At 63.8% G+C, this 57,671-nt stretch carries 49 protein-coding genes; 22 read left to right on the forward strand and 27 right to left on the reverse strand.

Annotation, left to right across the window (positions count from 1 at the left end):
- Positions 1-77: transposase DNA-binding-containing protein (locus B4920_RS31015; protein WP_139379456.1), on the reverse strand; the 77-nt coding region annotated here is incomplete at its 3' end.
- 61 nt (positions 78-138) lie between these two features.
- Here B4920_RS31015 and B4920_RS21530 point away from each other — a divergent pair.
- The 5 genes from B4920_RS21530 to B4920_RS21550 all read left to right on the forward strand — a co-directional run bounded on the left by B4920_RS21530 (position 139) and on the right by B4920_RS21550 (position 7,494).
- On the forward strand, positions 139-1,476 hold the full coding sequence (locus B4920_RS21530) for a GntP family permease (RefSeq protein ID WP_254051015.1): 1,338 nt from the start codon (positions 139-141) through the stop codon (positions 1,474-1,476).
- A gap of 31 nt (positions 1,477-1,507) precedes the next feature.
- Positions 1,508-3,511, forward strand: coding sequence for an acyl CoA:acetate/3-ketoacid CoA transferase (locus B4920_RS21535; RefSeq protein ID WP_079436742.1), 2,004 nt, complete (start codon positions 1,508-1,510; stop codon positions 3,509-3,511).
- A 175-nt stretch (positions 3,512-3,686) separates the two neighbouring features.
- On the forward strand, positions 3,687-4,190 hold the full coding sequence (locus tag B4920_RS21540; protein WP_079436743.1) for a phasin family protein: 504 nt from the start codon (positions 3,687-3,689) through the stop codon (positions 4,188-4,190).
- 126 nt (positions 4,191-4,316) lie between these two features.
- Complete coding sequence (locus tag B4920_RS21545) at positions 4,317-6,272, forward strand: hypothetical protein (RefSeq protein WP_079436744.1); 1,956 nt, start codon at positions 4,317-4,319, stop codon at positions 6,270-6,272.
- Between the two features lie 4 nt (positions 6,273-6,276).
- A complete protein-coding gene (locus tag B4920_RS21550) occupies positions 6,277-7,494 on the forward strand; it encodes a PEP/pyruvate-binding domain-containing protein (RefSeq protein ID WP_079436745.1) in 1,218 nt (405 codons plus the stop codon).
- A gap of 16 nt (positions 7,495-7,510) precedes the next feature.
- On the opposite strand, the gene B4920_RS21555 is transcribed toward B4920_RS21550, so the two are convergent.
- Entirely contained in the window at positions 7,511-10,006 is a 2,496-nt protein-coding gene (locus B4920_RS21555) for an alkaline phosphatase (RefSeq protein WP_079436746.1), read from the reverse strand.
- 158 nt (positions 10,007-10,164) lie between these two features.
- Here B4920_RS21555 and B4920_RS21560 point away from each other — a divergent pair, with 158 nt between their 5' ends.
- From B4920_RS21560 to B4920_RS21595, 8 genes are all read left to right on the forward strand, one after another.
- Positions 10,165-11,385: a glycerophosphodiester phosphodiesterase gene (locus B4920_RS21560; protein WP_079436747.1), complete on the forward strand. Its 1,221-nt coding sequence runs from the start codon at positions 10,165-10,167 to the stop codon at positions 11,383-11,385.
- A gap of 215 nt (positions 11,386-11,600) precedes the next feature.
- Positions 11,601-13,016 carry an alkaline phosphatase gene (locus B4920_RS21565; RefSeq protein WP_079436748.1) on the forward strand — a complete coding sequence of 472 codons (1,416 nt, stop codon included), beginning with the start codon at positions 11,601-11,603 and terminating at the stop codon, positions 13,014-13,016.
- A gap of 16 nt (positions 13,017-13,032) precedes the next feature.
- Positions 13,033-14,445: an alkaline phosphatase gene (locus B4920_RS21570; RefSeq protein WP_079436749.1), complete on the forward strand. Its 1,413-nt coding sequence runs from the start codon at positions 13,033-13,035 to the stop codon at positions 14,443-14,445.
- A gap of 99 nt (positions 14,446-14,544) precedes the next feature.
- Positions 14,545-15,210, forward strand: coding sequence for a hypothetical protein (locus B4920_RS21575; RefSeq protein WP_079436750.1), 666 nt, complete (start codon positions 14,545-14,547; stop codon positions 15,208-15,210).
- A 131-nt stretch (positions 15,211-15,341) separates the two neighbouring features.
- Entirely contained in the window at positions 15,342-16,013 is a 672-nt protein-coding gene (locus B4920_RS21580; protein ID WP_079436751.1) for a hypothetical protein, read from the forward strand.
- A gap of 120 nt (positions 16,014-16,133) precedes the next feature.
- Positions 16,134-17,042, forward strand: coding sequence for a TRAP transporter TatT component family protein (locus B4920_RS21585; RefSeq protein WP_079436752.1), 909 nt, complete (start codon positions 16,134-16,136; stop codon positions 17,040-17,042).
- A 67-nt stretch (positions 17,043-17,109) separates the two neighbouring features.
- A complete protein-coding gene (dctP, locus tag B4920_RS21590) occupies positions 17,110-18,114 on the forward strand; it encodes a TRAP transporter substrate-binding protein DctP (protein WP_079436753.1) in 1,005 nt (334 codons plus the stop codon).
- A 181-nt stretch (positions 18,115-18,295) separates the two neighbouring features.
- Positions 18,296-20,101: a TRAP transporter large permease subunit gene (locus tag B4920_RS21595; RefSeq protein ID WP_079436754.1), complete on the forward strand. Its 1,806-nt coding sequence runs from the start codon at positions 18,296-18,298 to the stop codon at positions 20,099-20,101.
- Between the two features lie 26 nt (positions 20,102-20,127).
- On the opposite strand, the gene B4920_RS21600 is transcribed toward B4920_RS21595, so the two are convergent.
- From B4920_RS21600 to B4920_RS21685, 19 genes are all read right to left on the reverse strand, one after another.
- Positions 20,128-21,366 carry an efflux RND transporter periplasmic adaptor subunit gene (locus tag B4920_RS21600; protein WP_079436755.1) on the reverse strand — a complete coding sequence of 413 codons (1,239 nt, stop codon included), beginning with the start codon at positions 21,364-21,366 and terminating at the stop codon, positions 20,128-20,130.
- A gap of 1 nt (position 21,367) precedes the next feature.
- Entirely contained in the window at positions 21,368-24,556 is a 3,189-nt protein-coding gene (locus tag B4920_RS21605) for an efflux RND transporter permease subunit (protein WP_079436756.1), read from the reverse strand.
- 268 nt (positions 24,557-24,824) lie between these two features.
- Positions 24,825-25,316 carry a molybdopterin synthase catalytic subunit MoaE gene (moaE, locus tag B4920_RS21610; RefSeq protein ID WP_079436757.1) on the reverse strand — a complete coding sequence of 164 codons (492 nt, stop codon included), beginning with the start codon at positions 25,314-25,316 and terminating at the stop codon, positions 24,825-24,827.
- Between the two features lies 1 nt (position 25,317).
- Positions 25,318-25,572: a molybdopterin converting factor subunit 1 gene (gene moaD / locus B4920_RS21615; RefSeq protein ID WP_079436758.1), complete on the reverse strand. Its 255-nt coding sequence runs from the start codon at positions 25,570-25,572 to the stop codon at positions 25,318-25,320.
- Positions 25,569-26,792 (reverse strand): gephyrin-like molybdotransferase Glp, encoded by a 1,224-nt coding sequence (glp, locus tag B4920_RS21620; RefSeq protein ID WP_079436759.1) that lies wholly within the window; start codon positions 26,790-26,792, stop codon positions 25,569-25,571. Before glp ends, moaD begins: the two co-directional genes overlap by 4 nt.
- Entirely contained in the window at positions 26,789-27,283 is a 495-nt protein-coding gene (mobB, locus tag B4920_RS21625; RefSeq protein ID WP_079436760.1) for a molybdopterin-guanine dinucleotide biosynthesis protein B, read from the reverse strand. Before mobB ends, glp begins: the two co-directional genes overlap by 4 nt.
- Positions 27,284-27,390: 107 nt before the next feature.
- Positions 27,391-29,346, reverse strand: a complete 1,956-nt coding sequence (locus B4920_RS21630; protein ID WP_079436761.1) for an ATP-dependent DNA helicase — start codon at positions 29,344-29,346, stop codon at positions 27,391-27,393.
- A gap of 23 nt (positions 29,347-29,369) precedes the next feature.
- Entirely contained in the window at positions 29,370-30,158 is a 789-nt protein-coding gene (locus tag B4920_RS21635) for a hypothetical protein (RefSeq protein WP_079436762.1), read from the reverse strand.
- Between the two features lie 7 nt (positions 30,159-30,165).
- Positions 30,166-31,284 (reverse strand): cell division protein ZapE, encoded by a 1,119-nt coding sequence (gene zapE / locus B4920_RS21640; RefSeq protein WP_079436763.1) that lies wholly within the window; start codon positions 31,282-31,284, stop codon positions 30,166-30,168.
- Positions 31,285-31,417: 133 nt separating this feature from the next.
- On the reverse strand, positions 31,418-32,839 hold the full coding sequence (gene lpdA, locus B4920_RS21645) for a dihydrolipoyl dehydrogenase (RefSeq protein WP_079436764.1): 1,422 nt from the start codon (positions 32,837-32,839) through the stop codon (positions 31,418-31,420).
- Between the two features lie 80 nt (positions 32,840-32,919).
- Positions 32,920-34,110, reverse strand: a complete 1,191-nt coding sequence (gene odhB / locus B4920_RS21650; protein ID WP_079436765.1) for a 2-oxoglutarate dehydrogenase complex dihydrolipoyllysine-residue succinyltransferase — start codon at positions 34,108-34,110, stop codon at positions 32,920-32,922.
- A gap of 39 nt (positions 34,111-34,149) precedes the next feature.
- Positions 34,150-36,975, reverse strand: a complete 2,826-nt coding sequence (locus B4920_RS21655) for a 2-oxoglutarate dehydrogenase E1 component (protein ID WP_079436766.1) — start codon at positions 36,973-36,975, stop codon at positions 34,150-34,152.
- Between the two features lie 162 nt (positions 36,976-37,137).
- Positions 37,138-38,433 (reverse strand): citrate synthase, encoded by a 1,296-nt coding sequence (gene gltA / locus B4920_RS21660; protein ID WP_079436767.1) that lies wholly within the window; start codon positions 38,431-38,433, stop codon positions 37,138-37,140.
- Positions 38,434-38,490: 57 nt separating this feature from the next.
- Positions 38,491-38,727 (reverse strand): succinate dehydrogenase assembly factor 2, encoded by a 237-nt coding sequence (locus B4920_RS21665; protein ID WP_079436768.1) that lies wholly within the window; start codon positions 38,725-38,727, stop codon positions 38,491-38,493.
- On the reverse strand, positions 38,724-39,437 hold the full coding sequence (locus B4920_RS21670; RefSeq protein WP_079436769.1) for a succinate dehydrogenase iron-sulfur subunit: 714 nt from the start codon (positions 39,435-39,437) through the stop codon (positions 38,724-38,726). Before B4920_RS21670 ends, B4920_RS21665 begins: the two co-directional genes overlap by 4 nt.
- Positions 39,438-39,456: 19 nt before the next feature.
- A complete protein-coding gene (sdhA, locus tag B4920_RS21675) occupies positions 39,457-41,250 on the reverse strand; it encodes a succinate dehydrogenase flavoprotein subunit (protein WP_173862687.1) in 1,794 nt (597 codons plus the stop codon).
- Positions 41,251-41,598, reverse strand: a complete 348-nt coding sequence (gene sdhD, locus B4920_RS29765) for a succinate dehydrogenase, hydrophobic membrane anchor protein (RefSeq protein ID WP_173862688.1) — start codon at positions 41,596-41,598, stop codon at positions 41,251-41,253.
- A complete protein-coding gene (gene sdhC / locus B4920_RS21680) occupies positions 41,592-41,981 on the reverse strand; it encodes a succinate dehydrogenase, cytochrome b556 subunit (protein ID WP_079436770.1) in 390 nt (129 codons plus the stop codon). The genes sdhD and sdhC overlap by 7 nt, the downstream gene beginning before the upstream one ends.
- A 121-nt stretch (positions 41,982-42,102) precedes the next feature.
- A complete protein-coding gene (locus tag B4920_RS21685; RefSeq protein WP_079436771.1) occupies positions 42,103-42,831 on the reverse strand; it encodes a GntR family transcriptional regulator in 729 nt (242 codons plus the stop codon).
- Positions 42,832-43,055: 224 nt separating this feature from the next.
- Here B4920_RS21685 and B4920_RS21690 point away from each other — a divergent pair, with 224 nt between their 5' ends.
- Positions 43,056-44,048: a malate dehydrogenase gene (locus B4920_RS21690; protein ID WP_079436772.1), complete on the forward strand. Its 993-nt coding sequence runs from the start codon at positions 43,056-43,058 to the stop codon at positions 44,046-44,048.
- Positions 44,049-44,166: 118 nt separating this feature from the next.
- Complete coding sequence (locus B4920_RS21695; protein WP_079436773.1) at positions 44,167-45,162, forward strand: CoA ester lyase; 996 nt, start codon at positions 44,167-44,169, stop codon at positions 45,160-45,162.
- A 66-nt stretch (positions 45,163-45,228) separates the two neighbouring features.
- Here the strand turns inward: B4920_RS21695 and B4920_RS21700 are convergent, their stop codons facing one another.
- Positions 45,229-46,491: a nitronate monooxygenase gene (locus B4920_RS21700; RefSeq protein WP_079436774.1), complete on the reverse strand. Its 1,263-nt coding sequence runs from the start codon at positions 46,489-46,491 to the stop codon at positions 45,229-45,231.
- Between the two features lie 256 nt (positions 46,492-46,747).
- Between B4920_RS21700 and B4920_RS21705 the strand changes: the two genes are divergently transcribed.
- Complete coding sequence (locus tag B4920_RS21705; protein WP_079436775.1) at positions 46,748-47,641, forward strand: adenylate/guanylate cyclase domain-containing protein; 894 nt, start codon at positions 46,748-46,750, stop codon at positions 47,639-47,641.
- Here B4920_RS21705 and B4920_RS21710 read toward each other — a convergent pair.
- Positions 47,638-48,597: an alpha/beta hydrolase gene (locus B4920_RS21710; RefSeq protein WP_079436776.1), complete on the reverse strand. Its 960-nt coding sequence runs from the start codon at positions 48,595-48,597 to the stop codon at positions 47,638-47,640. The genes B4920_RS21705 and B4920_RS21710 overlap by 4 nt on opposite strands.
- A gap of 157 nt (positions 48,598-48,754) precedes the next feature.
- The gene (locus tag B4920_RS21715) at positions 48,755-50,023 is read right to left on the reverse strand and encodes a D-amino acid dehydrogenase (protein WP_079436797.1); all 1,269 of its coding nucleotides are present in this window, start codon (positions 50,021-50,023) and stop codon (positions 48,755-48,757) included.
- A gap of 555 nt (positions 50,024-50,578) precedes the next feature.
- Between B4920_RS21715 and B4920_RS21725 the strand changes: the two genes are divergently transcribed.
- Together B4920_RS21725 and B4920_RS31020 are read left to right on the forward strand one after the other, a co-directional pair.
- Entirely contained in the window at positions 50,579-50,860 is a 282-nt protein-coding gene (locus B4920_RS21725) for an AlpA family transcriptional regulator (RefSeq protein ID WP_254051016.1), read from the forward strand.
- Positions 50,861-51,091: 231 nt separating this feature from the next.
- Positions 51,092-51,367: a replication initiation protein gene (locus tag B4920_RS31020; RefSeq protein WP_161493364.1), complete on the forward strand. Its 276-nt coding sequence runs from the start codon at positions 51,092-51,094 to the stop codon at positions 51,365-51,367.
- Here the strand turns inward: B4920_RS31020 and B4920_RS29570 are convergent.
- Positions 51,364-52,392 (reverse strand): HAD domain-containing protein, encoded by a 1,029-nt coding sequence (locus tag B4920_RS29570; RefSeq protein ID WP_368664733.1) that lies wholly within the window; start codon positions 52,390-52,392, stop codon positions 51,364-51,366. The two genes, B4920_RS31020 and B4920_RS29570, sit on opposite strands and share 4 nt — an antisense overlap.
- Positions 52,393-52,804: 412 nt before the next feature.
- Between B4920_RS29570 and B4920_RS21740 the strand changes: the two genes are divergently transcribed.
- The gene (locus B4920_RS21740) at positions 52,805-53,191 is read left to right on the forward strand and encodes an HIT family protein (protein WP_254051017.1); all 387 of its coding nucleotides are present in this window, start codon (positions 52,805-52,807) and stop codon (positions 53,189-53,191) included.
- 111 nt (positions 53,192-53,302) lie between these two features.
- Positions 53,303-53,788, forward strand: a complete 486-nt coding sequence (locus tag B4920_RS29995) for a hypothetical protein (protein WP_079436779.1) — start codon at positions 53,303-53,305, stop codon at positions 53,786-53,788.
- Here the strand turns inward: B4920_RS29995 and B4920_RS31025 are convergent.
- Positions 53,785-53,913, reverse strand: a complete 129-nt coding sequence (locus B4920_RS31025; protein WP_216819985.1) for an NAD(P)-binding domain-containing protein — start codon at positions 53,911-53,913, stop codon at positions 53,785-53,787. The genes B4920_RS29995 and B4920_RS31025 overlap by 4 nt on opposite strands.
- Before the next feature lie 13 nt (positions 53,914-53,926).
- The gene (locus B4920_RS21750; RefSeq protein WP_079436780.1) at positions 53,927-54,448 is read right to left on the reverse strand and encodes a polyketide cyclase; all 522 of its coding nucleotides are present in this window, start codon (positions 54,446-54,448) and stop codon (positions 53,927-53,929) included.
- A gap of 116 nt (positions 54,449-54,564) precedes the next feature.
- On the opposite strand from B4920_RS21750, the gene B4920_RS21755 reads away from it, so the two are divergent.
- Positions 54,565-55,488, forward strand: coding sequence for a LysR family transcriptional regulator (locus B4920_RS21755; RefSeq protein WP_079436781.1), 924 nt, complete (start codon positions 54,565-54,567; stop codon positions 55,486-55,488).
- Positions 55,489-57,195: 1,707 nt separating this feature from the next.
- Positions 57,196-57,591, forward strand: a complete 396-nt coding sequence (locus tag B4920_RS21765) for a hypothetical protein (protein ID WP_079436783.1) — start codon at positions 57,196-57,198, stop codon at positions 57,589-57,591.
- Positions 57,592-57,671: the final 80 nt, after the last annotated feature.

The raw sequence follows: 57,671 nt of genomic DNA on the forward strand, positions 1-57,671 counted from the left end.
GCCAGCAGAACCGCTCGCTTGTTCAACCGCCGATCGCCCAGCTGTATCGTCCCGAACTCGTCTCTCGCCCAACTCATTAGCCAGCCTCGTCAATTATTTGGCATGAAGCATACAGGCTGGAGAGTTGTGTGTAAGGGGATGGGTTATAGCGTCATTCTGTTCGCGCCCGTGGCGGCCCTCGGCGCGGTGTTGTTCACCGACCCCGGCTTGGTCGCGCCAGCCTTTACCGGCCTTTTCATGGACAAGATGGTCGGTTTCGTGAAGCTGTATTTCCCCGTCTTCATGCTGGGCGCCGTATTCGGCAAGGTCATCGAACTGTCCGGCTTCTCCAAGGCGATCGTGTCATCGGTGATCAACATGGTCGGACGGGAGCGGGCGATGCTGTCCATCGTGCTGGTCTGCGCCCTGCTCACCTACGGCGGCGTATCCCTGTTCGTGGTGGTCTTCGCGGTCTATCCCTTCGCCGCCGAAATGTTCCGCCAAGGCAACATCCCGAAGCGCCTGATCCCCGGCACCATCGCGCTGGGCGCCTTCACCTTCACGATGGACTCCCTGCCCGGCACACCGCAGATCCAGAACATCATCCCAACCACCTTCTTCAAGACCAACACCTGGGCCGCTCCCTCGTTGGGCGTGATCGGCGGCATCTTCATCCTGATCGTCGGCCTGACCTTCCTCAACTGGCGCCGCCGCAGCGCCCAGAATGCCGGCGAAGGCTACGGCGACAAGCTGCTCAACGAACCGGAACCCTTCACCCACGAGAAGCTCGCCAACCCCTTCATCGCAATCCTGCCGCTGTTCGTAGTCGGCATCTTCAACAAGGTATTCACCAGCGTCATCCCCGACATCTACGGCAAGATGCACGATCTGGTCCTGCCCGGGCTGGCCAAGCCGATCTCCACCGACGTATCCAAGATCGCCGCCATCTGGGCCGTCGAAGCGGCCCTGCTGCTGGGCATCCTGACCGTGCTGGCCTTCGCCTTCAAACCGGTGATGGAAAAATTCGCCGAAGGCTCCAAGGCGGCGGTCGGCGGCGCGCTGCTGGCTTCGATGAACACCGCCTCCGAATATGGCTTCGGCGCCATCATCGCCGCGCTGCCGGGATTCATCTATATCGCCGACGCCCTCAAGGCAATTCCCAACCCGCTGATCAACGAGGCGATCAGCATCACCACGCTGGCCGGCATCACCGGTTCGGCGTCCGGCGGCATGAGCATCGCGCTGGCGGCGATGGCCGAGACCTTCATCGCCAACGCCCAGGCCGCCGGTATTCCGCTGGAAGTCTTCCACCGGGTCGCCTCGATGGCCTCCGGCGGCATGGACACCTTGCCCCACAACGGCGCCGTGATCACCCTGCTGGCGGTCACCGGGCTGAGCCACAAGCAGTCCTATGGCGACATCTTCGCCATCACCGTCATCAAGACCTCGGCGGTGTTCGTGGTGATCGCCACCTACTATCTTTTCGGTATCGTTTGAGCCGTACCCCGACCGCCAAAGGAGACCCGAAATGAGCCAAACCAAGCAGAAATTTTCTCCTCCGCAGGGCCGCAACACCGGCAAGGTGGTCAGCGCCGCCGATGCGGTCAAGCTGATCCGCTCGGGCGACACCCTCGCCACCACCGGCTTCGTCGGCATCGGTTTTCCCGAGAACATCGCCATCGCCCTCGAACAGCGCTTTCTCGAAACCCGCGACCAGAGCAGCGACGGCCGCGGCAAACCGGAAGGGCTGACCCTGGTCTATGGTGCCGGCCAGGGCGACGGCAAGGACCGCGGCCTCAACCACCTGGGCCACGAAGGCCTGGTCAAGCGTGTCGTCGGCGGTCACTGGGGGCTGGTGCCACGCCTGCAGGAACTGGCCGTAGCCAACCGCATCGAGGGCTACAACCTGCCGCAGGGGGTCATCACCCATCTGTACCGGGACATCGCCGCCGGCAAGCCCGGCACGCTGACCCGCGTCGGCCTCGGCACCTTCGTCGATCCGCGCTTCGGCGGCGGCAAGGTGAACAGCCGCACCACCGAGGATCTGGTGCGCATCATGGAAATCGACGGTGAGGAATACCTGTTCTACAAGGCCTTCCCGATCAGCGTCGGGATCATCCGCGGCACCACCGCCGACCAGGACGGCAACATCACGATGGAGAAGGAAGCCCTCACGCTGGAAGGCCAGGCCATCGCAATGGCAGCCCGCAACAGCGGCGGCATCATCATCGCCCAAGTGGAGCGCATCGCCGAATCCGGCTCCCTCAACCCGCGGCAGGTCAAGATCCCCGGCATCCTGGTGGACTGCGTGGTGGTGGCCGAGCGCCCCGAATGGCACATGCAGACCTTCATGGAGCAGTACAGCCCGGCCTTCTCCGGCGAGATCCGCATCCCGGTCACGTCCCTCGAACCGATGGAGATGAGCGAGCGCAAGATCATCGCCCGCCGCGCCGCAATGGAGCTGATCCCCAACGCGGTGGTGAATCTCGGCATCGGCATGCCCGAGGGCGTCGCCGCGGTGGCTGCCGAGGAGCGGGTCATCGACCTGCTGACCCTCACCGCCGAGCCCGGCGTGATCGGCGGCATTCCCCAGGGCGGCCTCAACTTCGGCGCAGCGGTCAATACCGCGGCCATCGTGGACCAGCCCAGTCAGTTCGATTTCTACGACGGCGGCGGCCTCGACATCGCCTTCCTGGGCCTCGCCCAGGCCGACGAGCAGGGCAACCTCAACGTCTCCAAGTTCGGCCCCAAGCTGACCGGCGCCGGCGGCTTCATCAACATCAGCCAGAACGCCAAGAAGGTCGTCTTCGTCGGCACCTTCACCGCCGGCGGCCTCGAAGTGGCGCTGCAGGACGGCCAGTTGAAGATCCTTGTCGAAGGCAAGGCAGTCAAGTTCGTCAAGGAAGTGGAGCACCGCACCTTCAGCGGCGCCGAAGCGGTGCGGCGCAAGCAGCCGGTGCTGTACATCACCGAGCGCTGCGTGTTCGAGCTGACGCCGGAGGGCGTGGAACTGATCGAGATCGCGCCGGGCATCGACGTAGACCGTGACATCCTCGCCCACATGGACTTCAAGCCGGTCATCCGCGGCACGCCGTGCCTGATGGACGAACGCATCTTCCGCGACGTACCAATGGAACTGCGCCAGACCATCGTCGCCACGCCGCTGGAATCGCGCTTCCACTATGACGCTGAACAGAACCTGTTCTTCATCGACTTCGACAATCTCCGCCTGCGCCATGCAGGCGACATCGAGAAGATCCGCGCCCTGGTCGCCAGCATCCTCGACCCGGTCGGCCACAAGGTGCCGGTGGTCGTGAACTACCATGGCTTCGACATCCTCGACGATCTCATCGAACCCTATGCCAACATGATCAAGGGCTTGATGGAGACCCACTACACCCGCGTGACGCGCTACGCCACCAACCCGTTCCTGCGGGCGAAACTGGGAGAAGCCCTCAGCGCACGTCAGGTCCCGCCAAAGATTTTCGACTCCGCGGAGGAGGCACGCGCGGGGCTGACCGACGGTCAGTGAGGACGCCTCGCCACAGCTGTTGCTGCAGTGCAACATAATGTACGGTAGCGCACTGATTTTTTGCACCTCTCCCGCCGCCCTTATAAGAGCCTGTGCTATCGTTTTTCACAGGAGGCCACGGGAAGGACCAAGTCTGGGGCTCTTAACTGTTCAATAACAACGTGTGGAGAAAACTATGGCTACAAAGCAAGAACAGCAATTCAACGAGATTCAGAAGAAGAACCTGGAAGCCGCAATGCGTCTGGCCCAGCTCTCCATCGAGAACTCCCAGCGCATCATGGAACTGCAGGTTGGCACCGCCAAGTCCCTGTTTGAAGAAGGCGTGGCCAACGCCAAGGCCCTGTCCAGCGTCAAGGATCCGGCCGAAGCACTGAGCCTGCGTACCTCCTACGCCCAGAGCACCACCGAAAAGATGCTGTCCTGTGCGCGCGAAATCGCCGAGATCACTGCCAAGACCCAAGCCGAAGTCGGCAAGATGGTCACCGAGCAGCTCACCGGCGGCGGCCAGGACGTGGTCGACTCCTTCCAGAAGCTCTTCAAGGGCCTGCCCATCGGCGACCACAACGCTCTCGGCTCCATCCAGAGCGCCATGGACACCGCCCGTGCCGCCTACGAGCAGATGACCAAGGCCTCCACCGAAGCCTTCCAGGCCTTCACCAAGCTGACCCCGAAGAAGTAATCCAGTCGGTCTGCTGCACATCGAACGGCGCCTCCGGGCGCCGTTTTCCTTTGCCCCGCCCCATGCAATACGCCTGTCACCCGAACGGCGCAGTCTGTCCGCTTCATCCCCTGGAGGAAGAGGATCATGACGGAAAAGACCCGCATCATCGAAGCCCTCGGGGAACCCGGGCTGCTGCGCCTGGCCCAGTTGGCCGCGGCGCAGGCCGCCGGCGAGCGCGTCAAGTACTACCTCAGCCTGCTCCACGCCGCCAGCCTGCACGCCCGCAGCCCCGAACGCCCGACCGCCTCCCTCACCGGTGAACGTATCGCGGCCGGCATCGACGACGACAACCTCGACACCATCCCCGGAGGCAGCGTGCGCATCGACGACGGCCTGTTCCGCATCCCGGAGGCCGAAGCCCTGTGCGGGCGCATCGCCGGCGAGCTCGAAACCCTGTTCGCCCCGATCCGTGCCAGCGGCGACGCCAGCTCCGCCACGCTGGCTGCCCGCTTCGCCGTACTGCACGCTCAGGCCTGGTGCGACAGCACCGATCAGATGAGCCGCGCGCAGGTCGCGCGCATCACCTCCACCGACCGGGACGGAGGCGACAGCGCCCACCTGCTGGCACTGGACATGCACAAGATCCTCGGCCGGCTGCGGGGAGACATCGCCAGCGAGAACATCGACGGAGCCACCGCCTACGACATCGCCCCCGCCGATCGTGCGCTGGTCGCCGCCTTCATGCGCGGCGTCAACACCACCCGCCCCCTCAAGTTCGACCACCCTGGCCTCGGCACCACTGCCACCCGCGGCAACGACCGCCTGATCCTGCAGAACGACATCGGCACCACCGATGCCCACGTGCTGGTGGTCCATGTGGACAAGCGTTGCGTGACATTGACCTACACCGACGTACACATGCAGCGCCTGATGTTCTTCCAGAGCCTCTTCGAGCACTGGGCCGTCAACTGGGACGACACCCGCTCGCGCAGCGACCGGGATCTGGAAGACGGCGTCTATCACCTGTGCACCGGCAAGTTCACCGCCAACAACGAAGCCGGCCTGTGCGACTACCTGAGCTTTCTCGGCTCCCGCCTGGTCTTCCTGATCGACTGGAACCGCGCCCGCAAACGCCTGCGCCTGTTGCTGCCCAAGAAGGAGAGCCTGGCCCTGCTCAAATGGGCCGCCGACGAGAACCTCGGCCACCTGGGCTGGCTGCGGGCCGGCGGCGAACAGCTGGTCTTCGATGCGCTGGCCTTCGCCGCCCAAACCCCACCGGCCTTTGGCAGCCGCCTCGATGACATGCTCGAACGCAGCCGCGCCAGCGCCTTCATGCAGTTCGTGCTGCGCACCTGCAGCCAGACCCAGCGCGACGGCACCCCGGGCGACGCCCTCCGCGACAGCGTCCGTACCGAACTGGTGAGCTGCTTCCGAAGCACCCGCCACCAGCTGATCGACATCGCCGCCGAGCACGCCGCACTGTCCATCGAGATCGCCGCCGCCCTGCGCGACAGCCTGCTCGACCTGCGCAGCGACACGGACACGGCTGCCGAGCGGATCGTCTTCAACGCCAGGCGGGCCCGGGAGTGGGCGCAGCGGGCCGACGAGCGGGTCAACCTGGCTCGCGAACTGCGCCACAACGGCGCCGGCCACAATGACTTCTACTGCACACTGATCGAGGGCGCCGACGACATGACCGACGAGCTGGAAGAGGCCGCCTTCCACCTCAGCCTGTTGCCGGCCCCCCCTCCCGGTGGAGCGATGCTCGACGCCCTCGGCACGCTGGCCGGCCTGGCGGTGAGCGGCGCACAGGAATTCCTGAAAGCCCTGGAAACGGCCCGCTCGGTACGTCGCGGCGCGCCGCGGGAAGAGCTGCAGGACTTCCTCGAGGCAATCCACCACATCATGGCCGCCGCACGCCACAGCGACGACGCCCACCGCAATTTCAAGCGCGCGCTGATCGGTGCCGCAGAGGAAGGCTTTCCGACCCGTTACGCCGTCAGCGAATGCGCCCGCAACCTCGAGGCCGCCGCCGACGCCGTACTGCGTGCGGCGCTGCAACTACGCGACCACGTGGTTACCAACGTGATGAACGAATAGCCCCATGGACATCCATCAGCACGTCTACGCCATCGGCCTGCCCGGGCTGCGCAGCGAAGGCCGGATCGAAGGCATGGGCGGCAAAGCCTTCAACCTGGTCCGCATGGCCGCCATCGGCCTGCCGGTTCCCCAGGCTTTCATTCTCGGCACCGCCCTCGGCCGGGCGCGCAGCGCCGACCCGGCGGGCTTTCGCGCCCCACTGCGCGATCTCCTCGAGAAGCAGGTGGAGCGCCTGGAAGCCGCTTGCGGCCTGGAGTTCGGCTCCGGCCGCAAACCCCTGCTGGTGTCCGTGCGGGCCAGCACCGCGTCGGCGCTACCCACCATGATGGACACCGTGCTCGATGTCGGCCTGACCGACGCCACCCTGCGCGGCCTCCTGCGCCTGACCGGCAACCCGCGCCTGGCCTGGGACTCCTACCGGCGGCTGATCCAGCAGTTCGCCGCGGTGGTCCACCATGCCTCGCCGGAGCCCTTCCACGCCGCCCTGCAACTGGCCATGGAGCACGCCCGCGTCGCCCACCCCTCGGAACTCGATTTCCGTGCCCTGGCCAGCCTGGCGCGCAGCTACCTCGATGTCTACGAGCGCATCATCGGCCAGCCCTTCCCGCAGGACCCGATGGAACAGTTGCGGCTGGCCTGCGAGGCCATTTTCGACGCGTGGATGGCCCCCCGGGCCGTCGAACATCGCCGCATGCAGCACATCGCCGACGACGCCGGAATCGCCGTCACGGTTCAACGCATGGTCTTCGGCAACGCCGGCGGCACCTCCGGCTCGGGCGTCGGCTTCACCCGCAATCCGGCCACCGGCGAAGCACACCCCTGCCTGGCGTTCCGCTTCAACAGCCAGGGCGAAGACGAAATGGCGGGCCTGCCGCCGGCCGCCGACACCACACGCCTGGCCACCAGCCTGCCCCATGTGCATGCCCGCCTGCATTCCCTTGGCGGCCTGCTGGAACGGGAATTCGGCGACGTGCAGGAATACGCGTTCACCGTGCAGGACGGCGTGCTCTACCTGCTCCTGACCCGCAGCGCCAAACGCAGCCCGTGGGCAGCCCTGCGCATCGCGGTAGAGCAGGTGGACGCCGGTGTATGGTCGCCGGCCACCGCCCTTGAACGTCTGACCGGCATTGATCTGGGGCTGGCGGCCCGAAGCAGTGCCGACCCTCGGACCGGCGCCTGGCTGGACAAGGTCGCTACCTGGTCCAGCCGGCTGCAGGCTTAGCCCCAGCGCCGCTGGCTCAATCCAGCGTCACGGCCGCTGCGCCGGCCGCCACGCGGGCGCTCACGGTTCGGGCAATCGGCGTCAGGGACGGCGCCGCCGTGCCGACCAGCCGGTTCATCTGCTTGAACACGCAGCTCAGAGTGTTGGGCGTTACGGTGACCACGCCATAGCCCTGGGCATCCGTGCTGACCCACTTGATCCACGGATTCTTCGAGATACCGGCCAGTTGCTGCGCGAGACCCAGCAGTTGGGTCGAGAAGTTCGTGTCCGCCTTGAGCCCCGCCAGCACCGCCGATGTCGTCGCGTCCAGCGCCGCCTCGGCAACGCCCTTGGCTGCCAGCGCGGAGCGCACCCGCAGGCGAGCCTGCTCGGCCAGCTGATCGAGGGTCGGCGCCGCAGCGGCCATCGTGAAGTCGAACAGGTTGAAGCGCAGCTCCAGCGTCCCCACGCCGCTGACCGGTATCGACAGCGGGTAATAGATCAGCGTGGCGAGATCCGGGCTGACCGAGCCGACCGCATCGGCGTAGAAGGTGAACAGGGACTCGGAGCTGATGCCGGCGGTCACGAAGTCCACCATCACCGGCTGCGGGCTGGCCGCATCGAAATCGTCCATCACCACCCCGGCGTCGAAGCAGTGCAGATCGCCGGTCAGCGCCACCACGTTGCGAATGCCGCCAGCCTTGAGATGAGCCATCAAGGCCTTGCGCTCGGCGTTGTAGCCGTCCCACTGATCGCAGTTGAACAGGAAGCGGGTGAAATAGCTGCTCAACGCCGCGGCCTTGCCGGAGGACTGGATGAAGGTCGAGGCGACACCCTTGGCCTGGATGTCGGGCTTGATGTAACCGAAGGCGATGGTTTGCGCCGCCGCCGACACTTGGGCCGTCGTACCGCTGGCAGCCGCCGCCGCGCCAAACGCGGCGACGGCGATGGCGGCCTGGGTGGCCGTCAATCCGGCACCGGTCGCGCCAGCACTGGCACTACGTCCGCTGGCCGTCGCCGTCGCAATGGCCGTGGCCGCAGCGGCCGCAACGGCCTGGCTCGCACCGGCGGTCATCGCCGCCACCAGCGCCGAGGCCACCGGCACATTGCCACCGGTGGCCGACAGTGCGCCCTGGATGCTGCTCGCCAGCGTGCTCACCGACTGCAGCGCGACCAGTGTCGCGATCGCATCGGTGCCATCCAGCTGCATGCGCAGCAGGGACACCTCGTTGCACCACAGCTTCCAGGTGGCCGTCGAGTTGCTCATCGTGCTCTTCCACCATTCCCGCTGGCTGCGCCCCAGGATGGACACGTTGGCCAGGGGGTCGTCCGCCGGCGCGGCGGCCATCTTGAGCGCCTCGAAACTGTCCCGCGTCGCCTGCGGCACCACATAGCGGGCGCCAATCTGGCCGAGCTGCGCCCCCGTGGCCGGGTTCGGCGCCGCCTCCGGAATGATGTGGTCGGAGCGGAACATGCGCTCGTCGGTCACCACCAGATGGGCCAGATTGCCCCACTGGATGTCCCGGTACAGATGCACCGTGTCGAAGCTGGCGATGCTCTCGTCGAGCTTCACGTCGGCCGGCATGAACTCGAACCAGGCCCGGTTGGCCGCACGGCGGCGAGCGCTCTGGCGGGTATTGTTGCCGCTACGGGTGGCCGCGTCGTAGCTGCCGTTGTCGTAGGTCCCGGCATCGCCCCAGCAGTCGTCGGAGAACTCGTGGTCGTCCCAGGTGGCAACGAAGGCGAAGCGCTCATGCACCGCCTGCAGGCGCGGGTCGGTGCGGTACTTCTTGTACAGGTAGCGGTAGTCGGCCAGCGTATTGGCGTACTTCGCTCCGTTGCCGGCGGCGGTGGCCACCCCGTCGGGCAGGCTCAGGCGGTCGTGACGGCTCTCCACGGCGCCCGTCTGGAAAGCCTCGCCGACGGTCTCGTAGATGTAATCGCCGAGATGGACGATCAGGTCCACGTCCTCGTTCCTGGCGATGTGATCGAAGGCCGCCCAGTGATTCACGCTCCAGTCCTGGCAGGTCATGAAGGCCAGGCGCAGTTGGTCCACGCGGGCACCGCGGGCCGGTGCCGTGCGGAAACGGCCGACGCGGGAACGGACCTCGCCGGCGATGAACTGGTAGTAGTACAGCCCGCCCGGCGCCAGGCCGGTGACCTTGTTACGCACGGTGGCATCGTAGCTCGCATACACCGGCACCTGGCTGTCCACCAGCAGACGCCCGGCCAGGGCCGCACTACTGCCCAGCGCCGCGCCGTTGTCGGCATCGGTAACGATCAGGCGGATCGACACGTCGGCCGTCCCGGCTGCGCTGGCCACGTCGTCGAGACTGCCGGGCACGACCCGGGTCCACAGCACCGCCCCCTCCGGCGACGGGTCCCCCGAACCGACGCTCTGCGGAAACTTCCAGTCGCTGCCGAGCGCCCACGGCGGCAGGCCCGAACCGCTATCGCCACAACCGGCCAGCCCGCCGAAGGCCACCGAGATGGTCAGAAAACCGCTATTGCGGATAAAGCTGCGGCGATCCATGAACGCGCTCCGGAACAGGAAAGCCCGCGAGCCTAGAGCTCGGCCGTTACACGCTTGTTGCACAGCACAAACAAATACGAAAATCTTCCATTTCACCTGCAAATAACGAATTCGTCATAAGAAGATGGCATCTTCATGGGTTTTAGCCGGAGATTCCCATGTTGAAACCGATCCACGCCCCGTTCCGCAACCTCCGCCTGCACCCGCTCGCGCTGGCCTGCTGCAGCACCCTGCTGCTGTCCGCCTGTGGCGGCTCCGATGACAGCAACAGCCTGCCGACGCTGAACGGCGATGCGCCCCTCGTCGTCGCCCACCGCGGCGCATCGGGCTATCTGCCCGAAGAAACCCTCGAGGCCTACAGCATGGCCATCGACATGGGCGCCGACGTGGTCGAACCGGACCTGATCTCCACCAAGGACGGTGTGCTGATCGCCCGCCACGACCCCAACCTGGCCTACAGCACCGACGTGGCCAACCACCCCGAATTCGCATCCCGCAAGAAGACCATCCAGGTAGACGGCGAGACCCAGACCGGCTGGTTCGCCAGCGATTTCACGCTGGCCGAGATCAAGACCCTCGGCGGCATCTCCACCGATGCCGAGCGCCCGCAGCAGTACAACGGCCTCTACAAGGTCATCACCTTCCAGGAACTCATCGACCTGGTGAAGGCCAAGAGCGCCGCCACCGGCCGCACGATCGCCGTCTACCCGGAGACCAAGAACCCCACCTACCACCGCGATCTCGGCCTGCCGCTGGAAGACAAGCTCATCGACCTGATCAACAAGGCCGGCTGGAACAGCAAGACCGCCCCGATCTTCGTGCAGTCCTTCGAGCCGAGCAGCCTCAAGTACATGCGCAGCAAGGGCCTCAACACCAGACTGATCCAGCTCATCGACGCCGACGATGTGAACCTCAAGACCGGCGCCCTCACCTACGCGATGCCTTACGACAAACCCTACGACTGGGCCAAGGCCGGCGACAGCCGCCTGTTCAGCGCCATGGTCACCCCCGCCGGCCTCGCCGAGATCAAGGCCTACGCCGACGGCATCGGCCCGTGGAAGCGCTACATCATCACCGTCAAGGGCACGCTGGACGCCAGCGGCAACCTGAAGGACATCAACGGCGACGGCAAGATCAACGAAGCCGACACCGTCAGCCAGCCCGCCACCACGCTGATCGCAGACGCCCACAAGGCCGGCCTGTTCGTCCATCCCTACACCTTCCGCAACGAACAGCGCCGCCTCGCCAGCGACTACAAGGGCGACCCGCAGAACGAATATCTGGCCTTCTACCGCCTCGGCGTGGACGGCGTGTTCTCCGACTTCGCCGACACCGCGCTGGCCGCCCGCAAGACCTACCTGAAGGAAATGGGCCGCTGAACAGCCTTTGTGGGGGCTGCCTCTGTGGGGGCGAATTCCTTCGCCCGCGTACCCGATTGGCGCGCAGAGGGCGAATGAATTCGCCCTCACGAGCGGCCTCCCGGCCCTGAAGCAATCACTCGGCTTTCATGTAATCGCAATACAGCGCTGCCATATTTGCCGTCTTTGATAAATCCCCGTTGCAAATCCCCTTTTCCCTCGGAGGCTTCCGAAGCATGTTGAAACCCGTCTTCCTCGCCGTTGCTGCAGCAACGGCACTCCTCGCCGGCTGTGGTGGCAACAGCAGCAACCATGACGCGCCGAAGAACGTCATCTTCTTCCTCGGCGACGGTATGGGCATCAACACCCTGACCGCCGCACGCATCTACAAGGTTGGCGAGGACGGCGATCTGACCATCGACACGCTGCCCGAAACGGCCTTCGTCAAGACCTATTCGAACAACGCCCAGGTCACCGACTCCGCGCCCTCGATGGCCGCCTACATGACCGGCGTGAAGATGAACAACGAAGTCATCTCCATGTCGGCGGAAACCGCGGCCTTCGACGCCACCGGCAAGGACTACCTGAGCGGCACCGACAGCACCTGTCCGGCCACCGGCAACGGCAAAGCCGTCACCACCCTGCTCGAACTGGCCAAGTCCGCCGGCTGGGGCACCGGCGCGGTGACCACCACCCGCATCACCCACGCGACCCCGGCCGTCACCTATTCCCACGTCTGCCACCGCGACGCCGAAAACACCATCGCCGCCCAGGCCGTACCCGGCGGCGCCGGCTACAACACCGCCCTCGGCGACGGCGTGGACGTCCTGCTCGGCGGCGGCCGCCAGTTTTTCCTGCCCACCGCCGCCGGCGGCAAGCGCACCGACGGCCGCGACCTGACCGCCGAGTTCGTGACCAAGGGCTACACCTACGTCAAGAACAAGACGGAGTTCGACGCCGCCGCGGCCAGCTCCACCAAGAAGCTCGTCGGCCTGTTCACCAGCAGCCACATGAGCTACGACCTCGACCGCGACCCGGCCGTCGAGCCCAGCCTGGCCGAGATGACCACCAAGGCCATCGACATCCTGTCGAAGAACGACAAGGGCTTCTTCCTGATGGTGGAAGGTGGCCGCATCGACCACGCCCTGCACGAAACCACCGCCAAAAAGGCGCTGCAGGACACCGTGGCCTTCGATGAGGCGATCAAGACCGCCATCGCCAAGATGAAGACCGTCGATGCCGACCTGAAGAACACCCTGATCGTCGTCACCGCCGACCACGACCACACCATCGTGCTGAACGGCTACGCCGCCCGCACCGGCGCCACCACCGCCAGCAACCCCGGCGTGCTCGGCCTGCTGAAGAACTTCGTCACCGGCGCGCTGAACCTGGACAGCTCCGGCAACCCCTTCACCATCATCGGCTTCGGCAACGGCGAAAACCGCCCGGCCACCCGCACCGCCCTCACCGATGCCCAGGTCGCCGACAAGAGCTACCACCAGGAAGCCGCCATCCCGATGGCCGCCGGCAGCGAAACCCACGGCGGCACCGACGTCTTCCTCGGCGCCATCGGCCGCGGTGCGGACAAGTTCACCGGCGTCATTACCAACACCGAAGTCTTCAACCTGATCCGCCAGTCGGTCGGCCTGTAAGCGGAGCTCACCCACGATGAAAACCCACTTCAAGACCTGCGCGGCCGCCATCGCCCTGATCGGCGCCACCTCCTCCGCCTTCGCCGCCGGCGAAGCCACCAACGTCATCTTCTTCCTCGGCGACGGCATGGGCCCCACCAGCGTCACCGCCAGCCGCATCTACAAGTACGGTGAAACCGGTCAGCTGACGATGGAGAGCCTGAAGCGCACCGCGCGCATCAAGACCTACTCCAACGACGCCCAGACCACCGACTCAGCCCCGTCGATGGCCGCCTACATGACCGGCGTGAAGATGAACAACGAAGTCATCTCCATGAGCGCCGACACCAAGGCCTACAACGGCGCCACCCCGTATGTGAACAGCGCCACCGGCGACAGCACCTGCCCGACCAGCGGCAACGGCACTGCCGTACCGACCCTGCTGGAGCTCTCGAAGGCCGCCGGCAAAGCCGTCGGTGCGGTAACCACCACCCGCATCACCCACGCCACCCCGGCCGCCACCTACTCCCACATCTGCCATCGCGACGGTGAGAACGACATCGCCGCCCAGGTGGTGCCGGGCTCCGGCAAGTTCAACGCGGCCCTCGGCAGCGGTGTGGACGTGCTGCTCGGCGGCGGCTCCAAGTTCTTCCTGCCCACTGCAGCAGGCGGCAAGCGCACCGACGGCCAGGACCTCACCGCACTGCTGAAGACCGCCGGCTACACCTACGTGAACACCGGCACCGCCTTCAAGGCCATCGACCCGGCCGCCACCGGCAAGCTGGTCGGCCTGTTCAACAAGGACCACCTGAACTACGAGCTGGACCGCGCCAAGACGGCCAACAACATCGACGAGCCCAGCCTCGCCGACATGACCGAAAAGGCCATCAAGATCCTGCAGAAGAACAGCAAGGGTTACTTCCTGATGGTCGAAGGCGGCCGCATCGACCACGCCCTGCACGGCACCAATGCCAAGCGCGCGCTGGAAGACACGATCGCCTTCGACGACGCCATCAAGCGCGCCCTCGGTCTGGTGGATCTGAAGAACACGCTGATCGTCGTCACCGCCGACCACGACCACACGATGACCATCAACGGCTACGCCCACAAGGGCAACCCCATCCTCGGCAAGGTCACCGACATCAAGCAGACCACCGTGCAGGGCAAGCCGGTGCTGGCCAATGCCGCCGACAGCAAGCCCTACACCGCCATCGTGTTCGGCAACGGCGGCGGCCCGCGCAAGGCCGTCCGCGACGATCTGACCAGCGTCGACACCACCGCTGACGACTACATCCAGGAAGTCGGCATCAACCTCGGCTCCGTCGGCAACGAAACCCACGGCGGCGGCGACGTGATGCTGTTCGCCGGCGGCGCCGGCAATGCCGGCTTCAAGGGCACCATGGTCAATACCAAGGTCTTCAGCCTGGTGAAATCCGCCCTCGGCCTCTGATCCCCACCGAGCCATCCTGGGGCGGCCCTGTACAGAAAACCGGCCCCTATTTGCCCGACCTTTCGAGGTCGGGCTTTTTTCATTGTCACCACGACCACCATGAAACGACTGCTTCCCGCCCTGCTGGGCGCCCTCCTCGCAGCCCCTGCGCTGGCCGACGACCTGGCCCTCAAAGTCGAACACGACATCACCACCCTCGGCGCCGACGGCGTGACCCGTATCGTGCGTTTTGGCGAACGCCTGATCCGCCGCGACAACCAGAGCTGGGTCGAGCGCATCCTGCCGCCCCACGCCCATGAAGCCGATGAGCACAAGGCCGGCGACAAAAACCACAAACATATGGACACCTCCGCCGCCGCCCGCTGGGTGGTACGCAGCAACGACGGCAAGCTGCGCGTACGCATCGTCAATGAGCACGAACGGATGATCGTGGACATTGCCCCGGTGGATTACACGAACATCGGCTTCGACGGCAAATGGAGCACCGCCAACCAGTTGCTCGATCCCGAGCAGCTCAAGCGCATGAAGGCCAGCAGCCGCAGCGCCCCGGCCGGCGCCCGCTGGTACGAGGGCGGCACCGCCCAGACCCGCGTGCAGGTGTTGTGGGACGCCAAGGAAGGCTACCCGCGCCGCATCGAGTCGGCCAACCTGGCCGGCACCCAGCGCAGCACCTTGATCGCCACCCGCGAGACCATGCCGGCCAGACTGCCGTGGACGCGACTCGACGGCTATGTGCAGAAGGAATATTCCGACCTGCTCGACTGAGTTCCCCGGCCGCGCCAAAAAATGCTATTTATATATCGAGACACACGGACCGCGGAGGGAGACCATTCGCATCGGGATCCGGGTGCTTCGCAGGGCATTCTTGCCCCTACCCATGCATGAAAGGTACGGCCATGAGCAATTACGGAAACCCGGAGAGCTACCAGCTCGATCACTTCACTCTCGACATCACGCCTTACGTCACCCGGGAACTCAACCCCCACGAAGCCGGCGTCGCCGTGCAGTACGGAGCGGACTTCCGGGTCCGCTTCTCCCGCCAGGGCAGCCACGAACACAAGCTGGGCCTGATCCAGCTCATCCTGCCGCGAACCCAGCTGTTCGCCCACACCGTCGTCGGCGAATGGAACATCGACAAGCAATACCCCGACGACGATACCGCCATCGTCCTCGAGCAGTGCCTGTACGGCAGCGACGGCGTGCGGATCGGCACCCACTCGGCAACCTACGCCGGACAGGAGATGCGCCAGCTTGGCGAAAGCGAATGCTGGCTGATCGACACCCCGCGGGAAATCAACGGCAACTTCGAAGGGGGCGTGTTTACCGGCCTCACCAACACCAAGTTCGCCAACTACGTGGTCGAACTCGACGGCCCCATCGGCCGCATCTTCAACACCGGGCTCACCTGGGGCTACTCGGTGCAGCAGGATGGCAACCAGCCCGTCCGCTTCGACATGCACGTGCTCGAACCGCGGCCCATCCGGCTCAAGGACCACAACGAACACCTTGCCGCCATCAGCAGCTTCCTCAACGTCCCCAAGGGCAAGATCGCCGAACTGATCCACTGATCCCGTCGGCATGGGACGGCGTGCGCCTGGCGGTCACGCCTGCGCAACATTGCAGGGCTATCTTCTCGGCGTTTCAAGCATGTGGCTCGAAACGCCGGCCCACCAGACCCACGCCCTCCCATGCCGATCCCCCTTACGCCAGCGCGGCTGGCGCGCCTCGTTGTCCCTCTTCTGCTCACTGTCGGCCTCGCTGCCTGTTCGCCGACCCAGCGGGTCGTACGCGGCGTCGCCGACCAACTGGCCGCCCAGGGCCAATCCAGCGAAGATGACCTGGAGCTGGCCCGCGAGGCCAGCGCCTTTTACCTGAAGCTGTCCGAATCGGTACTGCGCCAGCAGCCCGAACATGCCGCCCTGGCCGCCGCCGTGGCCGGCGGCTTCACGCAGTACGCTTACGCCTTCGTCGCCTTCGACGCCGACCGCCTCGAAAGCACCGACGCCAAGGCTGCCCAGCGCCTGCGCGAGCGCGCCGCGCGCCTGTACCGCCGCGGTCGCGATCACGCCCTGACGGCACTCGAACAGGCCCAGCCGGGTTTCCGCCAGCACCTGGCCAGCCCCACCGCCGGCACCCCGCCGCGCCTCAAGCCCGCGGAGGTCGCCCTCGCCTACTGGGGTGCCGCCGCCTGGGGCGGCCTGATCTCCCTGTCCAAGGACGATCCCGACACCGTCGCCGACCTGCCCCTGGCCATCGCCCTCGCCCGCCTGGCCTGGGACGCCGAGCCGGGCTTCGGCAACGGCAGTCTGGCCGGCCTGATGGGCAGCTTCGAAGGCGCCCGCCCCGGTGGCAGCCGCCAGCAGGCCCTGGCCTATTTCGACGAGGCCCTGCGCCTCGGCAACGGGCGCAACGCCGGCGCCTTTGTCGGCAAGGCCGAGGGCATCGCCCAGCCGGCCGGCGACAAGGCCGCCTTCCTCGACCTGCTCCAGCAGGCCGTCGCCATCCAGGATGCGCCAGGCAGTCCGCTCGCCCTGTCAAACGAGGTCATGCGCCGCCGCGCCCGCTGGCTGATCGAATCGGCCGACGACCTGTTCTAACGCCTGCCCAGACCGTCCGCCGCCAACAGCGCGGGCCGGTCGCCTTCAACGTACAGAGAGACACAGCATGCTCAAGCTCCGCCGTCTTGCCGCCCTTGCCCTCGGCCTGCTCGCCAGCGCCAACGTTCTGGCCGCCAGCCAGTTGCGCATCGGCACCCTGGCACCAAAGAACTCCCTCTACCACCGCCAGCTGATGGAAGTCGGCGAAGCCTGGCGCAATGCCCAAGGCGACGGCGCCAAGTACGTGATCTACCCGGACGGCGCCCAGGGCGGCGAAACCGACATGGCCCGCCGCATGCGCATCGGCCAGCTGCAGGGCGCCCTGCTGTCGGTGGTCGGCCTGCGCGAGATCGAGCCGTCCATCGCCGCGTTGCAGAACATGCCGCTGCTGTTCCGCAGCTGGGAAGAGGTGGACTACGTGCGCGAGAAAATGCGTGCCAGCATGGAAAAGAAATTCCTCGACAAGGGCTTCGTCGTGCTCGCCTGGGGCGACGCCGGCTGGGTGCGCTTCTTCTCCAAGGAGCCGGCCCTGCGCCCCGACGACTACAAGAAGATGAAGTTCTTCGCCTGGGCCGGCGAATCGGAGCAGCAGGAGATCATGAAGAGCCTCGGCTACACGCCGGTGCCGCTGGAAACCTCCGACATCCTGCCGTCGATCCAGACCGGCATGATCAACGCGGTACCCGCCACCCCCTACTTCGCGCTGGCCAGCCAGGTTTACAACACCGCGCCGCACATGCTCGACATCAACTGGGCGCCCATTGTCGGCGCGCTGGTGGTCACCGAAAAGAGCTGGGACGAGATGAGCCCCGCCACCCAGGAAGCGCTGCGCAGCGCCGGCGCCAAGGCCGGCCTGCAGATGCGCACCAAGGCCCGCCAGGAAGTGGACGAAGCCGTCGAAGCCATGAAGAAGCGCGGCCTGCAGGTGCACAAGCCCAACGCCGAGCAGAGGAAGGAATGGAACGATCTGGCCGACAAGCTCTACCCGCGCATCCGCGGCAAGATGGTGCCGGCCGACACCTTCGACGAAGTGTTCGCGCTGCTGAAGGCCTACCGCGCCGGCAAACGCTGAACCTGTGACGGGCGAATGAATTCGCCCCTACGACCCGACCCGATGCACAGCCATCCCAACCACAGGCTCATGCTGTTGGGGCGAATTCATTCGCCCTCGCCCTGTGGTCAACCAACTTTTCTCACTCCCTGAGGGCGACTGAATTCGCCCCCACGAGCGCCTCGCTCCACCGGATCCCCCCATGCGCCGCCTGCTTTCCATTGACGAGGTCATCGCCTCCACCGCGCTGGCCCTGATGACCCTGATCCCGCTGGTCGAGATCGCCCTGCGCCCGCTGCACGGCAAGGGCATCGACAACGCAGCGCTGCTGGTCCAGCACCTGGGCCTCGCGCTGGCCATGTTCGGCGCCCTCCTCGCCGAACGGGGCGGACACCTGACCAGCCTCGGCAACGGCTTCGCCACGTCGCGCAATCCGGTGGTGCGCGCGGCCTCGACGGCGTTCGCCAAGGGCAGCGCCGCAGTGCTGTGCGGCATGCTCGGCAGCGCCAGCTGGAGCTTCGTGGCCAGCGAACTGGAAGCCGGCCGCGAGCTGGCCTACGGCATTCCGGTGTGGGGCGTGCAGGCGCTGATGCCGGCCGGCTTCCTGCTGCTGGGCCTCAAGCTGGGCAGCCGCTGCTCCCGCTACCGGATCGCCAGCCTGCTGCTCGGCGTGGCGCTGACCGCCGGCGGCTTCGCCTTCGCCCGCCATTTCGACGACGCCACGCTGCCTCTGGCGCCGCTCGCCCTGTGGCTGGTGCTGGCGCTGCTGGCCGGCGCGCCGATCTTCGCCATCCTCGGCGGCCTGGCGCTGGCCTTGTTCTGGTCGGAGGGCCAGCCGCTGGCCTCGGTGCCCCTCAGCCATTACCAGATCACCGTCAACCCGTCCCTGCCGGCGCTGCCGCTGTTCACGCTGGCCGGCCTGGTCTTCGCCCGCAGCGGCGCGGCCGGCCGCCTCGGCGCGCTGTTCACCGCCTGCTTCGGCGGCGGCGCCACCGGCACGGCCATCGCCGCGGCGCTGTTGTGCTCCTTCTTCACCGCCTTCACCGGCGGCAGCGGCGTCACCATCCTGGCCCTCGGCGGGCTGCTGCTGCCGCTCTTGCGCGACGCCGGCTTTCCGGAGCGCAAGGGCATCAGCCTGGTGACCAGCGCCAGTGCGCTGGGCGTGCTGCTGGCCCCGTCGGCACCGCTGATCATGTACGCGATCATCGCTCGCGTGCCGATCAACACCATGTTCCTGGCCGGCATCGTCCCTGCGCTGGTGATGGTCGCCTTCCTGCTGCTCATCGGTGGCTATCTGCGCCGCGGCGGCATCGCCACGGCGGACACGGAACGGCCTCGCCCCGACGCCCGCGCGGCCCTGTCCGCCGCCTGGGCGGCCCGCTGGGAGATCCTCGCCCCACTGGTGGCCATCGGCTCCCTGGTCAGCGGCGTGGCGACGCCTACCGAGAGCGCGGCCCTCACCGCCGCCTACGCCATCCTCACCCAGGCCATCGCCCACCGGGAGCTGGATTGGGCGCTGCTGCGCCGCTGCCTGGCCGACTGCGCGCAAGTCATCGGCGGCGTGATGCTGATCCTCGGCATGGCGCTGGGCCTCACCAACTACCTGGTGGACGCCGGCATTCCGGACGCCGCGGTGGAATGGGTGCAACAGGCGCTGCCGAACAAGTTCGCCTTCCTGGTGGCCCTCAACGTGTTCCTGTTCCTGGCCGGGGCGCTGATGGAGATCTACGCTGCCATCGTCGTGCTGGTGCCGCTGCTGCTGCCGGTGGCGATCAGCTACGGCATCGACCCGGTGCACTTCGGGGTGATCTTCCTGGCGGTGATGGAGATGGGTTTCCTGTGCCCGCCGGCCGGCATGAACATCTTCTTCGCGTCGGCGATGTTCGCCAAACCGATTCGCGAGGTGGCGGTGTCGGTACTGCCGGCCCTGCTGGCGATCTTCCTCGGCGCGCTGGCGATCTCCTGGCTGCCGTGGCTGGCCACCGGGCTGCCGGGCTGGCTGGGATGACAGCCCGCGGAGCAGGCACGGAGGGACTAACCCGCCTTCCTCGCTTCGGGTTTCTTGTCGGCTACCGGCGCCACGACCACCACATCGCCATCGGCGAGGGAGTCGGCCGGGTTCAGCACGATCCGGTCGTCGGCCTTCACGCCGCTGCCCAGTTCCACCTCCACGCCCAGCTCGCGCTTGATGGTGACCGGCTGCAGGTGCACCTTGCCATCGCTACCGAGCACCGCCACCCGCGGCCCCTCGGGACGGAACAGCAAGGTGTTGCTGGGCAGGCGGAAGTTGGCCTCGCCGGTGGCCAACGCCGCCTTGATGTCCACCCGCGCATAGGCGCCGGGTAGCAGCTCGCCGTTGGGGTTGGGCAGGTTGATTTCGACCTGCAGCGTGCGGCTCGCCGTGTCGATGGCCTTGGCCGTACGCACGATACTGCCGCTGAAGATGCGGCCCGGCCATTCCTGCAGGCTGACCTTGGCGGTGTCGCCCGGCTTCACCTGGCGGACGTAGCCTTGGGGCACCTGCACATAGATGCGCAGCGGGTCGCTGCGGGTCAGCACGAACAACTGCTTGCTGCTGCCGCCGGCGTCGACCAGGTTGCCCACATCCACCGTGCGCTTGGTGATCACCCCGGCAAACGGCGCCGTGACCTGGTTATAGCCCAGCTGGCTTTGCAGGCGCTGTACGGTGGCGGCGGTCAGCGCGGTGGCAGCGACGGCCTGGGCATGGGCGTTGCGGCGTTCGTCCACCTCTTGCTGGGAGACGGAATCCAGCTTGCGCAGGCTCTCCCAGCGCTCCAGGGAGCTCTTGGCCAGGGCCAGCGCGGCCAGGGCCTGGTTATGCGCGGCCTTGGCCTCCACCAGTTGCTGGGCCACCTCCGGCGTGTCGATGCGGGCCAGCACTTCGCCCGGCTTCACACCGTCGCCGATGTCCTTGTACCAGGCGGCCAGATAGCCGCTGGTCCGGGCGTAGATCGGGGCCTCCGAATAGCCCTGCAGAGTCCCCGGCAGACTCAGCAGGTTTTCGCCGTTGTCGTTCTTGGGCGACACCACGCTCACATAGCGGGTCGCGTGGGTGTGGGCCGCTTCGGCCAGATCGTGGGCGGTGGCCGAGCGCTGGACCGCCACGCCGGCGACACCGGCGCCCAGCACCGCCACGCCCAGCAGCGCCAGATTGCGGGTGCGCTTGAGCAGGCGCAGGCGATGGATGCCGTGGGCGGCCTCGTGGGCATGCAGGCCGTGGATACCGATGTTTGAATGGCGATTGTCAGTCATGTCAGGAATGTCCTTCGGCAAGGCTGCCCTGGGGCAATTGCGGCCGGGCGGCGGCCCGGCGGGCGAGATATTGGTGTACCGCGGCGAAGACCAGCGGTACGAAGACCAGCGTCGACAGGGTTGCGAACAGCAGGCCACCGATGGCCGCGCGGCCAAGGGGCGCGTTCTGCTCGCCGCCCTCGCCGAGGCCGATGGCCATCGGCAGCATGCCCATGATCATCGCCAGCGCCGTCATCAGCACCGGGCGCAGACGCGTGGCACCGGCCTCGAGGGCCGCCGACAGCGGTGGCTCGCCGGCGGCGAGACGCTCGCGGGCGAAGGACACCATCAGGATGCTGTTGGCGGTGGCCACCCCGATGGTCATGATCGCCCCGGTGAGCGCAGGCACGCTGAGGGTCGTACCGGTCAGGAACAGCATCCAGGCGATGCCGGCCAGGGCCGCCGGCAGCGCGGTGATGATGATGAAGGCATCCACCCACGACTGGAAGTTGACGACGATCAGCAGATAGACCAGCACGATGGCCATCACCACCCCGACACCGAGGCCGATGAAGGAGGCGTTCATCGTGCGCGCCTGGCCGCGCAAGGTCACCTTGCTGCCCTTCGGCAACTGGGGCCTGAGTTCCTCGACGATGCGCTCCACATCGGAGACCACCGAGCCCAGGTCGCGCCCGCGGACGCTGACATAAAGGTCGATCACCGGCTCGATGTTGTAGCTGGAGACGATGGCCGGCTCCCGAGCGGAGGACACCTGGACCAGATTGCTGAGCAACTGGTTGGGCGCCCCGCTGCTGCCGGCAACCGGGATCTGCAGCAGGGAATCGATGGAGTCGACCTTGTACTGGGGCGTCTGCACCGAGATGTTGTAGGCCACGCCGTTCTTCGGGTTGAGCCAGAAGCTCGGCGCGGTCTGGGAACTGCCGGACAGAGGGATCAGGATGTTCTGCGCCACGTTGGCCGGGCTCAGGCCGAGCTGCTGCAGGCGGCTGCGGTCCATCGCCAGTTGCAGGGCCGGCTGGTCGAGGCGCTGGTGGATGTGCACGTCCACCGCGCCCGGCACCTGCCGCACCGCGTTTTCCACCAGCGCGGCGAAGCGGTAATTGTCCTGCAGCTTGTTGCCGGCCACCTGCACGTCGATCGCCGCCGGCAGGCCGAAGTTGAGGATCTGGGTCACCACGTCGGCGGGCTGGAAGAAGAACTCGATGCCCGGGAAGCGGCGTGGCAGCTCTTCGCGCAGGCGATCGATGTAAACCGCCGACGAACCGTGTTTTTCCTTCAGCGCAACCAGAATCTCCCCGTCCAGCGTGCCGATGGTGCCGGCGTTGCTGTAGGACAGGTTGATGCCGCTATAGGGCAAGCCCAGGTTGTCCACGATGGTTTCCAGTTCCTCCGCCGGGATCTGCTCGCGGATCACCGCGTCGATGCGGTCGGCGATGCGCGCCGTCTCCTCGACGCGGGTGCCGGTGGGCGCACGGAAATGCAGGCGGATGACGCCGGCGTCCACCGCCGGGAAGAAGTCGCGACCGAGGAAGAAGTACAGTCCGGAGGACAGCACGCAGCCGCCGAGGAAGATCGCGATGACGCTGCGGCGGCGCGGCAGCAGCGCGCTGAGCAGCACGATGTAGCTGCCGCGCAGGCGCTCGAAGCCGGCATCGAAACGCCGGTACAGGCGCTGCAGCAGGCTGTGGCCCCCCGCGTCGGCGCCGTGCTGCTGATTCTTCATGAACAGCAGGGCCAGCGTCGGCACCAGCGTGCGGGACAGGATGTAGGAGGCGATCATCGCGAAGATCACCGCTTCGGCCAGCGGCACGAAGAGGAAGCGCGCGACGCCGGTGAGGAAGAACATCGGCACGAAGACGATGCAGATGCACAGCGTGGACACCAGCGCCGGCACCGCGATCTCACCGGCACCCTCGCGGATCGCCGTCTCCAGATCGTGACCCAGGTGCAGGTAGCGTTCGATGTTCTCGATGGTCACCGTGGCGTCGTCCACCAGGATGCCCACCGCCAGCGCCAGGCCGCCGAGGGTCATGATGTTGATCGTCTCGCCGAGGACGTACAGCACCAGGATCGACGACAGCACCGACAGCGGAATGGAGATGGCGATGATGCAGGTGGTGCGCCAGTTGCCGAGGAACAGCAGGATCATCGCGGCGGTCAGGCAGGCGGCGATGAGGCCCTCATGCACGACGCCCGAGATCGCCGCCTTGACGAACACCGACTGGTCGAACAGCGGCGTGACCTGAATGTCCTCCGGGAGACTCGGCAGCGCATCGGCCAGCGCGACGCGCAGCGCGTCGATGACCTGCAGCGTGGACGCCCCACCGCTCTTCAGCACCGACTGCAGCACGCCGCGGCTGCCGTCCTGGCGCACGATGTTGGTCTGCGGCGAGAAGCCGTCGCGCACCACCGCCACGTCGCGCACGTAGATCGCCTGGCCGTTGCCGATGCGCACCGGCAGGTCGGCCAGCTCCTCGACGGTGCGTGACGAGCCGTTCACCTTGACGTTGAATTCGGTGGCACCGAGCTTGGCGGTGCCACCCGGCAGGATCAGGTTCTGCGCGTTGATCGCATTGACCACATCGAGGGGCACCAGGCCCTTGGCCTGCAGCGCATTGGTGTCGATGTCCACCGACACCACCCGGCTCTTGCCCCCGTAGGGGAAAGGCATCGCCACCCCCGGAATGGAGACCAGCTTGGGGCGCAGGCTGTTGAAGGTGGTGTCGAACAGCACCTGCTCGGGCAGGGATTTGCTGGACACGCCCAACTGCACCACCGGGATCGCCGACGCGGTGTATTTGATCACCAGCGGTGGATTGAGGCCGGGCGGCAGCAGGCGCAAGGCGCCGCCCTCCGTCGAGGCGATCTGGGCCAGCGCGGTCTCGACGCTGGCATGGGGTTGCAGGAACACCTTGATGATCGACATCCCGTTGTAGGACTGGGACTCGAAGTGCTCGATGTCGTTCACCGTGGTACCCAGCAGGCGCTCGTTCGGCGAGGTGATGCGCTGGGCCATCTCCTGGGGCGACAGGCCGTTGTAGCTCCAGATGATGCTGATCACTGGAATGTTGATCTCCGGCAGCACGTCGGTGGCGATGCGCATCAGCGCCAACGGCGTGGCCAGGAAGATCAGCAAGGCCATCACGATGAAGGTGTAGGGGCGCCGCAGGGCGATATTGACGATCCACATGGTCTGGCTCGTTCGTTTCAGCGCCCGGGGAGCGGCGGAAATACGAAATGAAGTTGGGGGGGCATGGGGCAGGCCCCTCGGCGGGGGCTCGATAAGGAACGGAACGGTTTGTTTGGCGCAACAGGACTGGCCGACCCGGATCTGTAGCAGCAATCGCGCCACCCGCGTTTCTGGCCTTTCAATGGCAAACAGGCCGCTGCGGACGGCAGCGGCCTGTTGGAATGACCACACCTGGGCAGCACACCTGCTGCCCTTTGGACATGAACGCTCAGTCCCAGGCGTCCCAGCGGGCCGCCGCGCTGTCGTCCGCCTCGCGGGCATCCACCCAGCGCCCGCCCTCCGGCGTGTCTTCCTTCTTCCAGAACGGGGCGCGGGTCTTCAGGTAGTCCATGATGAACTCGCAGGCGGCGAAGGCGTCACCCCGGTGGGACGAGGCCACGCCGACGAAGACGATGCGGTCGCCGGGTACCAGCCGCCCGAAGCGGTGGATCACCCGCGTGCCGAGCAGGCTCCAGCGGCCGTAGGCCTCGGTGACGATGGCTTCGAGGGACTTCTCGGTCATGCCCGGGTAGTGTTCGAGGGTCATCGCCGACACCGCGCTGCCTTCCCCGCTCAGCTTGTCGGCCCGCACCAGGCCGACGAAGCTTGCCACCGCGCCCACGTCGGCACGGCCGGCGGACAGGGTCGCGATCTCGTCGCCGACGTCGAAGTCGGCCTCCTGGACCGCCACGGAATCGAACTGCCGCTGGATTTCACTCATGTCAGCCTCCGGTGACCGGCGGGAAAAAGGCGATCTCATCCCGGTCCGCCACCGCCACGTCCGGGCCGACCATTTCCTGGTTGATCGCCGCGCGCACGTTGCGGCCTTCGCCGAGGGCTTCCCACACCCCGCCGCGGTGTGCCAGGTGGGCACGCAGGTCGCCCAACGTGGCGATGCCGGCGGGCAGCGTGAGGGTTTCGTGGGAGTAACCGAGGGTCTCCCGCAGGTTGGCGAAATACAGAACCTTGACGCTCATGACAGTAGTTCGGAATAAGGAATGAAACGCACCCGGTCGCCGGCCTTGATGACCTGCCCGGAGGGATTGTCGATGAGGCCGTCAGCCCACACGGTGGACGTGAGCACGCCGGGCCCCTGGTTGGGATACAGCTCGACGCGGCCGTCGGTCCCCAGGCGCGCGCGCAGGAACTCGCGGCGACGGTCGGGTTTGGGCCAGTCGAAGGCCGCCTCCAGCGGAATCGCCTCGGGCAGGCAGTCCTTGACGCCCTGGGCGCGCAGCACGAAGGGCCGCACCAGCAGGATGAAGGTGACGAAGCTCGACACCGGGTTGCCGGGCAGGCCGATGAAGGCCGCGCCGGCGCCACCAGCCGGATCGTTCACATGGCCGTAGGCCACCGGCTTGCCGGGCTTCATGGCGATCAGCCAGGAATCCAGCCGCCCTTCCGCGGTCACTGCCGGCTTGATGTGGTCTTCCTCGCCCATCGACACGCCGCCGCTGGTGACGATCAGGTCGTGGTGGCTGGCCGCCTCGCGCAGCGCAGCGCGGGTCGCGTCGAGCTTGTCCGGCACGATGCCCAGGTCGCTGACCTCGCAGCCGAGGGCCTCCAGCAGGCCGCGCAGCACGTAGCGATTGGAGTTGTAGATGGCGCCGGGCGGCAGCGGCTCGCCGGGCATCACCAGCTCGTCGCCGGTCGAGAACAGCGCCACCCGCAGGCGCCGCAGCACCGGCAGCGTCGCGCAGCCCACCGATGCGGCGAGGCCCAGCATCTGCGGGTTGAGGCGTACGCCGGCGGACAGCACGGTGCTGCCCTGGGCAATGTCCTCGCCGGCACGGCGCACCCACTCGCCGGGCTTGGGCAGGTGATTGATCACCACCCCGTCACCGTCCGCCGCGCACAGCTCCTGCATCACCACCGCATCGGCGCCAGCCGGGATCGGCGCGCCGGTGAAGATGCGCGCCGCCGTGCCGCGGACCAGCGTATGGCCGACGCTGCCGGCCGGGATGCGCTGGCCGATGACGAGGCGCGTGCCGGCGGCTGGCAGATCGGCGGTGTTCACCGCGTAGCCGTCCATGTGGGAATTGTCGAGGGGCGGCACGTTGAGGCCGGACACCTGATCGGCGGCCAGCACGCGGCCGAGGGCCGCCGAGGTGGGCACAGTGTCGATGGCCGTCACCGGCTCGGCGGCGGCCAAGAGCGCGTCGCGCACCTCTTCGAAAGGACGCAGGGAAGTATTCATAGGAGCCCCTGATGGTGGAGGATGAAATCGGCCACGGCGGCCGCATCGTTGAGATTCAGACAGGTCATGGGGACATCGAGTGCCGCGTCGGTGGCGATCGCGACGACGGACGGATTGTCGGGATACTGCAGCGGACGGCCGTGGGCCGGGCGATAGACCTCGATCTTGGGTATCGGCACCGCCTTGAAGCCTTCCACCAGCACGATGTCGCAGGGCGACAGGCGTTGGAGTTGGGCGCCCAGATCGGGTTCCGTCTCGCCGCGCAATTCGTGCATCAGCACCCAGCGCTCGTCCGACACCAGCAGGATCTCGCTGGCCCCCGCCTCCCGGTGCCGCCAGGAATCCTTGCCCGGCTTGTCGATGTCGAAACCGTGATGCGCATGCTTGATCACCGACACCCGGAAGCCCTGGGCGGTGATCTCCGGAATGATCTTCTCGATCAGCGTGGTCTTGCCCGAACCGGACCAGCCGGCAAACCCGAATACCTTCATGACCCACGCCACCAACGGATTGACAGGCGCGGGATTGTAGCAAGGGGGCCGATCCAAAATCCTTGACCCACCCCCTGTTGGGGCGAATTCATTCGCCCCAACAGGGATTAGCGCCCGCTGGCGGGCGGTGGCAGGTCTTCGAGGAAGGCCACGACTTCCGCCTCCACCTTAGAGCGGGTCATCGGCGGCAGGCTTTGCCAGACGCGCTTGCCATAGGGCTTGGTGAGCATGCGCGGGTCGCAGATGGCGAGGACGCCCTTGTCGCGCTCGGTGCGGATCAGGCGGCCGGCGCCCTGCTTGACGTTGATGACGGCGCGCGGCAGCTGGTATTCCATGAAGGGGCTCCGGCCGGATTTCTGCATGTGCTCGATGCGCGCGGCGAGCACCGGGTCGTCGGGCGGGACGAAGGGCAGCTTGTCGATGACGACCACCGACAGCGCGTCGCCGGGCACGTCCACGCCTTCCCAGAAGCTCTGGCTGGCCACCAGGATGGCGTTGCCGAGGCGGCGGAAGCGGTCGAGGAGTTCGGTGCGCGAGCCTTCGCCCTGGATCAGCAGCGGCAGGTCGAGCTTTTCCCGTTCCAGGTAATCGCCGATCAGCTCGTGGATGCGCCGCATGGCCTTCAGCGAGGTGCACAGCACGAAGGTGCGTCCCTGGGCGGCGCGGATCAGCGGGAAGGCGACCTTGGCGACGGCGTCCGGGTAGTCCGGGCTGTTGGGCTCGGGCATGCCCTGGGGCGCGTAGAGGACAGCCTGGGCGGGATAGTCGAAGGGGCTGCCCCACACGGCCGTTTCGATCGGCGGTTCGACCCAGTGCAGGCCCAGCTCGCGGCAGTAGTGGCCGAAGTCCTTGCCGACCGCCAGCGTGGCCGACGTGAACACCCAGGCCCGCGGGTGGCCGTCCATCTGGCGCTTGAAGATGGTGGCGATGGACAGCGGCGTGGCGTTGAGGGACAGGGCCTGGCTGAAGACCTCCACCCAGCGCACCCAGTCGGTGTTCTCGGGCTTGATCCAGCGGGCCAGGATCTCCTGCAGTTCCTGGGTGCGGCGCAGGCAGTTGGCCAGCCCTTCGGAGCGCTCGGCCTGGGTTTCGACGATGGCGCAGAAGTCTGCCAGTTCGTCACCGAGGGCTTCCAGCGCTTCGTGGAAGGGCTTGTTGTCTTCCATCTGCGCAAAGCCGAAGCGGGCGTTCTCGGCCTGTACGGACAGGCGCAGGTCGCGGGTGGTTTTTTCGAGCTTGCGGGTCGCTTCGATGAGGTCCAGGCAGTCGCGGGCGGCGGCCACCGTTTCGGAGCGGGTGTCGCGGGCCAGTTCGAGCAGCTGGGACGTGGACACGCTCTCGCCGAAGAACAGGCTGGCGGTTTCCGGCAGCTGGTGGGCTTCGTCGAAGATCACCGCGTTGCACGACGGCAGCAACTCGCCCATGCCCACGTCGCGCAGGCTCACGTCGGCGAAGAACAGGTGGTGATTGACCACCACCACGTCGGCGTCCATCGCGTTGCGGCGCGCCGCGGCGACGAAGCACTCCTTGATGTTCGGGCATTCCTGGCCCAGGCAGTTGTCCCGCGACGAGGTGGCGAACATCCAGGCGGCGGCGTCTTCCGGCACCTCGGGACATTCGGCCTTGTCGCCGGTCTGGCTGATCTCCATGAAGCGCCCGATCGCACGCAGGTGTACGGCGTCCTCGGGGGTCTGCAAGCGTGCGTCGGCCAGGTTGCGGGCCAGGTGGTAGTGGCACACGTAGTTGGCACGCCCCTTCAGCAGCGCCACCGCGACCGGCACCTTGAGGGCGGCGCGGATGGTCGGCAGGTCGCGGTTGAAGAGCTGGTCCTGCAGCGTCTTGGTGCCGGTGGAGATGATCACCTTGCCGCCGTTGAGCAGCGCCGGCACCAGGTAGGCGTAGGTCTTGCCGGTGCCGGTGCCGGCCTCGGCGACGAGCACGCGGTTCTCCTTCAGCGTGAAGGCGATGTGCTCGGCCATCTCCATCTGCTGGCGGCGCGGCGCGAATCCGGGAATGGCCTTGGCCAGGGGGCCATCGGGCGCGAAGGCTTGTTCGACGTTCATGGTACTGAAAAGCAAGGGGTGGCTCAGTCGAGGGCGTCGACCCACAGCCAGACCTGGCCGCGGCTCTGGCTGTCGCCCTGGCGGAGGCCAGTGGTGCCGTATTCCGAGCGGCGACTGTCGATCTGACTGCCGCCAAGGGGGATCCACTCGCCGAGGCGGCCGCGGACCTGGGTCGACAGGCGGGTGGATTCGATGCCGCCGTCGGGGCGGAGTTGCTCGACGGCGGGCGTGATGTCGATGCTGACCTGCTCGCCGATCAGCTGCGGCGCGACCATGAAGCCGCTGCCCACGTCCAGGAAGCGCACGCTGTCCACGGCCTGCCAGCCATTTGGGCCGGCACGCCATTCGCGCATGGCGATGGGCAGGGACTGGCCGACGCGGATCAGCGCGCGCCCACCCTCCACCACCTGGACCTGCTGGCTTATCTGCTCGTTGCGGCGGGTGCTCCCGGAGCCGGCTTCGACGATCACGCGGCTGTTGCCGGGCGACAGGCGGGCCCCGACGCCGGCCCCACCGCCCTGCCCCGCCACATCCTGGTCCTGGCGCACGGACACCACGAGGCGGCGCAGCGGCGTATCCAGCGCATCGATGGCGACGCGCAGTTCGGCCAGGTTGGCCGGCGAGACCCGCAGCAGCAACTTGTCGCCCATATTGGACACGGCCCCGCCGGGCTCCACCAGCGGCCGCAGGGCGGGCAGGATCTGCTCGGCGGGCCGGTGGCGCAGCGTGACGATCTCCAGGCGCGGCTCCGCCCGGGCCGTGGCGAGCACGGCCAGCAAGGCAAGGGCGAGGCAGGCCTGGCGGCGTTTCATGCGGGGCTCAGGCCGCGGAGGTCCGGTGCGCTTCGGCGAGGTAGTCGCGGGAGCGCATCTCGATCAGCCGGCTGACCGTGCGGTGGAACTCGTTGGCCTGGCGGCCTTCCACGTAGAGGTCGTAGGCCTGGCACTCGGCGCTGACCAGCAGCTTGACCCGGTGGTCGTAGAGCACGTCGATCAGCCACGTGAAGCGGCGCGCCTCGGAAGCCATCGCGGCGCTCATCTTCGGCACGCGGGAGAGAATCAGCGTGTGGTACTCGCGGGCGATCTCCAAGTAGTCGTTCTGGGAGCGCGCGCCGCCGCACAGGGTGTCGAAATCGAACCAGATCACGCCGGGTGCGATGCGCTGAACCTTCAGCTTGCGCTCCAGCACCTCGATCTCGCCGGGCTTGCCCTTGGTGCCGGCAATCTTCTCGAAATCCGTCGCCAGGTGCTTGTCGGCGGCTTCGTCCGCAGGCACCAGGAAAGCGTCCATCTGCTCCAGCGTGCGCAGCCGGTAGTCGGTGCCATGGTCCACCTCGACCACGTCGAAGCGGCGCTTGATCATGTCGATGGTGGGCAGGAAGTTGATGCGCTGCAGGCCATTGGGGTACAGGCCGTCCGGCGGGTAGTTGGAGGTCATCACGAAGATGGTGCCGCGGGCAAACAGCGCGTCGAGCAGGCGACCCAGGATCATCGCGTCGGCGATGTCGGACACGTGGAACTCGTCAAAGCACAGCAGGCGGGTCTGGCGCGCGATGCGGTCGGCGACCTTCTGCAGCGGATCGGGTTCGTGGTTGAGATTCTTCAGATCGTTCTGCACTTCCTGCATGAAGGCGTGGAAGTGCACGCGGCGCTTGCGCTGGTACGGGACCGAATCGTAGAAGCAGTCCATCAGGAAGCTCTTGCCGCGCCCGACGCCGCCCCAGAAATACACGCTGCGCGGCTGCTTCGGCCGTGACAACAGCTTGCGGAGGGTGCCCTTGCGGGCCGCCTTGAAGGCGACGAGTTCGGTATACAGGCCTTGCAGGCGCTGGGCGGCGGCGCGCTGAGCGGGGTCGGACTTGAAGCCGCGGGCCTTGAGGGTGGCGTCGTAAGCTTCGAGCATGCCGTGCTCGGCAACCTTGAGGATTCGATGGGGCATCTTCGTGGCAGGTGATGTCGGGGCGCTCTAGGGTCGCGCCACTTATGGAAACGGGGGTGGTCAGGCATTTTACAGCCTGACCACCCCCGGGTGATGCGCGGAGCCGGCTACAACAAGGCGCCGGCCACCGTCATCAGAAGTGCAGAGGACGCTTGTCCACCGCCAGGGCGGCTTCGTGCACCACTTCCGACAGGGTCGGGTGAGCGTGGCAGATGCGCGCCAGATCTTCGGACGCACCGGCAAACTCCATCGTCACCACGGCTTCGCCGATCAGCTCGGAAGCATTGGAGCCGATGATGTGCACGCCGAGGATACGGTCGGTGTTGGCGTCGGCGATCATCTTCACGAAACCGGCCGGGGTGCCGGCGCCCAGCGCACGGCCGTTGGCCATGAACGGGATCTTGCCAACCTTGTAGGCGGCGCCTTCGGCCTTGAGCTGCTGCTCGGTCTTGCCGACCCAGGCGATCTCGGGCGAGGTGTAGATGACCCACGGGATGGTGTCGAAGTTGGTGTGGCCCTTCTGGCCGGCGATGGTCTCGGCCACCGCAACACCCTCTTCCATGGCCTTGTGGGCCAGCATCGGGCCACGCACCACGTCGCCCACCGCCCACACGCCGTCCAGGTTGGTGCGGTTGTGCGCATCGACTTCAACGAAGCCACGCTCGTCGATCTTGAGGCCGACCGCTTCGGCGTTGAGACCGGCGGTGTTGGGCACGCGACCGACGGAGACGATCAGGCGGTCGAACTCGGCCTTCTGCGCACCATCCTTGGTTTCGTACTCGACGGTGACGGACTTCTTGCCGACGGTGACGGCGCCAACCTTGACGGACAGCTTGATGTCGAGGCCCTGCTTGGTGAACAGCTTGAGGGCTTCCTTGGCCACGTCCTGGTCAGCGGCCGCGAGGAAGCTGTCCATCGCTTCGAGGATGGTGACTTCGGCGCCGAGGCGCTTCCACACGGAGCCCATTTCCAGGCCGATCACGCCGGAGCCGATGAGGCCGAGGCGCTTGGGCACGGCGTCGATGTCGAGGGCGCCAATGTTGTCGCAGACCAGCTTGTTGTCGACCGGGATGCCGGGCAGGTGGCGGGCGGTGGAGCCGGTCGCCACGATGACCTGCTTGGCCTCGACGACTTCTTCGCCAACCTTGACCTGCCAACCGGCGTCGGTCTTGCCGACGAAGGCGCCGTGGCCCGCCAGGAAGGTGACCTTGTTCTTCTTGAACAGGCCCTTGATGCCGGCGGTGAGCTGCTCGACGATCTTGGACTTGCGGCCGATCATCTTGGCTACGTCTATCTTCGGCGTGCCGACGGAGATGCCCTGCTCCTCGAAGGCGTGGCCGGCTTCCTCGAACAGGTGCGAGGTGTGCAGCAGCGCCTTGGACGGGATGCAGCCGACGTTCAGGCAGGTGCCGCCGAGGCGGGGCTCGCCCTTCGGGTCGGCGTAGGGATTGGATTCGGCGCAGGCCGTATTGAAACCGAGTTGTGCGGCGCGGATCGCAGCCACATAGCCACCGGGACCACCGCCGATGACCAGCACGTCAAATTGCTTCGCCATTTAGTCGCTTCCTTGTGCAGATGAAAACGCGGCACGGAAACACCCCCGCAGGAGTGCAACCGTGCCTGCGGTTGGGGAGATCAGACGTCCAGGATCAGACGGGCCGGATCTTCCAGGGCTTCCTTCATGGTGACCAGGCCCAGGACGGCTTCGCGGCCGTCGATGATGCGGTGGTCGTAGGACATGGCGAGGTAGTTGATCGGACGCACGACGACCTGACCATTTTCCACCACGGCACGGTCCTTGGTGGCATGGATGCCGAGGATCGCGGATTGGGGCGGGTTGATGATCGGGGTGGACATCATGGAGCCGAACACACCACCGTTGGAGATGGAGAACGTGCCGCCGGTGAGCTCTTCGATGGAGATCTTGCCGTCCTTGGCCTTCTGGCCGAACTCGGCGATCTTCTTCTCGATGTCGGCGATGGACATGTTGTCCACGTCACGCAGGATGGGCACCACCAGGCCACGGGGCGAACCGACGGCGATACCGATGTCGATGTAGCCGTGGTAGACGATGTCGTTGCCATCGACGGAGGCGTTCAGGATCGGGAACTTCTTGAGGGCGGCAACAGCGGCCTTCACGAAGAAGCCCATGAAACCCAGACGCACGCCGTGAGCCTTCTCGAACTTGTCGCCGTACTGCTTGCGCAGGGCCAGGATCGGAGCCATGTTCACTTCGTTGAACGTGGTCAGAATGGCGTTTTCGTTCTTCGACTGGAGCAGGCGCTCGGCGATGCGGGCACGCAGACGGGTCATCGGAACGCGCTGTTCGACACGCTCGCCAGCCGGGACGACTACGGCCGGAGCCGCTGCAGCCGGTGCGGCAGCCTTCGGCTGGGCGGCAACGGCATCTTCCTTGATCACCCGCCCGCCACGGCCGGAACCGGCGACGTCAGCGGCAGCGATGCCCTTCTCGTCGAGGATCTTGCGGGCGGACGGACTGGCAGCGCCGGCGGCAGCAACCGGAGCCGCTGCGGGGGCTGCAGCAGCCGGAGCGGCGGCAGCGGCCGGAGCGCCAGCGGCAGCCTTGGCTTCGGTGTCGATGGTGGCGATCACTTCGCCGGAAGTCACCGAGTCACCGCCATTCTTGACGATCTTGACGAGCACGCCGTCGGCCGGGGCCGGGGTTTCCAGCACGACCTTGTCGGTCTCGATGTCGATCAGGTTCTCGTCACGGGAAACGGCGTCGCCTTCCTTCTTGTGCCAAGTCACCAGCGTGGCTTCGGAAACGGACTCGGACAGTTGGGGCACTTTGACTTCGATCAGCATATCTTCTCCCTTGTTTTCAGTTCGGCGTGGACGTTTGCATCAGGCTTTGATTTCGCCAAACGCATTTTCGATAACTGCCTTTTGTTGCGCGTTGTGCTTGGCGTAGTAACCGACCGCCGGCGATGCCGCGGCAGGACGGGCCACCAGCAGGAACTTGCGCTCGTCGCCGAGGGCGCTGTCCAGATGGTGACGGGACGCCAGCCAGTACCACACGCCCTGGTTGCGGGGCTCTTCCTGGCACCACACCACTTCCTTGGCGTTGGGGTACTTGTTGACCTCGGCCGCGAAGGCTTCGCGCGGGAACGGGTAGAGCTGTTCCAGGCGAACCAGCGCGATGTCGTCGATGTTGTTGGCACGACGGTGAGCCAGCAGTTCGTAGTAGATCTTGCCGGAGCAGATGACCACGCGCTTGACCTTGTTGACGTCGAGCTCGTCCACTTCGCCAATGACGGTCTGGAAGGTGCCCTTGGAAAGATCTTCCAGGGAGGAGATCGCGTCCTTGTGGCGCAGCAGCGACTTCGGCGTGATGATCACCAGCGGCTTGCGCAGCTTGCGCAGGGCCTGGCGACGCAGCAGGTGGAAGATCTGCGACGGGCCGGACGGGATGCACACCTCCATGTTCATCTCGGCGCACAGTTGCATGTAGCGCTCGATACGGGCGGAGGAGTGCTCCGGACCCTGACCTTCGTAGCCGTGCGGCAGCATCATGACGAGGCCGCACTGGCGGCCCCACTTGGCTTCGCCGGAGCTGATGAACTGATCCATCACCACCTGGGCGCCGTTGGCGAAGTCGCCGAACTGGGCTTCCCAGATCACGAGCTGGTTCGGTTCAGCCGAGGCGTAACCGTATTCGAAGGCCAGTACGGCCTCCTCGGACAGCACGGAGTCGTAGCAGTAGAACGGGCCCTGGCCTTCGCGGATGTTCTGCAGCGGGTAGAAGGTACCGTCGTGCCACTGGTCGCGGTTCTGGTCGTGCAGCGCGGCGTGGCGGTGGAAGAAGGTGCCACGGCCGACGTCTTCACCGGACAGACGGATACCGAAGCCCTGCACGACCAGGCTGGCGTAGGCCAGGTTCTCGGCCATGCCCCAGTCGAACGGCAGCTTGCCGGCCCCCATCGCCTTGCGGTCGTCGATGATCTTCTGCACGCGGGGGTGCAGCGCGAAACCCTCCGGCGTGGTGGTCAGCGCGGTGGCCAGACGCTCGAGTTCGGCGGTCGGCACGGTGGTGTCGCACTTGTCGGTGTAGGCCTTGCCGGCGTACGGCGCCCAGTCCTGCGCGAACTGGCGCTTGAAGTCGGACAGCACGGGGTTGGACAGCAGTTCACCCTTGTCCAGCGCAGCGCGGTAGTCCTTGATGAATTGGTCCGGCTCTTCCGTCTTGACGATGCCCAGCTGGACGAGCTTGTCCGCGTACAGCTTGCGGGTGCCCGGGTGCTTGGCGATCTTCTTGTACATCAGCGGCTGCGTGACCATCGGCTCGTCGGCTTCGTTGTGGCCGAGCTTGCGGTAGCACACGATGTCGACAACGACGTCCTTCTTGAACTCCTGGCGGTATTCCACGGCCAGGCCCATCACGAAGGCCACGGCCTCCGGATCGTCGCCATTGACGTGGAAGATCGGCGCCTCGCCCATCTTGAAGATGTCGGTGCAGTACAGCGAAGAACGGTAGTCGCGCGGATCGGAGGTGGTGAAGCCGATCTGGTTGTTCACCACGATGTGGATCGTGCCGCCCGTGCCGTAGCCGCGGGTCTGCGCGAAGTTGAGCATTTCCTGGTTGACGCCCTGGCCGGCAACGGCCGCATCGCCGTGGATCAGGACCGGGATCACCTCGGCCTTGCCCTTGGCGCCACGACGGGTCTGACGGGCATACACGGAGCCTTCGACCACCGGGTTGACGATTTCCAGGTGGGACGGGTTGAAGGCCAGGGTCAGGTGCACCGGACCTCCGGCAGTCATCACGTCGCTGGAGAAGCCCATGTGGTACTTCACGTCGCCGGCGGACAGGTCGGACGCGGCTTTGCCTTCGAATTCGGAGAACAGCATGCTCGGCGACTTGCCGAGGGTGTTCACCAGCACATTGAGGCGGCCACGGTGGGCCATGCCGATGACGATTTCCTGCACGCCCTTGCCGCCAGCGACGCGGATCAGCTCGTCCATCGCCACAATGGTGCTTTCACCGCCTTCGAGGGAGAAACGCTTCTGGCCGACATACTTGGTATGCAGGTAGCGCTCCATCGTTTCGGCAGCGGTCAGGCGCTCGAGGATTCGGCGCTGATGCTCGACCTGGAAGGACGGACGTCCCTTGGTGGGCTCGAGGCGGGCCTGGATCCAGCGCTTTTCACCGATATCGGTGATGTACATGTACTCGGCGCCGATGGAGCCGCAGTAGGTCTGGCGCACCGCGTCGAGGATCTCGCGCAGGGTGGCGTGATCACCCGGCAGGCCATGGAAGGAGCCGGTATTGAAGGTCTGGTTGAGATCCGCCTCGGTGAAGCCGTAGTGGGACAGTTCGAGTTCGTGGATCTCAGGACGCTCGGTGCGCTTGAGCGGGTCGAGCTGGGCCCAGCGAGTGCCGAGGAAGCGGTGGGCGTTGATCAGTTGCAGGACGCTGACCTGCTTCTGGTCGACGCCGGACGCCACGACAGTGCGGACAGGGCCACGCTTCGCCATGTCGGCGAAAGCGTTGATGATCGGGTAGTGGGCAACGTCACGGCCCTTGCCGGGCACGTTCTGCAGCGAGTCGAAATAAGTCCGCCATTCATCGGAGACGGAATCCGGATTGTCGAGATAGTTCTCGTAAAGCTCTTCGACGAACGGCGCATTGCTGCCGAACAGTTGGGAGCTCTCAAAAAGCTGCTTCATCATGGGCGACCACCTGGCTTATATCTTGTCTTTTTGAAGGTACTTGCTTTCGGTGGGGAGAAATCCCTGTTTGATTCACTTCCTCAGAAAAACGAAGCGGGATGGCCTGATGCTTCGACCATCCCGCGTTCGCTCTCCTGTTTCCCCCTCCCCTTCCGGGCAAACTTAGCCGCGTTGGGCCAGCGGGACGACGTCGCGGCGAGCGGCGCCGATGTACAACTGACGCGGACGACCGATCTTGTACTCAGGATCGGTGATCATTTCTTCCCACTGGGTCATCCAGCCGACCGTACGGGCCAGCGCGAAGATGCAGGTGAACATTTCAGTGGGAATGCCGAGCGCCTTCTGGACGATGCCGGAGTAGAAGTCCACGTTCGGGTAGAGCTTCTTCTCGACGAAGTATTCGTCTTCCAGAGCGATCTTTTCGAGTTCCTTGGCCAGCTTGAACAGGCGGTCGTTCTCGAGGCCCAGTTCGCCGAGCACATCGGCGCAGACCTTGCCCATCAGCTTGGCGCGCGGGTCGAAGTTCTTGTAGACACGGTGACCGAAGCCCATCAGCTTGAAGGAATCGTTCTTGTCCTTGGCGCGCTTGATGTACTCGCCAACGCGGGACACGTCGCCGATCTCTTCCAGCATCTGCAGGCAGGCTTCGTTCGCGCCGCCGTGCGCCGGGCCCCACAGGCAGGCGATACCGGCAGCGATACAGGCAAACGGATTGGCACCGGAGGAGCCAGCCAGACGGACGGTCGAGGTGGACGCGTTCTGCTCGTGATCAGCGTGCAGCGTGAAGATGATGTCGAGGGCGCGGACCAGCACCGGATTCGGCTGGTACTTCTCGCACGGGTTGCCGAACATCATGCGCATGAAGTTCGAGGTGTAGTCCAGATCGTTGTCCGGATACATGAACGGCATGCCGGTGCTGTACTTGTAGGCCATCGCAACGATGGTCGGCATCTTGGCAACCAGGCGGTTGAAGCTGATGTTGCGGTGCTCGGAGTCGGAGAAATCCATCGCGTCGTGGTAGAACGCGGACAGGGCACCGACCACGCCGGTCATGACAGCCATCGGATGAGCGTCGCGACGGAAGCCGGAGTAGAACTTGGTCAGTTGCTCATGAACCATCGTGTGGCTCTTGATGGTCTTTTCGAAGTCGGTCTTCTGCGTGGCGTTCGGCAGTTCGCCGTTCTTCAGCAGATAGGTGACTTCCAGGAAATTGCAGTTTTCAGCCAGTTGCTCGATGGGGTAGCCGCGATAGAGCAGTTCACCCTTGTCGCCATCGATGTAGGTGACCTTCGACTGACAGCTGGCCGTAGACAGGAAGCCGGAGTCATACGTGAAGTACCCAGTCTTACCACCCAGGGTACGAATGTCGATCACATCATTGCCATGCGTTCCCGACATGATCGGAAAATCTACGGCCTTGTCACCTACGGTCAGTGTAGCAGTACGTTGCGTGGTCATATTTTGGTCCCTTTTCCCTGTTGAAACTCCAGCTCCCTATTGACTAGATCTGCCGGGCTACCGGGCCCGGAGCAGGTCCACCATTTCCTGCCAGCGCTCCTTGGTGACCGGCTTGCTGCCGTTGACCATGGCCCACAGGTCATGGTCTTCGACGAGCAAGAGGTCATCCAGATCGGCCAGCTGATCGTCGGTGAGACGATCGAAGTGCCTTTCGAGGAAGCGCGTGAACACCAGATCGAGCTCGAGAAGAGCCCGACGGCACTGCCAGCGCACGCGCCCCCGGTTGAGCGTCATACCGCGCGACGAACCATCATGTCTTTGATCTTGCCGATCGCCTTCGTCGGATTCAGGTGCTTCGGGCAGACGTCGACGCAGTTCATGATGGAATGGCAACGGAACAGACGATACGGATCTTCCAGATTGTCGAGGCGCTCGCTGGTCGCCTGATCGCGGGTATCCGCCAGGAAGCGGTACGCCGCCAGCAGACCGGCCGGACCGACGAACTTGTCCGGGTTCCACCAGAAGGACGGGCAACTGGTGGAGCAGCAGGCGCACAGGATGCACTCGTACAGACCGTTGAGTTCATCGCGGTCTTCCGGCGACTGCAGGCGCTCGCGCTCGGGTGCGGGCTCGTTGTTGATCAGGTACGGCTTGATCGAGTGGTACTGCTTGAAGAACTGGGTCATGTCGACGATCACGTCGCGGATGACCGGCAGGCCGGGCAACGGACGCAGCGTGATCGGCTGGGCGATGTCGTCCATGCTGGTCAGGCAGGCCAGGCCGTTCTTGCCATTGATGTTCATGGCGTCTGAGCCACACACACCTTCGCGGCAGGAACGACGGAAGGACAGGGAGTCGTCCTTGGCCTTCAGGCGCACCAGAGCGTCCAGCAGCTTCTTGTCGGACTCTTCGAGTTCGACGGAAATGTCCTGCATGTACGGCGCGGCGTCCTTGTCCGGATCGTAGCGGTAAATCTTGAACTGTACGGTTCGCTTGCTGCTCATGTTCTATTCTCCGGAACGCTCAGTAGGTACGCTTGGCAAGGGCGATGGGCTCGACATCGGCCGACATCGGCTGCAGGTTGACCGGCTTGTAATCAAGGCGGTTGCCCTCGCTGAACCACAGCGTGTGCTTGAGCCAGTTCTTGTCGTCACGGCCGTTCGGGGTCTCGGCGCAGTCGATCGCGTCGTCGCGCACGTGGGCACCGCGGGATTCCTTCCGGGCTTCGGCGGAAACCATCGTGGCCTTGGCGACTTCGATGAGGTTATCGAGTTCCAGCGCCTCGGTACGGGCTGTATTCCAGACCTTGGACTTGTCCTTGATCTGGGTGTGCTTGGCACGCTCGGCGACTTCGAGGATCTTGGTGACGCCTTCCTTCAGCATGTCGGCGAAACGGAACACCCCGGCGTGCTTCTGCATGGTGCGCTGCATGGCCAGCCGAACCTCATGGACCTCTTCGCCGTTGGTCTGGCTTTCCAGGCGGGCGATACGCGCCAGCGACACGTCGGCAGCGTTCTCAGGCAGCGGCTTGAGGGTCAGCTGACCGGACTGGAAGTCGGCCACCACGGTTTCGCCGGCGGCCTTGCCGAAGACCAGCAGGTCAAGCAGCGAGTTGGTGCCCAGACGATTGGCGCCATGCACGGAAGCGCACGCGCACTCACCGGCGGCATAGAAACCGGCAACCGGAACATTCGAATTGCCGTCCTTCGGCACCACGACCTGGCCCTTGTAGTTGGTCGGAATACCGCCCATCTGGTAGTGGCAGGTCGGCACGACCGGAATCGGCGCCTTGATCGGGTCCACACCGGCAAACTGGATCGAGATCTCACGAATGCCAGGCAGACGCTTGTTGATCGTCTCCGGCGACAGGTGGGTGATGTCGAGCAGCACGTGGTCCTTTTCGGAACCGCAGCCACGGCCTTCGTTGATCTCGGTGACCATAGAACGGGACACCACGTCGCGGGAGGCCAGATCCTTCAGGTTCGGCGCATAGCGCTCCATGAAGCGCTCGCCGGAGGCGTTACGCAGGATGCCGCCTTCGCCACGCACACCTTCCGTGATCAGCACGCCGGCACCGGCCACGCCGGTGGGGTGGAACTGCCAGAACTCCATATCTTCCAGCGGGATGCCGGCACGGGCCGCCATACCGACACCGTCGCCGGTGTTGATGAAGGCATTGGTGGAGCTGTAGTAGATACGGCCGGAACCGCCGGTCGCGAAAATGGTGGCCTTCGCATGGAAGATCGACACTTCGCCGGTTTCCATTTCCATGGCTGTCACGCCGAGCACATCGCCATCCGCGTTACGGATCAGGTCCATCGCCATCCATTCGACGAAGAACTGGGTGTTGGCGCGCACGTTACGCTGGTACAGGGCGTGCAGCATCGCGTGGCCGGTACGGTCGGCAGCCGCACAGGAGCGGGACACGGGGGTCTGACCATAGTTCTGCGAGTGGCCGCCGAACGGACGCTGGTAGATCTTGCCATTGTCGGTACGGTCGAAAGGCATGCCGAAGTGTTCGAGCTCGACCACCACTTCATTGGCCTTCTTGACCATGAACTCGATTGCATCCTGGTCTCCCAGCCAGTCCGACCCCTTGACGGTGTCGTACATATGCCAGTGCCAGTTGTCCTCAGTGGAGTTGCCGAGGGACGCTGCCACGCCGCCCTGCGCTGCCACGGTGTGCGAACGAGTCGGGAAGACCTTGGTCAGGACAGCGGTCTTGAGACCGGCTTCGGAGAGCTGCAGGGCGGCGCGCAGACCGGCACCACCGGCACCGACGATCACCGCATCAAAGGTACGCTTTGCGACTTTCACTTACAGCCTCCAGAGAATCTGAGCAGCCCAGCCGGCGTAACCGATGAGCAGAAGAGCGACAACCGAATGCAGGGTCAAACGAATGCCCGTCGGCTTGATGTAATCCATGAAGATGTCCCGAACGCCGATCCAGGCATGGAAGAACAGCGACATGAAGAACAGGAAGGTCGCGAACCGCATGAAACCGCCGCTGAACACACCACGCCAGCTCTCATAGGAGCCATCGAAAGAGGACAGCACGGCAACGGCGAGAACAACGGTGTAAATAGCCATCACCACCGCGGTGATGCGCTGGGCGAGCCAATCACGAAAACCGTAATGGGCGCCGACAATGATGGGCTTTACCATAGCTTGGACACCAGAATGACAGTGAGGATGAGGCTGACGATCAGCACGAGACGGGCGCTGGACACGGCGGACTGCTTATCCACACCAACATGCACATCCAGCAGCAGGAAACGGATGCCGGCACAGAAATGATGCAGGTAAGCCCACACCAGACCCGACAGGATGAGTTTGACGAAGACGTTGTCCACGACTTCCTTGAAGGAAGCGTAGGACTCGGGCGAACCGACGCTGCTACCGAAGAGCGACAGCAGAACCGGCAGCATCAGGAAGAGCCCTGCGCCGCTGACCCGATGCAGGATCGAGACCTTGCCAGGCAAGGGCAGCCTGATCTCGTTCAGCGCCAGATGCTTCGGGCGCTGTTTTTTCAAAGTCACCTCTGTCATAGATTTTTCCCTCTAGCAATTGCGATTGCGAAATCGCACTTTTCCCACACAAAAATTATAAGTATATACCCTTACCCTGCATCGACAGGCCGGGCCAGCCCATCAATTCACCCTGCTTAACCTAGTTGAGTTCGTTCAAATAATAGTGCTCGGCCGTCGAATACAGTCCGCGCCGCCATTCGACGGGGCGATCGCCATATGTATAGGTAACCCGCTCCACTGACAGCAAAGGAGTACCTTCGGACACCCCCAGCGTCTCGCTGGTCATGCGATCAGCCGCGACTGCACGGATCCGCTCTTCTGCACGAATCATGCGGACACCAAAGCGCGTCTCAAAAAGCCCGTAAAGCGATCCGTGTGCAGCCTGCAGCACCTCCATGGTGAGGCCATGGAAGATCTCGCCCGGCAAATAAATTTCATCGACCACCACCGGCTTCCCGGTGAAGCGCAGAAGACGCCGCAAAATGGTGACTGGCGCGCCGAGCTCAATACCGAGCATTCGAGCAGCCTCATTACCGGCCTTCGCCTTCCAGCAATCGAGAGGAATACTCTGTGGATGAGACAGATCGCCGTCCATCGGAACAAGCCGCAAAAACCTGAACAAAGCGCGCGGATCGTTGTGAGAGGCAACGTAAGTACCCTTTCCCTGCTTTCGGACAAGCAGGTTCTCGGCCGCCATCTCGTCGATGGCTTTGCGCACGGTACCTTGACTTACATTAAAACGCAGTGCAAGTTCCTGCTCGCTGGGAATGGCCTGCCCAGGCCGCCATTCGGCGGACTGCAGGGCGTTGATCATCAGATTCTTGATCTGACGATACAAAGGGCTGAAGGTGGGCGATTCGGGTCGCATTGGGTAATTGAAGCACACTTTTAGAAGACAGTCCACGACATGTCTTCTATCTTATATAAGACATAAGACATGAATTGACAGTCCTCATAAATGCACCTACGATTCATGCGTTGACCGATCACCCATTGATCACAACTTCGACTGCGCATCGCGACGACCTGTGGGAGGCCGCGCGCGTCTGCAGCATGGTGTCGAATCACTTCTTACTAGAGGGAGTTTCATAAATGGCAAAAGCCCCCGTTCGTGTCGCAGTCACCGGCGCCGCCGGCCAGATCGGCTACAGCCTCCTGTTCCGCATCGCCAGTGGCGAAATGCTGGGCAAGGACCAGCCCGTCATCCTCCAGCTGCTTGACCTCCCGCAAGCCCAGAAGGCCGTTAAGGGCGTCATCATGGAGCTCGAAGACTGTGCATTCCCGCTGCTGACCGGCGTGATCGCCACCGACGACCCGAATGTCGCCTTCAAGGACGCCCAGGTGGCCCTGCTGGTCGGTGCCCGCCCCCGCGGCCCCGGCATGGAGCGCAAGGACCTGCTGACCGAAAACGCCAAGATTTTCACCGTGCAAGGCGCAGCCATCGGCCAGTACGCCGATCCCAACGTCAAGGTGCTGGTTGTCGGCAACCCCTGCAACACCAACGCTTACATTGCCAAGGAAATCGCCGTCAAGTACGGCCGCGTTCAGGCCAAGAACTTCACCGGCATGCTGCGCCTGGATCACAACCGCGCCCTGTCCCAGCTGGCCACCAAGTCCGGCCGTGAAGTCTCCAGCCTGAAGAAGCTGGTCGTCTGGGGCAACCACTCCCCCACGATGTATGCCGACTACCGTTCCGTGACCTCCAACGGCGACAGCGTCAAGGCCCTGATCAACGACGAAGCCTGGAACCGTGACGTGTTCCTGCCGACCGTCGGCAAGCGCGGCGCCGCCATCATCGAAGCGCGCGGTCTGTCCTCTGCCGCCTCCGCCGCCAATGCGGCCATCGATCACATCCGTGACTGGTGGCTCGGCTCCAACGGCGAATGGGTCACGATGGGCATCCCGTCCGACGGCTCCTACGGCATTCCTGAAGGCATCATCTTCGGCTTCCCGGTCACCACCGAGAACGGCGAATACAAGATCATCCAGGGCCTGGAGATCGACGAATTCTCCCGCGACCGCATCAACAACACCCTCAATGAACTGCTTGAGGAACGTGACGGCGTGAAGGACCTGCTGGGCTGATCCAGGCCACGCAATTCAGCTTCACGGCAACGCGGGGACGGCAACGTCCCCGCGTTTTTTCATGGAGCTTTTTTTGCTACTCTCCCGCCGATCAATTCCGAACAAGCATATTCTCGCCATGTCCGCCCTGCCCCACCCCGATCTCGTCCTCTTTCAGGGCGAAAAGCCCTTTCCAATCCTGCCCGCCGTCGATCATTACGCCGGCAGCGAAAAGCTGATGCGCAAGGCTATGAGCCTGCAACAGGAGCTCGGCCCCGTTTTCGACATCACCTGCGACTGCGAGGATGGTGCCCACGCCGGCGCAGAGGCCGAGCATGCCACCATGGCAGCCGGCATCGTCATGTCCGATGAGAATCGGTTCGGACGCGTCGGTGCGCGCATCCATGACGTCACACACCCCCATTGGGAAGCCGACGTGGACATTCTGGTAGGACAGGCAGGCAAACGCCTGGCATTTCTGACCATCCCCAAGCCACGTAGCACAGCCGATGCAACCCGGCAGATCGAAGCCATCAAGCGTGCCGAACTACAGCACGGCATCGGGCGGGAAATTCCAGTCCACGTCCTTATCGAGACCCACGGGGCCTTGCGCGATGCATGGGAGATAGCCGCGCTTGACAGGGTCGAATCCCTTGATTTCGGCTTGATGGATTTTGTCAGCGGACATCACGGCGCCATTCCAGGCTCCGCAATGCGCAGTCCTGGCCAGTTCGATCACCCACTGGTGGCGCGCGCCAAATGCGACATTGCGGCGGCGGCCCTCGCCAATGGCGTCGTTCCGTCCCACAATGTCACGACCGAACTCAAGGATCTCGATTACATCCGCCGCGACGCCGAGCGAGCCCGACAGGAATTCGGCTATCTGAGAATGTGGAGCATCCACCCCAACCAGATCGTCCCCATCGTCGAGGCGATGCGCCCGAATTTCTCTGAAGTCGAGGAGGCCAGCCAGATTCTCATCTCCGCTCAGGACAAGCACTGGGGGCCGATCCAGCATGCCGGCAAATTGCACGACCGAGCCTCTTATCGCTATTACTGGGAATTGCTGAAGCGCGCACGCGCCACCGGCATGCATATCCCTGAGGAAGCAACAAGCCGCTTCTTTCAACAATAAAAAATGGGGCGATGAATTCGCCCCATTTTTTTCAGCGCCGGATCCGAAATCCAGCCAGCTCGATTCTTATTCCCGGCCCTGCTCCTTCTCAGGCAGCAAGATGGAATTGTCGGTGCTGTACTGATAATCGCGGAACACGTGTTCGGCAGAAAGGATCTCGTAACTGCCGTCGGCATTCTTGTAGGACGTATCCTTCAACCGATACGTGTAATGGCCGCAAGTCCAGACATCGAAGTTGCGCATATGAGTGCACAAGCAGGTTTTGTCCATCACCGAAACCTTCTTGACCCCGGGGTGCAGCGCCACCTCTTTGTTATAAGCCTCGATGTACGAGCAATTCCCCTTGCTGTCGAGCAGATAACCATAGGCCTCGCAATTCGGACGGATACCTGACCCGATCGCGGGACTCCCAGTCAGCATGCGCATCGGGTAGCCGGTGGGGGAAATCTGATTGACGATGATTTCCTCCTCGCTGGCCTTGAAGTAGTGCTGCTGGACATCCTCCGGCAAACCGCACTCCTTCGTCACCGTAAAGCGCGTCGCCACTTGCACCGCACCGGCGCCATTCTCGAGGAAGGCCGCCGCATCGCTGCCGGTGAAAATCCCCCCGGCAGGAATCAGCGGAATGTCGAGTTTCTCTTCAAGCAACCAGACACGAATCTCGGCAACGATGACAGCCAAGTCGTACTTGGCCCAGTCCATGCCAAAACCCAGGTGCCCGCCAGCAAGCGGCCCTTCAACCACGACGTAGTCCGGCAACCGGTTCGTTCGGGCGCTCTTGCGCAGGAAAAGCTGCAAGGCACGCAGGGACGATACGATGATGCCCAGCTTGGCATCCCGGAAACGCGGATGATCTTCGATCAAGCCGAAAGAACCGAGGTGGAGGCCTGCCGCGAGCGTGATGCCGTCCGCCCCCGCATCCAGTGCCGCCGTCAGACGCACGCGCAAGGTCTCCTTCGGCGCGTTCATCGTCAGCTTCTCCATACAGTTCACGAAGATCAGGCCGGGCCCACGCTTCGCCTCCATGGTCTTGCCCACGTGCAGCATCGTCGCCTCGGCAAGCTGCCCAAGGTCGAACTGCACAACCGACTTGTCGGAGTTGGCAACGTTGTACTTGTATTGCTGGAGCTTGTCCTTCACATACTTGGTGTTGAAACGACGATCGGCGACCGTCTTGATCATTGCATCCGAGATATGACCGATTCCGCCCAAACGTGCAGCTTCCAGCGCCAGATCCGCGGTGGAGATGTCCACCCCCATACCGCCGATCACGATTGGCACCAGTTCCTGCTTGCCAAAGCGCAGACGGAAATCATCAACTCGTTTCATGAAACCCCTTCCAGACAGACATGACGCGCCACGAGGAGACGGTTCCGTTCGCGGCTAAACGCATGATTATCCCACTGCACGGCCTCATTGCCTCTATTTAGATCAAGGAAAATGCGCATAAACCACTTTACTCCGTTTTTTGCACAGTTTTCGCGGGCAGACGACTCCCCGGAGTGCGGCAAATTTGTTACCTTGCCTGTGCGGAAAATGTCACGGACTCCGCTAGAATCACGCCTCCTAAGCCAGTCACGCCCAGATGCCGGACCCGACTCCGCCCGCTCAAGAATGCGCTGTCCTGTTTGCCGACCTCGTCGGCAGCACGCAGCTGTATCAGCGCGTCGGCGATAAATCGGCATTCGAGGTTGTCGACCGCTGCATCCGCTCGATGCGGATTTCGGTGGAAACCAAGGGCGGCCGGGTGGTCAAGCATACGGGAGACGGCCTGATGGCCGTATTTCGGGATGCCGACAGCGCAGCTGACGCGACACTGTCCATTCACCAAAGCGTGAAGGAACTCCCGGCGCTACCGGAGCAGCGCCTGGCCGTTCGCATCGGCTTCCAGTTTGGAGCAGTCCTGGCCAGCGGAACGGATGTATTCGGCGATACGGTCAATTTCGCAGCTCGCCTCGCCGAGTTGGCCTCACCCGGCAAGGCCATCATCTCGGCCGAGACAGCCCGCCGCCTGGGACCCGAGTGGCGCTCCGTGCTGCACACCCTCCCCCCACGGGTCATTCGCGGCGTCAGCCGTCCGGTGGATCTGTGCGAACTGATGTGCGAAGCCGTCGGGGAACTGACCATTGTTCAAAGCGACCACTTCCTGCTCGACACCGAACCCGAGCTGCACCTGTATCTAGGCAGCAATTCCTTCGTGTTGAACTCGGCGCGTCCAAGTGCCCGTATCGGGCGGGACCCGGCTGCCGACATCGTGATCAGTGACAGCCAGTCCTCCAGGCGCCACGCCGAAATAGAATTGCGCGGCGACAAGTTCGTGCTGATCGATCGCAGCAGCAACGGCACCTTCGTGCAGATCGAAGGTGAGCGGGAGTTTCAGCTATCCCGTGAAGAAGTGGTACTGCGCGGCCGCGGCCATTTTTCCTTGGGCCGCAGCTGCGCCAGCAGCCCTCAGCTCATCAGCTTCGTCTGCATCTAGACCGGAATCAGCAGGGCTTCAGCCAGCGCCTTTCCGGCGAGCTCAACAGCCTCCCGCGCTTGCGGAAAAAACTTTCCGAGCGTGAAGAAGCCATGGACCATGCCTTCAAACTCATGGAAGCGGACCACCCCCCCCGCTTCGCGCAAGGCATCGGCGTAGGCACGCACATCGTCGGTAAGAGGGTCGCAGCCGGCGGCGATGAAAGTTGCCGGCGGTAGATCATCGAAACGCGGGGCCAGCAGCGGTGAAGCACGCCAGTCGCTCCAGTCCGAATCCGATGGCAGATACTTCTCGAAGAACCAGGCCAGGCTCTCGGTATCCAGAAAATAACCGTTGGCGTATGTTCGGCGGGAAGGGCGCTGACTGAGGATGTCGGTGCACGGGTAAATCAGCAACTGCAGCGCAGCCCGCGGACCACTTTCATTCCGCAATTGCAGCGCCGTCACGGCGCTCAGCGTGCCGCCCGCGCTATCGCCGGCCAGCGCAAAGCGCGCCGGATCGATACCCAGGACGCCCCCGTTCGCCAGCGACCAACTCACCGCCCGATGGGCATCCTCCACAGCCCCCGGGAACGGGTGCTCCGGCGCCAGCCGGTAATCCACCGACAGCACGGCGCATTCACTGTGATTGGCCAGCTCGCGGCACAGCACGTCGTAGCTCGGAATGTTGCCAACACACCAGCCACCACCGTGGAAGTAGAAGACCAAGGGCAGCACGGCGTCCGGCCGCGCATGCAAGGGCCGGTACAGGCGCGCCATGATCGCGCCGTCGCGGGCATGCAGACGCGGGATCGGCACATCGGTGACCGAAGCCACTGCCGGAGCTTCCGGCCGCAGCGCAAACTGCAATTTTTCAAAGGAATGACGGGCCTGATGCACATCCAGTTCATGGAAGCGCGGCGCTCCAACACGGTAAACCATGTCGAGCAAGGCCTTGGCTTGGGGATCAAGGGCCATGGGACTCTGCACAGGGGCAAAACGGCGAAGCAGGAAGCGGATCACCCAGGATCCACAAACGCCCCACTCGGTAAAATTGAGCCGCAACCTACCGTTACGGAAGCTACGGATGAAAACAAAAGCAAATCATTCAAAGACTTGCATCCACAGCCCCATTCTACCCGACTTGACGTTGGCCGTAGCGCTCAAGCCCAAGGCCCGACATGTCGATCTCCGGCACGCGCCCGGAGAGCAGATCCGCGATCACCCGCCCCGTTCCCGCCGCCATCGTCCACCCCAGCGTGCCATGACCTGTACTTAGATAAAGATTAGGCAGAGGCGTCGCCCCCAGCACCGGCGTCCCATCCGGCGTCATCGGCCGCAAACCCGTCCAGAACTCTGCCCGGGAGAGATCTCCGCCCTGCCCAAACAGGTCGCCGGCAACATACTCCAGCGTCCGGCGACGTGCCGTCCGCAGATCGAGGTTGAAACCGGCCAGCTCGGCCATACCGCCCACCCGGATGCGGTCCCCCAGACGGGTGACTGCCACCTTGTGCAGCTCGTCCATCACCGTCGACTCCGGAGCCCCTGACGGATCGATGATGGGTACGGTCAGGGAATAACCCTTGACCGGATAAATCGGTAGATCGATTCCCGACGGCTTCAGCAGGGCTGAGGAATAACTGCCGAGAGCCACCAGATAGGCATCCGCGCGCTCGATGCCAACTCCGGCCGCCACACCCGCCACCTGACCGCCCTCCACGTGCAATGCAGTGATGGGCACATCGAACCGAAACCGAACCCCGAGCCTTTCAGCCATTTCCGCCAGGCACCGGGTAAATTTGAAGCAGTCGCCGGTTTCATCTCCTGGCAGCCACAAACCACCGACAAGCTTGTCGCGAACCCGACCTAATGCGGGCTCCCTTGCGACACACCCCTCCCTATCCAACAGCGCAAACGGCACACCATAACGCTCGAGGATCGCCATGTCCGACCCCGCTGCATCCATCTGCTGTTGCTGACGGAACACCTGCAGCGTGCCACGGGCACGGTCGTCATAGGCTATCCCCGTTTCCGCGCGCAACTGGCGCAGGCAATCACGACTGTACTCGGCCAGACGCAGCATGCGCGCCTTGTTGCGCGCATAGGCGTTCGCATCGCAGTTGCCGAGCAACTTGAACAACCAGCTCCACAGACTCGGATCCAGGCGCGGGCGCAGGACCAGCGGGCGGTGCTCCATCAGCAACCACTTGATTACCTTGGCCAGCATGCCCGGCACGGCCCAAGGCGCCGCATAACCCGGTGACACCTCACCCGCATTCGCATAACTGGTCTCCAGCGCAACACCCGAGCGGCGCTCCAGCACCGTGACTTCATGCCCAGCCCTGGCCAGAAAGTAGGCACAGGACACACCTATCGTACCGCCACCCAGAACAAGGACCTTCATCGCCAGCGCCTCTCCCGAATCCATGAGAGCAATGCCAACCGGATGCACCACAGACAAGACGGCACACCCCGGACTGACCAGGAGCCAGAACATAAGCAAATCTGAGACCAGCCCAGGAAAGAAAGGCGGACTGACGCCCGTGGACCAATCTACGGCCACAAGCAAAAAGGAACGGCTGTGCCCAACCCAAACCCGACCACCTTGCGACAAGTCGTTGATTAGGCAAAGGAAATGGACTAAAAGCGGGAGTATTGCTAGAGTATTGCTGGTGCCGGGAGAGGGACTCGAACCCTCACACCTTGCGGCGGCGGATTTTGAATCCGAATTACCCCCGCACCAACAGCGGCATCCAGAACCTAAGCCTTTGAAAATAAATAAAACTCTATACCTAGCGTTCCCACACTTTACCAGCAGTTACCGAGCTAAGTGCTGCAAAAGTGCTGCATGCGCCAGAAAATGCCATAGGGGTATTTGAGTAGTTCTGGGTAAGTATGGGGTATGCGTCGGCCTATACTGATTGCAGTCACGTGATTGCATACCCCAGAGCATGGCACCGTGGAACAACTCCTCACCCCTAAAACACTCGCCGCCGCCCTTGGTCTAGCAGAACAAACCATCTACAACCGCCACTCTACCGGTGGCAACCTCCCTCCAGCCATCAAAGTGGGGCGACTGCTTCGTTTCCGCCCCACGGACGTTGAAGCCTGGCTCGAGCGACAGCAGCACCCCCTGCCCTCATCCACAGTCTCCTGCGTACAGTCCGAAACCAATGCGCCTCGTCGGCGGCGAGGACGCCCCACGAAAGCAGAAGAAATCGCCGCCAGGCGCCCGCACTGAAATCTCTTACTCCGCTACAAGCGACAGCTCCGGCCGAAGCCCGGGCTGCGCTCCTGCACGAGAATGCGGTGGGACCAACCCACGCGGGGTAAGACGAGCGAGCCCTGCAGTCATCCACCAACCACAGGAACAATCCGGACCTGCAAACCACCCTGCCCCTGTTGTGATGAGGACAACTATGAGCAGCAGCCCCAAAGCCAGCTAAAATTTGACGCAACGGGGCCATCTCAGATGGCCCGAGTTAAACGCTCACTTGACCGAACCAGTTCTCCCACGACGTCCACGCCGCACTTACTGCACCGACGAGCTGCACTAAGGCCTCACATTCGACCCGCAGCACAGGGCTACGCCAAGCGTCACCTGCAGCTCAATCCTGCCGTCATTCATCACTGGCTCGTCTTTGAAATCGACGTTCCCGCGGCAGCACTTGTATGGGAGCACTTCAATCTGCCGACCCAAAACGGGATAGCAGTCAATCCTGCCAACGCCCACGCGCATCACGGCTAACTTGAGGAACCCGCTTTACTCATGACTCCACGCTCGGCGGACCACGCCTCTGCCACGCAACGAACTTGGTCATGTCTACCCGATGACAAAGCTTCGACGAGCGTCAATCCTCCAAGCACTCCGTGTGCTTTGTTCCAGAAAACGAACTTGGCCACCACATCATCACCTTGAAGTGCCTGGCAAACGTACTTGACGGCCTCAGCCGGCAGTCTAGCGAACACAGCAGGGTAATAACGATGCTCGCCAACCTCGATAGAGAAAACGTCACCGCGCCGCCGTGCATCGTCAATCGCCTGTTGTGTGCTTCCCCAAGCCTCTGCAAGCATCGCCGGCGTCATGAGCACCCCATCCGTCACCCACTGAAGTCGAATCTCCTCACCTTGGCGTAGGAGCGCGGTCCACGCACTGACTTCATCAACATCGCTCTGCTGTGGCTCGGGAGGAGCAGTGTGTGCGTAGCCAAATGCCGGGGTTGCGCCAACATTTTCTGAGAACAGCCACGCGAGCTTCGAACGCAGCTCATTCTGAACTGCGACTGCCCCTAGCCCAAGAAGCGGGTCACAGAGCACCAACCTATCTCGATGCTCAGAAGGCCACCCTTCCCCACTGTCGTCAATCGCCAACCATCGACGATGAGCATGTCGCTTCACGTCGCCAAGAATCTGCGCGTACCGCGGGAATAGCTCCCAGCCGCGCGGGCAGTGCGCATGCCAAGTCGCACTGATGACCCGCCTGCGCAATCCCTCGGCCAGCCAGCTACGTGCCTCACCAACCCCTAATACCCGAGCCCAGCTAGTCGAGAGCACGATTCTCAAGCTTGGGTACGGAGCCAGGATGTCCTCGAGTAGTGATGCCCACTCGAACAGACAAAACCCATCCATCCTGAGAACGATTTTGTCTCCGACCCGATAAACCTCGTCAGGGTGAAGAACGCCATCGAAGTCGAGGAACAGGACAGGAACGTCTGGGTCTCGCCCTTGGCGCGTCACGTTAGGCACCTCCCGAGTGCTGGCAGGTGGTCCCACGAGAAATCACCATCAAACGCTTGCAACCCCATACCTTCCCTTTCTGCATGACGCTATCGCATGCGGGCCCTGACGGCCGTCTTCGCGGGGCGTTGTCTTTCCACGCAGTTGAGTGTGGCCAGTAGCCGCTCTCGCCGGGCGCAGTAGCTCTCCAGCGCCAAGGAACAGTCACGGCCGATAAAGGTGGAACTGGAACCTCGGTAATCACTCACCCCCTCCGATTGCTCAAGCCCTTCACCTTCCCCATCTCGTCACCGTCTATCCCAACCTCTCCTGCGCGGTGATAGACGTGTGACCAGCGGCATCAGGCTACCCGACCATCGCCACAAGCACAATGGCATAACGTGCAATGCCTCTTTTGTCAAGCTAGGACTATGCCAATAAAACCAATATGGATATGCTGCACCTATGAATGCACTGCCCTGTCCGTTTTGCTCCCTTCCCCCCTGAGCGCATCGTCGGCCAAAACGAGTTCGGAATCTGGATTTGCGACGGCTTTCCGGTCTCAGCCGGGCATAGCCTCATCATTCCGAAACGACATGTCGGCTCGTTCTTTGAGGTGAGCCCTGCTGAGCGTGAGGGCTTGCTGGAGCTGCTTGACCAAGCCAAAGCCGCGGTGGATGCGGCGCACCGACCAGATGGCTACAACATCGGCATCAATGACGGCGCAGCCGCGGGCCAGACCGTCCCCCACCTCCATCTCCACCTGATTCCTCGCTTCCTGAGCGATGTCGCCGACCCTCGCGGCGGTGTCCGTTGGGTCATCCCCGAGAAAGCGGATTACTGGTCGGGACGCTAGGTTGCCGCCCCGAGAGCCCCCTCTCCTGAAGCCCAACTGCAGTTCTTATCAAAGCTGCAGCGACTGTTCGCCGAAGGGGATTTCACGGCGACCTACAAGTTCGCACTGCGGATGGCACTTGCCGACCTTGCCATTGAATTTGGTGCTGACGACGGTGACGACTTGATGTTGGCCAACAGGCACATCGGAGAACGCTTCATCTCCCTTTACTGGAAGCATGGACAGCCCTACAGCACGGGCCTACCTGGCAGCGTCTCTGATGTTCTGGTCCAGAACAAAGGCGCTCAGGCTGCCGTGGTGTCTGCCATCAGTGCTTTCCGTTCAAACAGCCCCATAACGTCACCGCAAGCGGCCGCCAGCCTTCCGGGCTATCAAGCTCTCGTCAGTGCCGTTACGGCCACAGTCTCAGCGCAAGCTCTCAAATACCTGCAGAACTTCGGGGGAGGTACTGACGAGTTCTTTTTCGAGCGAGCCAGTGCGGGAAGAATCCGCCTCAAACCGGGCATCGCCTACTGCCTGCGACGTTTCTATCCGCTCATCCAGCAGTTGGCTCGCACGCACTGGATTGACCACATAAAGCAGAACGGGCGCACCTAGTTTGGCCAGTGCTTCGCTAGCAGCGGGTGAGCGATTCCGACGCTGAACTGATGTCCGGCCTGAAGCAGACGGGTCCCCATTCGGCTTCCCATCGCACCCAAACCCAAAAAGGCAATGTTTGACATTCGTTCCCCCTATTCATTGCGCAGTCAGCTTGGCTTGGCGAGCCGCGGCCACCATGCCGTCCAGCCAGTCCTGATGGCCGTTAATCATCGGATTCGGTTTGGCTTGGGCCAGTGCCTGCGCTGGTTTGCCGACCTGGGTCTCCTGTGTCAGGATGCGCACACGACCAGCCGATAGCTCCTCAATCACCCAGGCATGGTGAACATCAAGACGGTCGTCTGATGTTGAACCCGCCCAGCCATGCCAGGCGATTCGTGCTGCTTGACCGACGACTGGCGCAACGTGCTCAACGACCTGGGCTTCAACGGGGAAACCGAAGGTTTCGAAATAGAAACGGTCACCCTGGGTCAGTTCCGGCCCCTTGCCATCGTAGAAGCGGGTATTGGCTGAGTTGGCGTAATAGGTTGGCCACAGGTGCGGTGTGTTCAGGAAGGGCCAAAGTTCCTCGACAGTCAGTCCGGTAACGATGACTTCGTTGGAACAGTAGTTGTCGGTGAACCCGGGTACATAGCCGGCCGGCCAAAGAATGTCGCTCATGGTGCTTTCCTCAATCATGTCGTGGCAAAAGTGCCGATGGAGCGCACTTTACTTTCAACATTGAGAAGAATAAATCGCCATAAAATCACATTACTTGTTACGCGAACGAACAAATAATGCGTACTTTCGATACCACTCAGGTCGGCAGCATCGAGCTCTTTTGCAAAGCTGCCGAACTGGGCAGTTTTTCGGCGGCCGCTGAGGCGTTGGGGCTGACGCCGGCTTCGGTTAGTCGCTCCATCAAGCGTCTGGAGGAGCGGCTGGGTGTGCGACTCTTCTCGCGGACGACACGTAACGTAAGGCTCACCAGTGAGGGCGAACTCTATTGGCAGGAATGCCGGCAGGCACTGGAGCAGATTGCCGAGGCTGAACGGGCCATCACTGGGAATCAGAAAGTCCCCAGCGGGCTGCTCCGTATTAGCGTTGGGACGCTGTACGCCAACTACCGCTTACTGCCCATACTTCACCATTTCACCACGACATATCCGCAGATTGAATTGGAACTGAGTCTATCCAACCGGGTAGCCGACATTGTCGATGAAGGGTATGACCTGGCTATCCGGATTGGTACGCTGCAGGACTCGCGCCTGATTGCACACAAGTTGGAAGATGCGACGGTGGGCATCTTTGCGACACCAGATTACCTTGCTCGCAAAGGCGTACCCGAAAACCTTGATGATTTGGTCAAGCACGATTGCCTACAATTCATTTTACCGAGCACTGGACGCGCCATGCCCTGGATTCTGAAGATGCCGGACGGGCAGGACTTGGATTATGTATTCCGTAGCCGTTTCCGGTTGCTCGACGATGCGCTTGGCTGCATCAGTTGGGGCAACGCAGGAGGCGGGTTATTCCAGACTTATCACTTTATTGCGGGACCGGCAGTGGCGCGCGGCGAATTGGTAGAAGTGCTGCACAGGTATGGCGGGAGGTCGCGGCAGTTCTCTGTCACGTATCCACAGAACAGGCATTTGTCTGCGAGGGTGAGGGCGTTTGTGGATTTCATGCTGGAGAGGCTTCGCTACCCAGCCAGGGCTTAGTGCTGATTTGCCTATACTCCGACCGCTTTCAAAGCAAACCGGCCATTTAGACGTCTCAATCTGCACTTGGCTGACAGTCAGCTGGTGGCCGAAAGGAGACAACTTTGCCGGAGTGGGAAGGCAAGGAGCCGGAGTCCAGCCTCATAGACATTCACTCAGCGACAGCACCTGAACTTCGGCACGGAAGCGCCGTGCCGCCCTTTCTGCCACATCCAACGCCTCAGGCGACAAATTCCCAGCCAGCAAGCGCGCATCCTCATGCCCTGTGGCGATGGCATACAGATACTGACCTGCCGCCTGTGAAGCACGGGGCGAGAGGACGGGCCCAACAGCAATAGCATCATCCCATTCGCACCGTCGCAAAACTGAACGCAGTCACGCCGGAGTCAGCGGCAGCCCTTCTTGAAGCTCCCCTCGCGCTTCTTTCATTGCAGCCCGTTCATACAGTGCGATGACGCACGCCACTTTCCCCGCCGGCAAGGGCGGCAGCGAACGGTCTCAAGAGACCGTTTCGAAGTCATCGAACGTTTAGACCACACAGCGATTCAATCAGACGCGCTACTGAAGCACCTGGCTTCGCGGGGCCACTAAGAACCCTAGAGCGCCCCTGCCCGCAGGCTACGTTACGAGAGCCCGGAGAGGGCCTCGTTCAACCGGGCGTTACGCGCCGTATGCTCTAGCCGCTCGATAACCTCATACCGTTCGCGAGCGACGGTCTCACTGAGGTGACCGCGCGTGATAAAAATGGGGCGACTCTTTTCTGGACGGTCCTGGGTTAGCTTTTCTCGCACACAGAAACGATAGACAAGTTCATCAACCATCATTGCTTACCTCGATGCAGTGCTCGCCCAAACGGGTGCTTTCGGCTCGGGCCAAGCCAAGCTGGAAGTATACGTCTCACTACCCATCCTGGTCATTGTGACGTGCACGTCATGTTCTTATGCCTGGAAAAGTACCGGCCGCAGAGGCTTCTCCAGGCGAAGTTCACGCTCAGCCCATCACGGCACAGCCCCCTCCGCTGCAGAAGGTCATGCGGCATGCCCCGCCCTCAAGCGATTTTGAAACACCGCTGCAAGTTGGCGTACCTCATCCCCCATCATGGAACAGGCAAGAAGAAAGCCATCACGTATCTCTTGTGACTGAAGTCGAAGTACGCCGCCGTGGTCGCCCAGCGTGACCGCGAGCAATGCCCGGAGTTGAAGTTGTTGCGCGTTACAGTCCTCAAGCAGCGGAAGAGCCCGGTTTTGAAGCGAATCGTCTGGTAGAAGCGCACGTTGAATCGACGCAGCGGCAGGCGGCGTGAGAGTTGTCTCCATCATTCTTGGTGTATTTCTTAAAAGGCAAACACACTACGGAGCACACATTTCACGTTCAGCACTGAACGATGACCAAGCCGTGACAAGTGGACAGACCAAGGAACTCACCGTCGGCGACCTGGCGAGACTGAAAGAACCCCATCCCCGGCAGCACGTAGTGCGGTCAGCTGCCGGTGGCCTTAACGACCATTGATGACAGTCACCGACCTGCGCCTGGAGCCCTCCCCACGTAGACAAGCCCGTGACAGGTATGCAAAGGCGTCCCTGCTGACGAGGCTTGGGGCAGATGACGGTTTTTTCAGAGGAGGCATGGCCTTCCATGATGCCGTCACATGAACATCACGGCAGCACACTACGCTGACTCCTCGAGTCCTACTATCAGGAGCTGACCATGAGCCTTTTTGACAAAGCCAAGGAATTGGCCCAGAACTTGACTGAAAAAGTGTCTGAAGCCGGTAACGCCATTGCCCAGGGCGCCGGGGAGCTTGCCTCAACCGTCAATAGCGAGGCCAAGGAGGTCGCCGACGCAGCCTCGAAAAGAATCGACTCTCTGACCGATGCGGCCAAGGAACTGGCCGATGACGCCCTGGAAAGCAGCAAGTCCGCCGTATCGTCTGCAGCCGAGTTGGCTGGTTCCGTTGCCGACCGCGCCAAGGCGGCGGGCCAGCAGGTTGTCGAGGCATCGAGCGAACTCATCTCCAATGCACGGCAACGCGTGATGGGCACGGACGACAAAGTGGAAGAGTCGGCCGAGAAGAAGCCTGAGGAGAACAACACTTCGGTCTAGACCTGCGCCAGCATGGGCCGCCGAGCGTGTCGTCGCATTGGCACGGCCCGTGCTGAACGTTCGCGGGGCCAAGTACTGAT

Origin of the sequence: Zoogloea sp. LCSB751 (assembly GCF_002028455.1) — a bacterium.
Lineage (GTDB): Bacteria > Pseudomonadota > Gammaproteobacteria > Burkholderiales > Rhodocyclaceae > Zoogloea.

Coding starts and splice junctions, on each gene's coding strand:
- B4920_RS21530 (WP_254051015.1), top strand. CDS start 139: ATGGGTTATAGCGTCATTCTGTTCGCGCCCGTGGCGGCCCTCGGCGCG.
- B4920_RS21535 (WP_079436742.1), top strand. CDS start 1,508: ATGAGCCAAACCAAGCAGAAATTTTCTCCTCCGCAGGGCCGCAACACC.
- B4920_RS21540 (WP_079436743.1), top strand. CDS start 3,687: ATGGCTACAAAGCAAGAACAGCAATTCAACGAGATTCAGAAGAAGAAC.
- B4920_RS21545 (WP_079436744.1), top strand. CDS start 4,317: ATGACGGAAAAGACCCGCATCATCGAAGCCCTCGGGGAACCCGGGCTG.
- B4920_RS21550 (WP_079436745.1), top strand. CDS start 6,277: ATGGACATCCATCAGCACGTCTACGCCATCGGCCTGCCCGGGCTGCGC.
- B4920_RS21555 (WP_079436746.1), bottom strand. CDS start 10,006: ATGGATCGCCGCAGCTTTATCCGCAATAGCGGTTTTCTGACCATCTCG.
- B4920_RS21560 (WP_079436747.1), top strand. CDS start 10,165: ATGTTGAAACCGATCCACGCCCCGTTCCGCAACCTCCGCCTGCACCCG.
- B4920_RS21565 (WP_079436748.1), top strand. CDS start 11,601: ATGTTGAAACCCGTCTTCCTCGCCGTTGCTGCAGCAACGGCACTCCTC.
- B4920_RS21570 (WP_079436749.1), top strand. CDS start 13,033: ATGAAAACCCACTTCAAGACCTGCGCGGCCGCCATCGCCCTGATCGGC.
- B4920_RS21575 (WP_079436750.1), top strand. CDS start 14,545: ATGAAACGACTGCTTCCCGCCCTGCTGGGCGCCCTCCTCGCAGCCCCT.
- B4920_RS21580 (WP_079436751.1), top strand. CDS start 15,342: ATGAGCAATTACGGAAACCCGGAGAGCTACCAGCTCGATCACTTCACT.
- B4920_RS21585 (WP_079436752.1), top strand. CDS start 16,134: ATGCCGATCCCCCTTACGCCAGCGCGGCTGGCGCGCCTCGTTGTCCCT.
- dctP (WP_079436753.1), top strand. CDS start 17,110: ATGCTCAAGCTCCGCCGTCTTGCCGCCCTTGCCCTCGGCCTGCTCGCC.
- B4920_RS21595 (WP_079436754.1), top strand. CDS start 18,296: ATGCGCCGCCTGCTTTCCATTGACGAGGTCATCGCCTCCACCGCGCTG.
- B4920_RS21600 (WP_079436755.1), bottom strand. CDS start 21,366: ATGACTGACAATCGCCATTCAAACATCGGTATCCACGGCCTGCATGCC.
- B4920_RS21605 (WP_079436756.1), bottom strand. CDS start 24,556: ATGTGGATCGTCAATATCGCCCTGCGGCGCCCCTACACCTTCATCGTG.
- moaE (WP_079436757.1), bottom strand. CDS start 25,316: ATGAGTGAAATCCAGCGGCAGTTCGATTCCGTGGCGGTCCAGGAGGCC.
- moaD (WP_079436758.1), bottom strand. CDS start 25,572: ATGAGCGTCAAGGTTCTGTATTTCGCCAACCTGCGGGAGACCCTCGGT.
- glp (WP_079436759.1), bottom strand. CDS start 26,792: ATGAATACTTCCCTGCGTCCTTTCGAAGAGGTGCGCGACGCGCTCTTG.
- mobB (WP_079436760.1), bottom strand. CDS start 27,283: ATGAAGGTATTCGGGTTTGCCGGCTGGTCCGGTTCGGGCAAGACCACG.
- B4920_RS21630 (WP_079436761.1), bottom strand. CDS start 29,346: ATGAACGTCGAACAAGCCTTCGCGCCCGATGGCCCCCTGGCCAAGGCC.
- B4920_RS21635 (WP_079436762.1), bottom strand. CDS start 30,158: ATGAAACGCCGCCAGGCCTGCCTCGCCCTTGCCTTGCTGGCCGTGCTC.
- zapE (WP_079436763.1), bottom strand. CDS start 31,284: ATGCCCCATCGAATCCTCAAGGTTGCCGAGCACGGCATGCTCGAAGCT.
- lpdA (WP_079436764.1), bottom strand. CDS start 32,839: ATGGCGAAGCAATTTGACGTGCTGGTCATCGGCGGTGGTCCCGGTGGC.
- odhB (WP_079436765.1), bottom strand. CDS start 34,110: ATGCTGATCGAAGTCAAAGTGCCCCAACTGTCCGAGTCCGTTTCCGAA.
- B4920_RS21655 (WP_079436766.1), bottom strand. CDS start 36,975: ATGATGAAGCAGCTTTTTGAGAGCTCCCAACTGTTCGGCAGCAATGCG.
- gltA (WP_079436767.1), bottom strand. CDS start 38,433: ATGACCACGCAACGTACTGCTACACTGACCGTAGGTGACAAGGCCGTA.
- B4920_RS21665 (WP_079436768.1), bottom strand. CDS start 38,727: ATGACGCTCAACCGGGGGCGCGTGCGCTGGCAGTGCCGTCGGGCTCTT.
- B4920_RS21670 (WP_079436769.1), bottom strand. CDS start 39,437: ATGAGCAGCAAGCGAACCGTACAGTTCAAGATTTACCGCTACGATCCG.
- sdhD (WP_173862688.1), bottom strand. CDS start 41,598: ATGGTAAAGCCCATCATTGTCGGCGCCCATTACGGTTTTCGTGATTGG.
- sdhC (WP_079436770.1), bottom strand. CDS start 41,981: ATGACAGAGGTGACTTTGAAAAAACAGCGCCCGAAGCATCTGGCGCTG.
- B4920_RS21685 (WP_079436771.1), bottom strand. CDS start 42,831: ATGCGACCCGAATCGCCCACCTTCAGCCCTTTGTATCGTCAGATCAAG.
- B4920_RS21690 (WP_079436772.1), top strand. CDS start 43,056: ATGGCAAAAGCCCCCGTTCGTGTCGCAGTCACCGGCGCCGCCGGCCAG.
- B4920_RS21695 (WP_079436773.1), top strand. CDS start 44,167: ATGTCCGCCCTGCCCCACCCCGATCTCGTCCTCTTTCAGGGCGAAAAG.
- B4920_RS21700 (WP_079436774.1), bottom strand. CDS start 46,491: ATGAAACGAGTTGATGATTTCCGTCTGCGCTTTGGCAAGCAGGAACTG.
- B4920_RS21705 (WP_079436775.1), top strand. CDS start 46,748: ATGCCGGACCCGACTCCGCCCGCTCAAGAATGCGCTGTCCTGTTTGCC.
- B4920_RS21710 (WP_079436776.1), bottom strand. CDS start 48,597: ATGGCCCTTGATCCCCAAGCCAAGGCCTTGCTCGACATGGTTTACCGT.
- B4920_RS21715 (WP_079436797.1), bottom strand. CDS start 50,023: ATGAAGGTCCTTGTTCTGGGTGGCGGTACGATAGGTGTGTCCTGTGCC.
- B4920_RS31020 (WP_161493364.1), top strand. CDS start 51,092: ATGGCCCGAGTTAAACGCTCACTTGACCGAACCAGTTCTCCCACGACG.
- B4920_RS21740 (WP_254051017.1), top strand. CDS start 52,805: ATGCACTGCCCTGTCCGTTTTGCTCCCTTCCCCCCTGAGCGCATCGTC.
- B4920_RS29995 (WP_079436779.1), top strand. CDS start 53,303: ATGGCACTTGCCGACCTTGCCATTGAATTTGGTGCTGACGACGGTGAC.
- B4920_RS31025 (WP_216819985.1), bottom strand. CDS start 53,913: ATGTCAAACATTGCCTTTTTGGGTTTGGGTGCGATGGGAAGCCGAATG.
- B4920_RS21750 (WP_079436780.1), bottom strand. CDS start 54,448: ATGAGCGACATTCTTTGGCCGGCCGGCTATGTACCCGGGTTCACCGAC.
- B4920_RS21755 (WP_079436781.1), top strand. CDS start 54,565: ATGCGTACTTTCGATACCACTCAGGTCGGCAGCATCGAGCTCTTTTGC.
- B4920_RS21765 (WP_079436783.1), top strand. CDS start 57,196: ATGAGCCTTTTTGACAAAGCCAAGGAATTGGCCCAGAACTTGACTGAA.